Annotated in this window: 49 protein-coding genes, 1 pseudogene and 2 other annotated features; of the genes and pseudogenes, 4 read left to right on the top strand and 46 right to left on the bottom strand. The window is 40.0% G+C overall.

What is annotated here, in order from left to right; genetic code table 11:
- Positions 1–168: 168 nt before the first annotated feature.
- From yajC to nadB, 13 genes are all read right to left on the bottom strand, one after another.
- Positions 169–432, bottom strand: a complete 264-nt coding sequence (yajC, locus tag AS180_RS07550) for a preprotein translocase subunit YajC (protein WP_025908505.1) — start codon at positions 430–432, stop codon at positions 169–171.
- 71 nt (positions 433–503) lie between these two features.
- Positions 504–1,643 (bottom strand): tRNA guanosine(34) transglycosylase Tgt, encoded by a 1,140-nt coding sequence (tgt, locus tag AS180_RS07545; RefSeq protein WP_025908506.1) that lies wholly within the window; start codon positions 1,641–1,643, stop codon positions 504–506.
- A gap of 23 nt (positions 1,644–1,666) precedes the next feature.
- Positions 1,667–2,695 (bottom strand): tRNA preQ1(34) S-adenosylmethionine ribosyltransferase-isomerase QueA, encoded by a 1,029-nt coding sequence (queA, locus tag AS180_RS07540; RefSeq protein ID WP_025908507.1) that lies wholly within the window; start codon positions 2,693–2,695, stop codon positions 1,667–1,669.
- Between the two features lie 27 nt (positions 2,696–2,722).
- A complete protein-coding gene (locus tag AS180_RS07535; RefSeq protein WP_025908508.1) occupies positions 2,723–2,923 on the bottom strand; it encodes a DUF2905 domain-containing protein in 201 nt (66 codons plus the stop codon).
- Positions 2,920–3,921: a Holliday junction branch migration DNA helicase RuvB gene (gene ruvB / locus AS180_RS07530; protein WP_025908509.1), complete on the bottom strand. Its 1,002-nt coding sequence runs from the start codon at positions 3,919–3,921 to the stop codon at positions 2,920–2,922. The genes AS180_RS07535 and ruvB overlap by 4 nt, the downstream gene beginning before the upstream one ends.
- Before the next feature lie 19 nt (positions 3,922–3,940).
- Positions 3,941–4,549, bottom strand: a complete 609-nt coding sequence (gene ruvA / locus AS180_RS07525; protein ID WP_025908510.1) for a Holliday junction branch migration protein RuvA — start codon at positions 4,547–4,549, stop codon at positions 3,941–3,943.
- A 269-nt stretch (positions 4,550–4,818) separates the two neighbouring features.
- Entirely contained in the window at positions 4,819–5,325 is a 507-nt protein-coding gene (locus AS180_RS07520; protein WP_025908511.1) for a BofC C-terminal domain-containing protein, read from the bottom strand.
- 278 nt (positions 5,326–5,603) lie between these two features.
- Positions 5,604–6,332: a YhcN/YlaJ family sporulation lipoprotein gene (locus AS180_RS07515; RefSeq protein WP_062686623.1), complete on the bottom strand. Its 729-nt coding sequence runs from the start codon at positions 6,330–6,332 to the stop codon at positions 5,604–5,606.
- Between the two features lie 97 nt (positions 6,333–6,429).
- Positions 6,430–7,413, bottom strand: a complete 984-nt coding sequence (locus tag AS180_RS07510) for a phosphotransferase (RefSeq protein ID WP_138116597.1) — start codon at positions 7,411–7,413, stop codon at positions 6,430–6,432.
- A complete protein-coding gene (safA, locus tag AS180_RS07505) occupies positions 7,394–8,656 on the bottom strand; it encodes a SafA/ExsA family spore coat assembly protein (RefSeq protein WP_062686622.1) in 1,263 nt (420 codons plus the stop codon). Before safA ends, AS180_RS07510 begins: the two co-directional genes overlap by 20 nt.
- 208 nt (positions 8,657–8,864) lie before the next feature.
- Positions 8,865–9,965, bottom strand: coding sequence for a quinolinate synthase NadA (gene nadA / locus AS180_RS07500; RefSeq protein ID WP_062686621.1), 1,101 nt, complete (start codon positions 9,963–9,965; stop codon positions 8,865–8,867).
- Positions 9,952–10,803 (bottom strand): carboxylating nicotinate-nucleotide diphosphorylase, encoded by an 852-nt coding sequence (gene nadC, locus AS180_RS07495; protein WP_025908516.1) that lies wholly within the window; start codon positions 10,801–10,803, stop codon positions 9,952–9,954. Before nadC ends, nadA begins: the two co-directional genes overlap by 14 nt.
- Positions 10,804–10,841: 38 nt before the next feature.
- Entirely contained in the window at positions 10,842–12,377 is a 1,536-nt protein-coding gene (gene nadB / locus AS180_RS07490) for an L-aspartate oxidase (protein ID WP_062686620.1), read from the bottom strand.
- A 139-nt stretch (positions 12,378–12,516) separates the two neighbouring features.
- Between nadB and AS180_RS07485 the strand changes: the two genes are divergently transcribed.
- On the top strand, positions 12,517–13,653 hold the full coding sequence (locus tag AS180_RS07485; RefSeq protein ID WP_025908518.1) for an IscS subfamily cysteine desulfurase: 1,137 nt from the start codon (positions 12,517–12,519) through the stop codon (positions 13,651–13,653).
- 4 nt (positions 13,654–13,657) lie between these two features.
- Positions 13,658–14,203: a transcription repressor NadR gene (locus tag AS180_RS07480; protein ID WP_061785225.1), complete on the top strand. Its 546-nt coding sequence runs from the start codon at positions 13,658–13,660 to the stop codon at positions 14,201–14,203.
- 17 nt (positions 14,204–14,220) lie between these two features.
- On the opposite strand, the gene pheA is transcribed toward AS180_RS07480, so the two are convergent.
- From pheA to AS180_RS07355, 25 genes and pseudogenes are all read right to left on the bottom strand, one after another.
- Positions 14,221–15,090, bottom strand: a complete 870-nt coding sequence (pheA, locus tag AS180_RS07475) for a prephenate dehydratase (protein ID WP_061785224.1) — start codon at positions 15,088–15,090, stop codon at positions 14,221–14,223.
- Between the two features lie 32 nt (positions 15,091–15,122).
- Complete coding sequence (locus AS180_RS07470) at positions 15,123–15,572, bottom strand: ACT domain-containing protein (protein WP_025908521.1); 450 nt, start codon at positions 15,570–15,572, stop codon at positions 15,123–15,125.
- 29 nt (positions 15,573–15,601) lie between these two features.
- A complete protein-coding gene (gene obgE, locus AS180_RS07465; RefSeq protein ID WP_025908522.1) occupies positions 15,602–16,888 on the bottom strand; it encodes a GTPase ObgE in 1,287 nt (428 codons plus the stop codon).
- A gap of 56 nt (positions 16,889–16,944) precedes the next feature.
- Complete coding sequence (locus AS180_RS07460; protein ID WP_025908523.1) at positions 16,945–17,484, bottom strand: Spo0B C-terminal domain-containing protein; 540 nt, start codon at positions 17,482–17,484, stop codon at positions 16,945–16,947.
- Positions 17,485–17,663: 179 nt separating this feature from the next.
- Complete coding sequence (gene rpmA, locus AS180_RS07455; RefSeq protein ID WP_025908524.1) at positions 17,664–17,957, bottom strand: 50S ribosomal protein L27; 294 nt, start codon at positions 17,955–17,957, stop codon at positions 17,664–17,666.
- Positions 17,958–17,973: 16 nt separating this feature from the next.
- A complete protein-coding gene (locus AS180_RS07450; RefSeq protein ID WP_025908525.1) occupies positions 17,974–18,306 on the bottom strand; it encodes a ribosomal-processing cysteine protease Prp in 333 nt (110 codons plus the stop codon).
- A gap of 12 nt (positions 18,307–18,318) precedes the next feature.
- Positions 18,319–18,627: a 50S ribosomal protein L21 gene (gene rplU / locus AS180_RS07445; RefSeq protein WP_025908526.1), complete on the bottom strand. Its 309-nt coding sequence runs from the start codon at positions 18,625–18,627 to the stop codon at positions 18,319–18,321.
- Between the two features lie 14 nt (positions 18,628–18,641).
- Positions 18,642–18,714, bottom strand: a sequence feature (ribosomal protein L21 leader region).
- Between the two features lie 80 nt (positions 18,715–18,794).
- The gene (locus tag AS180_RS07440; protein WP_062686619.1) at positions 18,795–20,252 is read right to left on the bottom strand and encodes an Rne/Rng family ribonuclease; all 1,458 of its coding nucleotides are present in this window, start codon (positions 20,250–20,252) and stop codon (positions 18,795–18,797) included.
- A gap of 88 nt (positions 20,253–20,340) precedes the next feature.
- Positions 20,341–21,204, bottom strand: a complete 864-nt coding sequence (locus tag AS180_RS07435; RefSeq protein ID WP_062686618.1) for a M50 family metallopeptidase — start codon at positions 21,202–21,204, stop codon at positions 20,341–20,343.
- Positions 21,197–21,988: a M23 family metallopeptidase gene (locus AS180_RS07430; protein ID WP_025908529.1), complete on the bottom strand. Its 792-nt coding sequence runs from the start codon at positions 21,986–21,988 to the stop codon at positions 21,197–21,199. Before AS180_RS07430 ends, AS180_RS07435 begins: the two co-directional genes overlap by 8 nt.
- Before the next feature lie 140 nt (positions 21,989–22,128).
- Complete coding sequence (gene minD / locus AS180_RS07425; RefSeq protein WP_025908530.1) at positions 22,129–22,929, bottom strand: septum site-determining protein MinD; 801 nt, start codon at positions 22,927–22,929, stop codon at positions 22,129–22,131.
- Between the two features lie 2 nt (positions 22,930–22,931).
- Positions 22,932–23,615 (bottom strand): septum site-determining protein MinC, encoded by a 684-nt coding sequence (minC, locus tag AS180_RS07420; protein WP_025908531.1) that lies wholly within the window; start codon positions 23,613–23,615, stop codon positions 22,932–22,934.
- A gap of 118 nt (positions 23,616–23,733) precedes the next feature.
- The gene (gene mreD / locus AS180_RS07415) at positions 23,734–24,255 is read right to left on the bottom strand and encodes a rod shape-determining protein MreD (protein ID WP_025908532.1); all 522 of its coding nucleotides are present in this window, start codon (positions 24,253–24,255) and stop codon (positions 23,734–23,736) included.
- On the bottom strand, positions 24,255–25,136 hold the full coding sequence (gene mreC / locus AS180_RS07410; RefSeq protein ID WP_061785219.1) for a rod shape-determining protein MreC: 882 nt from the start codon (positions 25,134–25,136) through the stop codon (positions 24,255–24,257). Before mreC ends, mreD begins: the two co-directional genes overlap by 1 nt.
- A 19-nt stretch (positions 25,137–25,155) precedes the next feature.
- Positions 25,156–26,181 carry a rod shape-determining protein gene (locus AS180_RS07405; protein ID WP_025908534.1) on the bottom strand — a complete coding sequence of 342 codons (1,026 nt, stop codon included), beginning with the start codon at positions 26,179–26,181 and terminating at the stop codon, positions 25,156–25,158.
- 228 nt (positions 26,182–26,409) lie between these two features.
- Positions 26,410–27,096 carry a RadC family protein gene (radC, locus tag AS180_RS07400; RefSeq protein ID WP_025908535.1) on the bottom strand — a complete coding sequence of 229 codons (687 nt, stop codon included), beginning with the start codon at positions 27,094–27,096 and terminating at the stop codon, positions 26,410–26,412.
- A gap of 16 nt (positions 27,097–27,112) precedes the next feature.
- A complete protein-coding gene (locus AS180_RS07395) occupies positions 27,113–27,688 on the bottom strand; it encodes a Maf family protein (protein WP_025908536.1) in 576 nt (191 codons plus the stop codon).
- Between the two features lie 109 nt (positions 27,689–27,797).
- Positions 27,798–28,796: an SPOR domain-containing protein gene (locus tag AS180_RS07390; protein ID WP_025908537.1), complete on the bottom strand. Its 999-nt coding sequence runs from the start codon at positions 28,794–28,796 to the stop codon at positions 27,798–27,800.
- Between the two features lie 104 nt (positions 28,797–28,900).
- Positions 28,901–29,371 (bottom strand): type II secretion system protein, encoded by a 471-nt coding sequence (locus AS180_RS07385; protein WP_025908538.1) that lies wholly within the window; start codon positions 29,369–29,371, stop codon positions 28,901–28,903.
- Positions 29,371–30,078 carry a hypothetical protein gene (locus AS180_RS07380; protein WP_138116584.1) on the bottom strand — a complete coding sequence of 236 codons (708 nt, stop codon included), beginning with the start codon at positions 30,076–30,078 and terminating at the stop codon, positions 29,371–29,373. Before AS180_RS07380 ends, AS180_RS07385 begins: the two co-directional genes overlap by 1 nt.
- Positions 30,075–30,701, bottom strand: coding sequence for a hypothetical protein (locus tag AS180_RS07375; protein ID WP_156482216.1), 627 nt, complete (start codon positions 30,699–30,701; stop codon positions 30,075–30,077). Before AS180_RS07375 ends, AS180_RS07380 begins: the two co-directional genes overlap by 4 nt.
- A complete protein-coding gene (gene pilM / locus AS180_RS07370) occupies positions 30,698–31,690 on the bottom strand; it encodes a type IV pilus biogenesis protein PilM (protein ID WP_025908541.1) in 993 nt (330 codons plus the stop codon). Before pilM ends, AS180_RS07375 begins: the two co-directional genes overlap by 4 nt.
- A 13-nt stretch (positions 31,691–31,703) precedes the next feature.
- The gene (locus tag AS180_RS07365) at positions 31,704–32,456 is read right to left on the bottom strand and encodes a prepilin peptidase (protein WP_025908542.1); all 753 of its coding nucleotides are present in this window, start codon (positions 32,454–32,456) and stop codon (positions 31,704–31,706) included.
- The gene (locus tag AS180_RS07360) at positions 32,456–32,869 is read right to left on the bottom strand and encodes a prepilin-type N-terminal cleavage/methylation domain-containing protein (protein ID WP_025908543.1); all 414 of its coding nucleotides are present in this window, start codon (positions 32,867–32,869) and stop codon (positions 32,456–32,458) included. The genes AS180_RS07365 and AS180_RS07360 overlap by 1 nt, the downstream gene beginning before the upstream one ends.
- Positions 32,870–33,205: 336 nt before the next feature.
- Positions 33,206–34,252: pseudogene (locus tag AS180_RS07355) on the bottom strand (type II secretion system F family protein); the annotation flags it as partial.
- Positions 34,253–34,311: 59 nt separating this feature from the next.
- Between AS180_RS07355 and AS180_RS07350 the strand changes: the two are divergent.
- On the top strand, positions 34,312–34,950 hold the full coding sequence (locus AS180_RS07350; protein WP_156413459.1) for a hypothetical protein: 639 nt from the start codon (positions 34,312–34,314) through the stop codon (positions 34,948–34,950).
- A 30-nt stretch (positions 34,951–34,980) separates the two neighbouring features.
- Here AS180_RS07350 and AS180_RS07345 read toward each other — a convergent pair whose 3' ends face one another.
- From AS180_RS07345 to AS180_RS07325, 6 genes are all read right to left on the bottom strand, one after another.
- Positions 34,981–35,538, bottom strand: a complete 558-nt coding sequence (locus tag AS180_RS07345; RefSeq protein ID WP_025908545.1) for a DUF420 domain-containing protein — start codon at positions 35,536–35,538, stop codon at positions 34,981–34,983.
- Positions 35,539–35,654: 116 nt separating this feature from the next.
- Complete coding sequence (locus AS180_RS07340) at positions 35,655–36,596, bottom strand: Ig-like domain-containing protein (RefSeq protein ID WP_062686616.1); 942 nt, start codon at positions 36,594–36,596, stop codon at positions 35,655–35,657.
- A gap of 205 nt (positions 36,597–36,801) precedes the next feature.
- Positions 36,802–38,067, bottom strand: a complete 1,266-nt coding sequence (locus AS180_RS07335) for a vWA domain-containing protein (RefSeq protein WP_062686615.1) — start codon at positions 38,065–38,067, stop codon at positions 36,802–36,804.
- Positions 38,058–38,204 carry a hypothetical protein gene (locus tag AS180_RS23160; RefSeq protein WP_160169866.1) on the bottom strand — a complete coding sequence of 49 codons (147 nt, stop codon included), beginning with the start codon at positions 38,202–38,204 and terminating at the stop codon, positions 38,058–38,060. The genes AS180_RS07335 and AS180_RS23160 overlap by 10 nt, the downstream gene beginning before the upstream one ends.
- A 125-nt stretch (positions 38,205–38,329) precedes the next feature.
- Positions 38,330–39,631: a bifunctional folylpolyglutamate synthase/dihydrofolate synthase gene (locus AS180_RS07330; RefSeq protein WP_062686614.1), complete on the bottom strand. Its 1,302-nt coding sequence runs from the start codon at positions 39,629–39,631 to the stop codon at positions 38,330–38,332.
- A 133-nt stretch (positions 39,632–39,764) separates the two neighbouring features.
- Positions 39,765–42,410, bottom strand: coding sequence for a valine--tRNA ligase (locus AS180_RS07325; protein WP_025908548.1), 2,646 nt, complete (start codon positions 42,408–42,410; stop codon positions 39,765–39,767).
- A gap of 82 nt (positions 42,411–42,492) precedes the next feature.
- Positions 42,493–42,736 (bottom strand) — a binding site (T-box leader).
- Between the two features lie 180 nt (positions 42,737–42,916).
- Here AS180_RS07325 and AS180_RS07320 point away from each other — a divergent pair.
- Positions 42,917–43,120 (top strand): hypothetical protein, encoded by a 204-nt coding sequence (locus tag AS180_RS07320; RefSeq protein WP_025908549.1) that lies wholly within the window; start codon positions 42,917–42,919, stop codon positions 43,118–43,120.
- A gap of 244 nt (positions 43,121–43,364) precedes the next feature.
- On the opposite strand, the gene ysxE is transcribed toward AS180_RS07320, so the two are convergent.
- Both ysxE and AS180_RS07310 read right to left on the bottom strand, forming a co-directional pair.
- The gene (ysxE, locus tag AS180_RS07315) at positions 43,365–44,411 is read right to left on the bottom strand and encodes a spore coat protein YsxE (protein WP_062686613.1); all 1,047 of its coding nucleotides are present in this window, start codon (positions 44,409–44,411) and stop codon (positions 43,365–43,367) included.
- Positions 44,412–44,512: 101 nt separating this feature from the next.
- Positions 44,513–45,154 (bottom strand): LysM peptidoglycan-binding domain-containing protein (locus AS180_RS07310; RefSeq protein WP_139109172.1); only part of this gene is annotated, 642 nt, incomplete at its 5' end.

The raw sequence follows: 45,154 nt of genomic DNA, 5'->3' as shown, positions 1-45,154 counted from the left end.
TTTCCCTCTCTTTCCCGCAGGAGTCGAGTGTCCTACGCTCCATTCCACCCTGTTTCCAACATTGTTTTCACAATTAACAAAAAAACCTGAACGATTAAAAGTGAGAAACTCTTAATCGTTCAGGTATAGTAAGGACTGAACTACTTATGTCTCAGTCTCTTTCTATAATTATGCTTCGCTACGGATTTCACGAATTGCAGCGCGGTCAAATACCATTTTAGAACCGTCTGTTGTTTTCACAATAACTGTTCCTTCATCAATTGCTTCAACTAAAGCGTGCATTCCACCGATTGTGATGACTTTGTCACCTTTCTTCAGTTCAGACTGCATTTGCTGTACAGCTTTTTGACGCTTTTGCTGTGGACGAATTAATAAGAAATAAAAGATGGCGAACATTAAAAGTAATGGCCATATTGCTTGGAAAATTTCCACAAGATCTCCTCCTTTAATCAATTTATCAACAGGTACTTATTCATATGTTGATGAAAAACCCCTGTAATGACCTAGAAATTTTTTGCATTTGGTCCGTTAAATCCATATTTATCAAAGAATTCATCACGGAAGTCACCTAATCGATCTTCGCGAATAGCTTCACGGACTTGCTCCATTAAGTTTAGCAGAAAATATAAGTTATGGTAAGATGTTAATCGAATTCCAAACGTTTCATTAGAACGAATTAAGTGGCGAATATACGCTCTTGAATAATTTTTACACGTATAGCAATCACAGTTTGGATCGATTGGCCCAAAGTCTTCTGCATATTTTGCATTTTTAACAACTAAGCGCCCTTCGCTTGTCATTAATGTACCGTTACGTGCAATACGCGTTGGTAGCACGCAGTCAAACATATCAATTCCACGGATTGCTCCATCAATCAATGAATCTGGTGAACCTACGCCCATTAAGTAACGAGGTTTATCCGCAGGCAGATAAGGTGTTGTAAACTCAAGCACGCGATTCATAACGTCTTTTGGTTCTCCAACAGATAGTCCTCCTACAGCATAACCCGGGAAGTCCATAGAAACCAAGTCAGAAGCACTCTGACGACGTAAATCTTCAAATTCTCCTCCTTGTACAATCCCAAATAATCCTTGGTCTTGCGGACGACTGTGAGCTTCTAAACAGCGCTCAGCCCAACGGCTTGTACGCTCTACTGAACGCTTTAAATAATCATATTCAGCTGGATATGGTGGACACTCATCAAATGCCATCATGATATCCGAACCAAGTGCGTTTTGAATCTCCATTGCTCCTTCAGGTGATAGGAATAACTTGTCACCATTTAAGTGATTGCGGAAATGCACGCCTTCTTCTTCAATACGTCGAAGATCGCTTAGACTAAACACTTGGAAACCACCTGAATCCGTTAAAATTGGACGGTCCCAGTTCATGAATTTATGAAGTCCGCCAGCTTTTTTTACAATTTCGTGACCTGGACGTAGCCATAGATGATACGTGTTGCTTAAAATAATTCCTGCTCCCATTGCTTTTAAGTCTTCAGGAGACATTGTTTTTACTGTAGCAAGCGTACCAACTGGCATAAAGATCGGCGTTTCAAAAGATCCGTGTGGAGTATGCACAATGCCAAGGCGTGCTCCGGTTTGCTTACATGTTTTAATATGTTCATAACGAATAGCTGTCATTAGTGTATTCCTTTCATGTTAAATTACAAGATTAGCATGGCATCGCCAAAGCTAAAGAATCGATACTTTTCTTTTACCGCTGTTTCATATGCGCCGATGATATGCTCACGTCCAGCTAACGCGCTAACAAGCATAATAAGCGTTGACTTCGGCAAATGGAAGTTTGTAATCATACCATCAATTGCTTTAAATTCATATCCAGGGAAAATAAAGATGCTCGTCCAGCCCGATGAAGCTTTAAACACACCGTCGTGTTCAGTTGCGATTGTTTCAAGCGTTCGCGTAGACGTGGTACCAACAGAGATAATTCGTCCACCTTGTTCACGCACTGAATTCAACAACGAAGCTGTCTCTTCGCTCACTTGATAGTATTCAGCGTGCATATCATGCTCTTCCAGATCATCTACGCTTACGGGTCTGAAGGTTCCTAGGCCAACGTGCAGTGTTAAGAAAGCAATATGCACACCTTTCGCTTTAATTTCTTCCAACATCTCTTCCGTGAAGTGAAGTCCTGCCGTTGGTGCTGCAGCTGAACCTTGTTCACGTGCAAACACAGTTTGATAGCGTTCGCGGTCATCAAGGCGTTCTTTGATATAAGGTGGCAGCGGCATTTCACCAAGCTGTTCTAATACTTCATAAAAGATTCCGTCATACTTAAATTCCAGCAGCCTTCCCCCCTGATCACTCACACCTTTACAAACAGCCGTTAAGCGACCATCTCCAAATGAAATAACCGTTCCTTCTTTAACTCGCTTAGCGGGCTTCACAAGCGTTTCCCACATGTCACCTTCCGTTTGTTTTAAAAGAAGGACTTCAATATTAGCGCCCGTATCTTCTTTTGTTCCAAATAAACGAGCTGGTAAAACACGCGTATCGTTTAATACAAGACAATCACCTTCTTGTAAATAGTCAAGAAGGTCTTGAAACATATGATGACGTACCTCACCTGTTTCTTTGTTTACTACCATGAGTCTTGATGCATCACGCTTTTCAAGCGGCGTTTGCGCAATCAATTCCTCCGGTAAATGGAAATCAAATAAATCTACTTTCATTTCATTCACCTGTTCCTACTAAAATAATTATTTAAATCGACCAATAAAAAAGAAAATAAGCGATAATAAAATGCTAATAACAATCGACGTAACGATTGGAAAATAAAAGGTTGTATTTCCTTTTTTAATTAAAATATCACCAGGAAGTTTGCCGATAAATTGTAGCAAAAAACCGACCAATAGTAAAATACCACCCACAATCATTACGAATTTAGGGAGTTCGTTCACTTCTCTGGCACCTCCATTTGAAAATGATCATACACAAGCCGCGTCACAATCCGCCCTCTAGGCGTTCTTTGCAGAAAGCCAATCTGAAGTAAGTACGGCTCATATACATCTTCAATTGTATGTGATTCTTCACCAATGGTAGCCGAAATTGTATCTAAGCCAACTGGACCTCCACGGAATTTTTCAATAATCCCTCTTAATAATTTATGGTCAATATGATCCAAACCTAAACGGTCGACTTGCAGCATCTCTAAAGCTTCTGTAGCAAGCTGAACAGTAATCTCACCATCACCTTTTACCTGCGCAAAATCGCGAACGCGTCTTAAAAGCCGGTTGGCAATCCTCGGGGTCCCACGAGCTCGCCTGGCAATTTCATGCGTAGCTTGCGTATCGATGCCTACATTTAAAATAGAAGCAGTACGCTCTACAATAGACGCTAAGTCTTCTTCTTGGTAATATTCCAAGCGGCTTAAAACCCCGAAACGATCTCGCAGTGGTGATGAGAGCAAACCAGCTCTTGTTGTCGCCCCCACAAGCGTAAAGGGTGGTAAATCTAAACGCACGGAGCGAGCGCTTGGGCCTTTTCCAATCACAATATCTAGACAGAAATCCTCCATTGCAGGGTAAAGGACCTCTTCAACCGATCGATTAAGACGATGAATTTCATCAATAAACAACACATCGCCCGGTTCTAAGCTTGTTAGTACAGCCGCTAAATCTCCAGGACGCTCAATGGCAGGTCCGGAAGTAGTGCGAATTTGCACGCCCATCTCATTTGCAATAATGGTCGCCAACGTTGTTTTCCCTAAGCCAGGAGGTCCATATAGTAAAACATGATCCAACGTTTCGCTTCGCATTTTAGCAGCTTTAATAAAGATATCTAAGTGGCTTTTTACTTTATGCTGACCAATATACTGTTGTAGAAATTGAGGTCTAAGACTTTGCTCTAGCACTTCTTCTTCGCTAAGTGCATCGCCTGTCACAATACGATCGTCCATCATATTCCTCCTTCATTCGTTACTTAAGCAAACGCTTCAACGCTTCCTTAATATATTGATCTGTCGTCATCGACTGTTGCATTAAGGCTGGAACTACCTTATTAATCTCTCGCTCTGCATATCCAAGTACTTTTAATGCCTCGATAGCCTCATCTAAAGCTTCTGAGCTTTGTGATTTAACTTCTTGTTCGTCCATATCAGCAAATAGTGATGGCACTGCATCCGGTACGATATCATGAAGCTTGCCTTTCAAGTCCAAAATCATTTGACGAGCTGTTTTTTTTCCTACTCCTGGAAACTTCACCAAAAACTTTTCATTTTCTTCTTCAATGGCCTGCACCACCTGAGAAGGGTTACCTGATGCTAGAATCGCCAGCGCACCTTTTGGACCAATGCCTGAGACGCTAATTAATTTCATGAATAGTTCTTTTTGTTCGCGAGAATTAAAGCCGTACAGTGCTAAGATATCTTCACGGACATACTGATACGTATAAATAACTCTCTCTTCATTATCAACTGAAAACACATAAGGGTTTGGTGTAAATACCTGATAGCCCATTCCTTGGTTTTCAATGACAACGTATTCTGGATTAATATATGTAATCACACCTCTGATATAATCAATCAACTAACTCTCTCCCTCTCACATGAACGAAGGCAGTCTACCCTCCTTGTTATCATCAAGTAGAGAACACTGCCCAGTTCATTCATCTATCTTCCAACTAAGAAGCCGTAACAATTTTAATTTCACAATTGCTTTTGCATACTCTGTCGAACATTTAGCGCTGACTATTATTTTAACACAACCCTAAAAGTGAATAGAAGGAATTTGACATAGAAATAAAAAGAAATCTGCTTTCGAGTCCTTACTGTGGATTAGAACGCGACAAAAAGCGGCTACTTACTAGAAGTAGGCCGCGAATTAAGCTCGTACATTTTATAAAAATCCATCAAGGATACGTAATCATCTTTCGTTTGAACACGAATCCCATCTTTCAGCAGCTCTTCTTGATAGCTCTCTAATTTTTCTACATCAATCTGAAAGAAAGATTGAATAATATTTGTGGAATTTACCGGCTTCCCTTCAAACGTAGATAATACTCCGTTAACTGATAAGCCAACGTAGCCGTTTTCTTTAAGCATTGGCGAAATGTCGTCAACCGCCTTTCTAAGTACAACCTCTTCGTCTGATGCTTTAATCACTCTCCACATAGGATACGCGCTTAGTACTTCTTCTTTTGTCATGTACGGGGAATTCAAGACCTCTTGACTAATAACTCCATCTACATACGTACGCTCTAAAAAAATAGTCATTGGGCGTTCAGCTTCTACTACTCCAGCTAAGCTTACTAAAAAGCTGCTGATAGTACATACAATGATTATTTGATGAATGGTTCGTTTCATCCATCATCACCTCACACATGTAATTTGTCACTTCATAAAGATGACTGAAAGAAGAATTGCTATTTATATCTTTTCCTTTCTTTCTTTTTTTATCCATTTTCTTAAATATACAAAAAGAAGCTGGGACAAAGCTAAATGAGTCCTTCTCAAAAACGAATCATGACTCTTCTACAATAGTTAGGTTTTCAAAACAAAAAACATCCGAATGATTGCAAGTTAGCTCGCAATCATTCGGATATCTCGTTGACTGGAATACTGATGTCCCAGCTCTTTTTTACTTAGCGGTCTTTACGATTAACATTTTCATCAATGGATTCATACAAGCTGTTGATATTTGTACGAATAATTCCGTTATCTACACCGTTACGAATGTCATTATCAATATTACGAACGCTATTGAACATTCCATTATCTACCTCAACTTGAAGATTATATTTTTTCGCTAAAGGCTTTACTTCTTTTTGCACAGCTTTTTTAAGCTCTTCTTCGTTCACGTTGCTGTTAGCTGGATCAACAACTACCAACATGCGGTTATCATCAACTACTACTCTACAGCCTTTCACACCGTTTACACCAGCTGCTTTGTCTGCTACTTTCTCAGTCAAGTCTGCTGGGTAAGCATTTGTATTCGTTTGCGTAAGATTGTTTCTACCATTGAGATGACCGTGATAATTCCTATCACTACCACCGATGTTAGCATTGCTATAAAAACCATTTTTATTTGTAGATGGGTTTTGATAAGAATTAGTTGGGCTATCATAACGCCCATCCGTTACGTTTAACGGAGCAGTTCGTCTATTGTTGTTATTTTCGTCGTCGCCGTCTAACATATCCGTTACAGGGCCTTTTACTTGGTCAAGACGATGCTCATTTTCGTTTTCACTTGTATAGTAACCAACAGGCTCAGTGTTATCGTTATAACGCTGTTCCATTCCTTGGTCACTTGTACAAGCCGTTAAGCCAAACATAAAGCCAGCTGCTAATGATGAAATGATATACTTGTTCAATCGAACCCCCCCCTTTAAATGAGCCACCTTATAGCGGACTCACCATTAGGGTCTTAAAGTTGAGCAAAATTTATGCTGTCAGTTAGCGGTAAACTCTTTAGATATTGGGGAATATACGCAATATCTCCCTATTTGTTAATTCTGCTTTTATAGCTTGCTTTTCAGTCCATTGTTTTAGCTGAATAAGCTCTTTATATGAAGGTGATATGCTGGTTAAACGAATGTACCAAGGCAGCAAAAGCATAGCTGGAAAGCGCAGAGCCGCAGCAAAATACGGTAAATGAAAAAGATTGCTCATCCCCTCTTCCTTTAGCAGCTTTTCAATAGAAAAGTCTTCCTGTAATAAAAAGCGTTGAGCTAGTTGAATATAATCCGTAAAAAATGTGGATTGAGCTGCACAATCAAAATCAATTAAATAATAATCGTTATTAACTCCCCTTAAAAAATTATGAGAAGCCGTGTCACCATGGATTATTGTGTGTTGATGCTTCTGCCCTTCATGTTCGTATTTATGCATGGTTACTAAACTGTTTTGACATAACTCTTCAATAACTTTATACGTTCTTTTTCCAATGATGGACTCAATAAGCTTGTTATGATGAATAAAACTAGCAAGTCGCTTTTGCCACACGTGAGTAAGTTCATACATTGGAAATATGTCTTTCACATCATACCAAGCAAATGCTGCGGTTTCATGATAAGAATGTAGTAGCTCAATGACTCGCTTTCGGTGATGGGATTGTTCATATGAAACCGGTGACTTTGTTTGGAGATAAGGCATAATTCCCCAAACTTCTCCTCTGGTTTTGATCACAACCTCTCCATCTGAAAAAGGTTCAAAATTAATGGTAGCGTTAAACCCGTGCTGTTTGAGTGCTTGAATGAACTGAAAATTACGATTAATAGTGTTTTCATACCGATACTTCTTTATTATTTTCATCCCTTGATTCGTGTTTACATAAAGTACGTGTGGCTTTTTTATATAGTATTGCTTCACAAGAATTCCTTTTTCTACCAAACAAAAAAAGAGGCGATGTATAGAGTCATCGCCTCTGCCGTTATTAATCTTCATCTTCTTCATAATCGGGTATATTAAATAAATCCGGATCAACCGCTGGATATGGCGGTGCCCCTATCATACCAAATGGGGGTCCATACGGGGCTGGGTACGGTGCCAAGCGCTGATCTTGGTACCCATATGGCATCTGTTGGTATCCATACGGCATCTGCTGGTGTCCATATGGCATGGGCTGAGGAGATCCACATCCGCAGTCTTCTTGCGGTTGCTGGTATGGCATCTGCATACCCATTACGCTATTGTTTTCCATCTCTGGAGATTCCATCATTTCACCTTGTACCTGTGGCATCGACGGATACATTGGATACGCAGGTTGCTGGTATCCCCAAGGTGGTGGACAAGGCGAGCATTGAACCGGACCACATGGCATATACGGATTCATCATTGGGTAAAATGGTGCATTCACAGCATGCATTGGCGCATTTGGATGTTGCATTTGACCAGCTACCATTTGGTTATTTTCCATGGACTCCATTTCTTCCATTGCTCCTTGTACCTGTGGCATCTGCCATTGATGTGGATACACAGGATATGCTGGTGGCATTGGCGGTGGATAACACGGCATATAATGAAATCCACATCCAGGCATTACTGGAGAGATTGGTACAATTGGATAGCATGGCTGTTGCACCGGTGCTTCTACACTCTCCATCTCTGGACTTTCAGGTGACTCTACAACAGCTTCTACTTTTGGCTCTTCTTTTTTCGGCTGTTGCATCGCCATGTTTAACGTATAGTAATTGTTAATGTCAATTTCAGGAGCGATTGGCTGAATCTTTGGAAGCTTTGGCATCTTAGGCATCTTAGGCATTTCCGTTTTAGGCGCTTCTTTCTTTGGTGCCTCTTTTTTTGGCATTTCCTTCTTTGGTGCTTCTTTCTTCGGCGCTACTGGCGCTACTGGTGCTTCTTTCTTCGGCGGCTGAGCAATTGGCATCTCTTTTTTCACTGGCTGCATGCTCGGAATTGGTGATTGTTCACTATCTATTTCTGTTACCGGATAAGCTTTCGTTGATTGGTCGCTATATGGATGCTGGACTTTAGGCATTTCTTTAATCCCTAATGAGTTCCCTTCATTTGCAACAGGTACTCCGCCAGTTGGCACTTTAATTTTCATTCCAGGCATAATCATGTCTGGATTGCTTAATTGTGAGTTCATCTTTTTAAGTTCTTCAAAGTTTGCGCCATATTTTTGGGCAATTTTCCAAAGGGTATCCCCTTTTTGGACAATATGGATTTTCAACGTCATTCCCCTCCCGAGTCGAGTATATTTCATCTATATGTGCGGAATCAAAGCAAGTTCTGTTTGTTCATCACAACATATGCCTTGAACAAGTATTTTATTCTTGATGCTTAAAAGTTTGGATTTTTTTATAAAAAAAAGATCCATCACCACAAATGTATGTGAGAGGATCTCTTTTATGCTTGTTTTTCACTTTTCATTTAGTCCGACATCTTTAAACCATTGCAAGCATATTGTTGAGTGCTTTTTGAGCCAGTTCTGCTACTTCAGACTCCACTTTAATTTCATTGATGGGCGTGCCCTTATCAATCATTTCTAAAGACCAAAGCAAATGAGGAAGATCAATACGATTCATTGTTAAACAAGGACACATATACGGATTAAGTGAAATAACCTTCTTATCATCATGAGCATGAATCAAGCGGTTAACCAAGTTCATTTCTGTTCCAATTGCCCACTCTGAACCTGATGGTGCTTGTTCAATCGTCTCCATGATGTACTTTGTTGAGCCAGCGTAATCAGAGTGCTGCACTACGTCATGCGTACACTCTGGATGCACAATGATGTTCATGTTCGGGTGTTCTTTACGTACATGCTCAATGTTTTTTAACGTGAAATTTTCATGAACGGAGCAGTGTCCCTTCCACAGGATAATCTTCACATCTTCTATATCACCATCAAAAACGAGCTCATTTTCAATGGGATCCCAAATAGCCATTTCAGAAAGAGGCACTCCTAATTCATAAGCTGTATTTCTTCCTAAATGCTGATCTGGTAAAAATAAAATACGCTGTTTTTTAGAAAACGCCCACTGAACCACTTCTTTTGCGTTTGATGACGTCACGGTTGCTCCATGATGTTTGCCGACAAACGCCTTGATTTCCGCGGTGGAATTAACATACGTAAGCGGTATAATTGTGTCTCCAAACAAAGATTGCAAAATCGGCCATGCTTTTTCTGTTTGTTCAATGTTAGCCATATCGGCCATAGAACACCCTGCTCGCATATCAGGTAACACAACTCGTTGATTACTCGTTGTTAAAATATCCGCCGTTTCTGCCATAAAATGAACACCACAAAATACGATATAAGCAGCTTTTTTATTTGCTGCCGCCATTTGAGATAGCTGCAAGGAATCTCCTACCGCATCCGCGAACTTGTAAACTTCATCCTTTTGATAATGATGTCCTAATATGTAAAGCTGATCGCCAAGCTTTTGCTTAATGATTCTAATTCTTCTCTTCATCTCTTCATCCGACATCATTGAATACTCAAAGGGTAATGTCTTAGTCTTTAACGTTTCAAACAAGTTCATGGTTCATTTCCTCCACGTTTAAGCTAATATCAAGTGACTGCACAGAGTGTGTTAATGCTCCTAAGGAGATGTAGTCAACACCCGTGTCTTTATATAAAGCTATATTATTCAAATTCATTCCACCAGAAGCTTCTGTCGTAATGTGGTTTGGTACCTGAGAAATCCATTTCTTAATCGTTTGTGGGTCGCAGTTATCAAACATAATAATATCTACGTCTGCTTCAACCGCTTCTTTTAGCTGTTCCAGGGTCTCTATCTCCACTTCTACCTTTACCATGGGTCCAATATATTCTTTCACTTTTAAAACAGCGTTTTTAATAGAACCTGCATACGCAATATGATTATCTTTTAACATGACTCCGTCGTACAACCCAAACCGATGATTAACTCCTCCACCCATTCGAACAGCATACTTTTCTAACCCTCGAAGCCCAGGCGTTGTTTTACGCGTATCACAAATTTGTGTATGCGTCCCTTCCATTATTTTTCTCGCTTGAAAAGTCATCGTTGCGATTCCGCTCATGCGCTGGATAAGGTTTAATATAACGCGCTCTCCCGTTAAAATTGCTTGTATTGGTCCGTGAACCTTTGCAATGATATCTCCAGCTTCAACGTACTGTCCATCTTTTATATAAAGCTGAACTTTCGCTTGTTGATTTAGTAATTGAAAGCCTTCTGTAATAATACTATCACCCACAAAAACTCCACTTTGCTTAGTGACAATTTCAGCGCTTCCCGTTTCGTGACGTGAAAAAATGGCTTCACTCGTCAAATCCTGATCTCCAACGTCTTCAATAAAAAATTGATGAAGAAGTGCTTTAACCTTTAATGCGTTCATACAATTCCCCTCGTTTTCTTTGTATCATTCATTACCAATTACGCTAATACGCCTCGTAAAACATGAGTAACTTTTTGTTTCTCCCACTGATGACTAGTTTGAGGAAAGTCAGACCTGTAATGTGCGCCTCTGCTTTCACATCGATGTATCGCTGCAGAAGCTATGAGTTTTCCAAGTCTGAGCATCAAAATTCGCCGCCTTTGTTGTTCGGGATATGACCTTGTAAAGCTAAAATCCAACGAGTCTAGCTCCTCATCAAACCAGCTGATTGCTTGACGGAGACCAGCTCCGTTTCGAATGATTCCTACGTGCTGCATCATAACGGCTTGAATATCCGCTTGATGCATAATTAAAGACTCCTCAACTCTTGAAATCTGATAGTTTGTTTTATACTCTACGACTCGCCGACTTTCTTTTGATAGGATATGGCACCCTACTCGTCTACCGAATACGATACACTCTAACAACGAGTTACTAGCTAGACGGTTTGCACCATGTACGCCTGTACAGGCTGCTTCTCCTACAGCATAAAGAGATGGAATGGTCGTTTCTCCGTGTTCGTTAACTTTGATTCCACCCATTAAAAAATGTACACCTGGTATGACAGGTATTCGATTTTTGGAAAGGTGAATATTTGCTTTTTGACAAAGAGCTTTTATTGTCGGAAAGCGTTTGTTAAACTTTTCTACTTCGCTAATATCTAAAAAGACATCTTTTCCTTTTTGTATTTGCCCAAAAACTGCTCTTGCTACAATATCTCGCGACGATAGGTCTTCAAACGGCTGAATTCCTTTCATGAAGCGCTCTCCATCTTCAGTTACGAGCACGCCTCCTTCACCGCGTACCGCTTCTGATACCAGTCCAGCAGCATGATTCCCCTCTCGCAAGAGCGTAGGGTGAAACTGAATAAATTCTAAATCTTCAAGTTCTGCTCCCACATCATAAGCAAGCATCAAGCCGTCTCCAGTGGCGTAAGCATGATTGGACGTATACTGATACAAACCGCCGATTCCACCAGTAGCCACTACAACATGCTCTGCTAAATACGCTTGTATCTCCCCTTTTCGTCCTTCTCCAATCGCTCCAATACATCCTTGTTCATCACAAATTAGCTTATGAACAATTTGATGCTCTATAATTTCAACATGAGGTAATACGCGCTTCTTTAAAAAGGCAAATAATAAAGCACCCGTTTGGTCTCCTCCTGCATGCAAAATTCGATTTAATCGATGAGCTCCTTCTCTACCAAAATGCAGGCTGCCATTTTGGAATTGATCAAACTCCATGCCGTTAGCAATGAAGTCGAATACGCAGCTGATTCCTTCTTTAGTTAATATATGTACGGTCTCTTCGCTGCAGTGACTGCTACCAGCTGCTAACGTATCATAAGCATGTTCTTGCCAACTATCATGGTTTCCCACCGCCGCTGCAATTCCACCTTGCGCTAATACAGAATTGTTTTGTTCTATGCTTCCTTTTGTTACAATCGTAACTTTCTTATATGGATACAAAGCAGAAGCCGTAGCTAAAGCTGCCAATCCACTTCCAATAATCAACACGTCCGTCTTATGCATGCTTCACCTCTTACACTTCTGTTAATTTATAAAAACAAAAAACAAGACAATTAACTTTACATGTGTCTTTACACTTATATTTACATATTATTAAATAAAAGACAAGATATTTTTTATTTTGACCGAAAGAGGGAAAGCTATGATTTACCTTGACTATGCTTCAACCACGCCCATGAGTAAGGAATCAATCCAAGCATATCACACAGCGGCCACATCATATTACGGAAATACAAACAGCTTACATATGGTTGGTACGCAAGCAGATGATTTGCTTTCTTTATGTCGACATCAGCTCGCTTCTCTTATTAATGGAGAGCAACAAGCCATCTACTTTACAAGCGGAGGCACGGAATCCAACGTACTTGCTATCCGCTCGCTTCTCCATTACACAGAGCATAGAGGAAAACACATTATAACGACTTCGTTAGAGCATTCCTCCGTCTTACAGGCTCTCTCTTCGTTCCAAGAAGTAGAGTATACTATTACTTATCTACCAGTCACAAAAGATGGCGTTGTGTCGATAGAAGCTTTGCAAGACGCCATTCAAGACGACACAGTTCTTGTAGCCATTCAGCATGTCAATCACGAGCTAGGATCAATTCAGCCCGTTTATGATATTGGACAACTGTTAAAAAAACGAGACATTTGGTTCCACTGCGACTGTGTGCAGTCATTTGGAAAATTACCGATTAACGTGAAAGAAGCAAACATTGATAGCTTATCAGTATCAAGCCATAAACTATATGGTCCAAAAGGCGTCGGATTCGTTTACATTCAACCAAGTTCTTCTAAAGCTTCTGCTTCCCTAACTCATTTCCTTACAGAAAGCCATAGAGGAACTGTGAACGTCCCTGGAATTGCAGCGTTTACGACGGCTGCTGAACATGCTTATACTCAGTTAAAACAAGCCTACAATCACTTCGAACACTTAAAGTCATACTTGCTTATACGCATCAAGGAGTTACAGGGATTCGTTGAGATGGAAGCAGCTAGCTCAGCTCACTTTCCTGGTATAATCGGACTAACGTTCCGCAACGTACAAGGTCAGTATGTTATGTTACAATGTAATCGTCACAATATCGCAGTAGCAACGGGCAGCGCTTGTACAGTTCATAAACAAGCCCCTCTTCGTTCGCTACTAGCTATTGGAAAAAGTCCAGAGCAAGCCAAAAATTTCATTCGCATTTCCTTTAGTTTGCATACGACTACGAAAGATTTAGATGAACTAATGAATGTGCTTCATTTATTACATAAAGAGATTATGAAGGAGCGGTAAGACCATGTCAGAAAATCAACGCAAAGTTTTAGGTGAAGAGCGACGAGAACTCATTTTACAATGGTTAAAAGATGAACAGAAGCCGATGACAGGCAGTGAACTATCAAAAAGAACAAAGGTAAGCAGACAGGTGATTGTGCAGGATATCTCGCTCTTAAAAGCCCGTAATGAACCTATTTTAGCCACAAGCCAAGGCTATATTTATATGCAGTCTCCTGGCCAGGCATCCTCTCAGCAGCGAATTATTGCTTGTCATCACGCACCTGAAGATACAGAGAAAGAGCTTTTTCTCATCGTAGACCACGGAGTGTGCGTAAAAGATGTAATCATTGAACACCCCGTATACGGAGAGCTTACGGCTTCAATGATGGTTCAAACTCGTAAAGATGTAGAAGCTTTTTTACACAAGATTAATCAAACCAACGCAACCTATCTTTCACAATTAACAGAAGGCACCCACCTTCACACGCTTGAAGCAGACTCCGTTCAGAAGCTTGATGCAGCCTGTCATGCACTTGAGCAAGCTGGCTACCTATTAAAGAGTGAATAAAAAAAACCCGCTATGTTTTATAGCGGGATTTTTTGGTCGAGTAGCGTATGTGGATAGCTTCCTAAAACAGCTACCTTACATCCAAGTGCTTCAAGTTCAGCAATCGCGCTTGGGATGAGCACCTCGTCCATTTTCTGTTCAATATCGACAATAAAGAAGTAGTTTCCTAATCCTGTCTTCATTGGCCTTGATTCAATTTTAGATAGGTTTAGCTTACGCCATGCAAACGCAGACAGTACTTGATGTAGTGCTCCTGCTTGATCCGATGGTAATGTAATCATTAACGTCGTCTTGTAACCATTCTCTTGCTCAAATGGCACTGCGCGAGTTCTATCCTTATGAAGTACAACGAATCGAGTCGTGTTGTGATCATAATCATGAATATTTGGGCGTGCGATATGAAGCCCATACTCCTTAGCAGCTAGCCCGTTGGCAATCGCACCAACAACTTCTCCAGGGTTCTCGCTAACATATTTTGCAGCAAATGCTGTTGATGTCATTTCTTCTACAGGAACATGAGCTAAGCTGCCGTATAAAAACTTATGGCACTGCGCAATGGCATGAGGATGTGAATAAACAGCCTTGACCTCTTCCCATTTGTCTGCATGATCAGGATGAACCATCAAATGCTGACGAATCGGTAAAATGATCTCGCCTACTACTGGAAGACGATGCTCATGAATTAAATAATCAAGTGTTAAATTAACGGAACCTTCTAGTGCATTTTCAAGCGGAACGATTCCATACTCTACTTCTTCGTTATACACCGCATCAATACAAGATGGAATAGTCTTAAAGGGAATCTGCTCATATTCTGAAAATACTTCTTGAACTGCTACATGTGTAAATGTTGCTTTTGGTCCTAAATATCCTACTTTCCCCACGATTCTTCTCTCTCCTGTCTATGTCTGCTTTCTAGTTAAGCACCTGAACCAAGGACTTCAACCTTGTCCACAAATGCAAGTCTTTTTAACTCTCGTAACAAATCGTTCAACTCAACCTTCATACTTGCAATATCTAGTGAGAGCGTAACGTTTGCTCTACCTTGCAGCGGAATGGTTTGGTGAATCGTTAACACGTTACAACCCGAAGAGGCTACGACACTTAGTAAATGAGATAGCGTACCTGAGCGATCTTCCAGGTGAAAAAAGAGCGAAATAATTCGCTGTGTAACAACCGTTTGAAATGGAAACACAGTATCTCTATATTTATAAAAAGCACTGCGGCTTAAGTCAACCTCTTGAACTGCATCGGCTACGGAAGCTGATTTTCCACGTTCAATTAGCAGCTTTGCATCCAGCGTTTTCTTCATTGCTTCTGGCAATACATCTTCTCGTACTAAATAAAACTGCTTATCCGCCTTATCCAAGTCAAGCCCCTCCCCCGTGACATGAATGATTAGTCGATAAATTCGAACTCATATTCAAATAGCTTTACAATATCTCCATCTTTTGCGCCTCTTTCACGAAGCGCTTCGTCTATGCCCATACCACGAAGCTGACGAGCAAAGCGACGAACAGATTCGTCTCTTGAGAAATCTGTCATCTTGAACAGCTTTTCGACTTTTTCGCCATCTAATACAAATGAACCGTCGCTATCGCGTGTAATTTGGAATTCAACTTCCTTCTTCTCGTGCTTGTAAAGTACGCGGTGAGTCGATAAATCTTCCTCTTCATGCATTGGGAATTCAGGCGTTGTGTCTACAAGATCAGCTACCGTAAACAACAATTCGCGTATTCCGTCACGCGTTGCAGCAGAGATAGGGAATACTTTTACTTCATCTCCAATTTTTTCTTTAAAACGAGCTAAGTTTTCCGCCGCTTCTGGAATATCCATTTTATTTGCTACTACCACTTGTGGACGCTCTGTTAAGCGTAAATTATATTGGCGTAGCTCTTCATTGATTGTTAGATAGTCTTCGTAAGGATCGCGACCTTCTAATCCAGACATGTCTACTACGTGAACAATAACTCGCGTACGTTCAATGTGGCGTAAAAACTGATGTCCTAAACCAACGCCTTCGTGTGCACCTTCAATTAAACCTGGTAAATCCGCCATAACAAAACTACGGTTGTCTCCCGTTTCAACGACTCCTAGATTTGGTGCAAGCGTTGTAAAATGATACTCGGCAATCTTTGGCTTCGCAGCAGACGTAACCGATAGTAAAGTTGATTTTCCTACGCTTGGGAATCCAACTAATCCAACATCCGCCAGTACTTTTAGCTCAAGGATAACATCGCGCTCTTGTCCTGGCTCTCCGTTTTCAGAAAGCTCTGGAGCCGGGTTAGCTGGCGTTGCAAAACGCGTATTTCCTCGACCTCCGCGTCCACCTTTTGCAATAACCGCACGCTGACCGTGTTCTACTAAATCTGCAATTGTTTCTTTTGTCTCTGCATCAACCACAACTGTTCCTGGTGGAACTTTAACAACCATTGCTTCTGCATTGCGCCCGTGCTGGCCTTTTGACATGCCGTGCTCACCACGATCTGCTTTAAAGTGTCGCTTATAGCGAAAATCCATCAGCGTACGTAACCCTTCTTCTACTTCAAAGATAACGTCTGCTCCGTGACCACCGTCACCACCAGCTGGACCTCCTTTTGGCACATACTTTTCACGACGGAAGGCAACCATACCATTTCCTCCGTCGCCACCTTTCACATATACCTTGACCTGATCTACAAACATGTACTTTCACTCCGTTCTAGTTCATTCTTCTGTACGCTTGTACAAAAGAGATCTACTCATGTATTTAACTTAATTTGAATATTAAACTCAGTTGGAAGAATTTCTTGTTCAACGCATGTAAGCATTTGACCATATTCATAACTACCGAGCTGTTCTTGTAAATTTTGCATATCCGTTAGTATTCCACTAAAATCAAAAAAGAAACGAGGTTCCTGCTCTTCGGTGCATAATGAAATACTCAAATAATTATCAGCATGATAATCAATATGAGATTCTAGCAAACCCGTTAAATAACGGCACCATTTGTATACTTCATTATCATACTTTGATAAATCCTGAGCGTTTCCGAGCACTTCAAGTTCTAACCGAACCGCGTGGTTATACCAGTGGTAAGTCATAACAAAACCTGTGAACAAATGCATATTCATGCTTGTTAATTTTGATTCGTGCTGTGACTCGTTCACGATTGTATTGATGATGTCGTTTGCTCGATCTACCCGATTCAGTGCTAAATTGCCTTTGATTAGCTGTATCTTATTTAGCCAATCATGCCTAGCATATTTTAATACTTCGACAACATCCCACTCTTTTTTCATTTTCGCACTCCTAACTAACTTTTGACTCGAGCATAAGTAACTTCTAAGCGATAAAAAACATCTCGCATCATTGTTATTTAATATGTTCGATTATAACAAATTCCAGTGGAGAATAGGTGAATTATTCTACAAAAAGAAAACTCTAACCTCCATTGAGGTTAGAGTTTTCTTTTCACAGCTTATGCTTCTTGAGCTACTGGATATACAGATACTTTTTTACGGTCACGACCGAAACGTTCGAATTTAACGATACCGTCGATTTGAGCGTATAGAGTATCATCTCCACCACGACCTACGTTTGCACCTGGGTAAATTTTAGTACCGCGTTGACGGTATAAAATTGAACCACCAGTTACGAATTGGCCATCAGCACGTTTAGCACCAAGACGTTTCGAGATTGAATCACGACCGTTTTTAGTACTACCTACTCCTTTTTTAGAAGCGAAGAATTGAAGGTCTAATCTTACTAACATGACATCCACCTCCTGTTTAATTGTCGTTAATTTTTATATATTTACTGTAGTCTAATTCGATTGTTTTCAAAGACACGACCATTCCTTCTAGCAAAAGATGAATTTGCTCCAATGCTGATAAATCAACATTTCCTGGAATCTCACAGCGAAGATATCCACCATCTCCACCCTGCTTGATAACTGGCGTTACGCCGGTTATTGAATGAATAGCGTTTAAAGTGCCAAATGAAACTGCCGATGCTCCCGCACAAACAAGATCTTTTCCATGCTCGGAAAATTCAGCATGTCCACTCATCGTGAACCCGTCGATTTGCTTGTTTGCGTTACGAGAAATTGTCACCTTAATCATCAGATGCTAATCTTACGCGTTGATAGCGTCGATAACAACTTTTGTGTAAGGTTGACGGTGACCTTGCTTACGACGATAGTTTTTCTTTGCTTTGTATTTGAATACAGTGATTTTCTTAGCACGACCTTGTTTTTCAACTTTAGCCGTAACTGTTGCACCTTCAACAAATGGAGCACCAACTTTAACGTTGTCGCCACCTACAAATAATACTTTATCAAAAGTAACTGTTTCGCCTTGTTCACCAGCAAGTTTTTCGATGTAGATTGCTTGACCAGCTTCTACTTTAATTTGTTTACCACCAGTTTCGATAATTGCGTACATTCTCTGCACCTCCTCTAAAAACTAAGACTCGCCATCACAGGTGCCTATACTAGACTTAAAACCTGTTCTGAGCGGTTGTAGCACGGGTGCTACAAACCAACATATTAAATCTTACTACAGTATGAAGGTAAGTGTCAATTACATTTGCAACTTTATTCATAAAAAGATTACTTTCTTAATCTGTCCCGAATGACAGATTCTTTCCCAACGTATTTAACATGGTACATATGAGAAGCTGAAAGCGTTGGCGTACAGTAAAGCTTCAGTCCAATCATTTCTTCTATCGCATGAAAGAAACCATCGTTCTTTAAGTATTTTTCTACATCTTCGCGCGTTTCAACCCAAATGGCTTCTTCTGTTGAAAATCGATATTCCCATAGCTTACGCTCAATTTGAAACGCAATGGCTTCTGCATCCATTACTCGTCCTGTTCCATTGCAAACCTGACAAGCCGTCGTTAAGGTAGAACCGATGCTATCACGTACCTTTTTGCGCGTTAGCTGCAAAATACCGAGTTCAGTAAACCCAACTACGGTAGTACGAACTTCATCCTCTTTTACAATGTCTTGAACATACTTTAGCACTTCATCACGATCTTGTCGGCTGCTCATGTTAATGAAATCAATCAATACCATCCCGCCAATGTGGCGAAGCTTTAGCTGCTTAGCCATCTCAAAAGCAGCTTCTTTATTAACGCGTAAAATGTTTTCTCTCAATGAGCTTTTCCCGCTAAACTTTCCTGTATTTACGTCCACTACCGTCATTGCTTCTGTTTCATCAATGACAATATAGCCACCGCTCTTCAGCCAAACAATGCGTTTCAAAAGTTTTTCCAATTGGCTTTCAATCTCATAGTGCTCAAATACGCTTTCAGTGCCTTTATAATAGTAAAAAGGTAATGTTGGATACGCCTTAAGAAGCTGTTGGTATTCAGTAAAATCATCCACTACGAATTCTTGTATTGATTTTTTACTCGCATTTTGTACAAATGCATTCAAAAACTCTTGGCCTTTTTTTAAGAGCTTCGGTGCCTTTTGATTCTTGTTCGCTACGATTTCATGTTGATACTGAACTCGCAGCTCTTTGACTCTCTTTATTACCTGTTCCTCTGTCAGCGATTGAACAGCTGTCCGAAAGACAAGGCCTTCTTTCTCTTCAACCAGCTGTTGACCAAGCTGCTTCCACTTAACTCGCTCTTTCTCCTCCATCTTTTTCGAAGTTGCCACATAGTTTCCGTCTGGTAAATAAACAAGTTCTTCCGTTGCAAATTCAATCACACCGGTTAAGCGCGGTCCCTTTGTTCCAATTCCTTCTTTAATCACCTGAACAACAATAGCTTCTCCTTCTCGAATAAAAGCTGACATTGGCTTACTGTCTCTTTGAGTGTCCGAATCATTTCGATATGAAACGAGCTCTTGCTGATGAATAAATCCATTTTGTGATAGACCAATATCAACAAAAGCGGCCTGCATACCTGGTACAACCCTCACAACTCGACCTATATAAATATCACCAACAATTTGGTGCTTATTCTGCTCTTCTAAATAAATCTCTTCTAGCTCTCCATCATTTATAACGGCAATGCGCTTCGATTTTGTTGCAGCATTAATAATACATTTTCTCACGTTTAAATCTCCACTTCTTTAATGTTCAATAAAAAAAGTCCGGCTACGCGTTCAGCCGAACCTTACCTTCTTTATATGTTACTTGATTTTAATAGATAGATACAAGTTCATCAAGCGAGCTGTCCACTCTTTTCTCCACAAAATAAGCATGAAGCAGCTCGTTTTCATCAATTCTCAACGCTTCACCGTTTGCTTGAAACACAACCATATGCTTACAGCCTCTTTTAAACTTTTTTAATACATCATAAATCTGCTCATTTGCAGAAGCAGTTACTGGCTGTAAAGTAGAAATTGCATTTTCTTTCCCATGATATCGTTCTAGTAAAAAGCGCATGTAGACAAAATGACGGTTTCGCCATTCTTGATAATGACAAAGAATCAAAAAGGCTAGCACCATCCATAAATGAAGGTGCATTGCATAAAAAACGGCCGTATAGAGGCATAACGCTATTAAAAATCCACTTGATAGTTTTAGCATTCGTTCATGTGCTGTTAAAAACGGCGCATATCTACTGCACCATAAAAACAAAATCTTTCCTCCATCTAGAGGCCAAATAGGTAACAAATTAAAAAAGAAGATAAGCGCATTTTGATAGAGAAATTGTTCATACGTTTCCGCTTGAATCCAACCAAGCTCAGCAAATAAATAAGCACCGCCAATGAGCCAAATATGCTGAATAGGTCCGCTAATCGTAACGATTAGCTCTTCACGAAATGGACGGTTTCCATGTTCATCCACTTCCGCTACTCCACCAAACGGCAGCAGCATAATTCGCTTGATTCGCCATGAAAAATGGTGAGCAGCAAGCGCGTGACCCAACTCATGAATAAGGATAATCACAAACAAAATCATCAGCGGCTTAATCGCCGCTGTAAAAATCCCAATAATAAAAACCCCCCACAACAGAGGGTGAATATGAATTTTCATCAGCAGTGATAAGTAGCTATTCAAATTGAATCACCTGACTAGGGTCCACAAACTTTTCACCTTTTTTAATTGCAAAATAAAAGAGGCCTGTTTCTCCGTCATCTGAACTCGCTACTACGCCAAGTTGTTTTCCTTTATTAACAAAGTCATAAACGTTTACATCAACCGTCTTTAGTTGCCCATACCATGTTTCAGAGCCATCAGCATGTTGGATAATTACTGTGTTTCCAATTCCATCTCGTTTTCCAACATAGCGAACAATTCCTTCGCTCATCGCTTCGACAACAGAATCTGCTCCCGTTTGAATTGTTACACCCTGCTTATCTTCTTCAAAGGTCTCCATTACTTTTCCAGATGCAGGCATAACATAATCTCCGCTGACGCTTTGTTCATCGCTTTTAGGTTCAGCCTTTTGTGGTAAAAGCGTGAGCGGTTTGCCAAATTGATCTTCGTACCAAGATGAAACAGCAGCAAACTGAAATTCTTGATCCATCGCTGTAGAGATGTACACCCTTGCTTTTTCAAACGTTGGGGAAGGACTTTTAAATAAAATAGCGACGATAAGTACTAAGCAAGCTGACGCTAAGACTTTAAAAAAGAAGCGCTCTTTTCGAAAAAAGGGATAGCGCTCACCGCTACTTTTAGTAGGTGTATATTCAATAGGTGAATAATCAGGAAGTCCATACTTTTCTTCTTCACTCATCAATGACGTATGAAGCGGTTCATGCGGGATTTTCTTAGCAGTAGAAAGCTGCCTTTTTTTACGCTCAGCAATTCGCTTTCGAATTTCATCAGCACGTCGATTCATGATTCATCATTCTCCTTGTCCTTAAACTTATATAATTTAATGTATGACTTGTCCGGCATCGTTATGACAGGATAAAAATGATGAATAGTGAAACAAAAAAAGCTTCCATTGTGGAAGCTTTTCAAACAAACGCTTTGTTTTTATGCACGTACACCAAAGAATCGTTTGATGCGTGCGAACATCCCTTTATTTTCATCATCAAGCGATTGTAAAGGAACGGTTTCACCAAGAATTCGTCGCGCAATATTACGATAAGCAATGGAAGCCTTACTAGATGGGTCCATAACGATGGGCTCACCGCTATTAGATGCTTTAATGACATTTTCATCATCGGCTACAATTCCGATGAGGTCAACTGCAAGCAGCTGAGCAATTTCATCCACATCAAGCATATCTCCGTTTTTCATCATATGGCTTCGAATTCGGTTAATGACAAGCTTTGGCGATTCAATATCTTCTTGCTCGAGCAACCCAATAATGCGATCAGCATCACGAACAGCTGACACTTCCGGAGTTGTCACAACAAGCGCTTTATCTGCGCCAGCTACTGCATTTTTATATCCCTGCTCAATACCAGCTGGGCAATCAATAATGACATAGTCATACTCTTGCTTTAATTCAAGAATCAGCTCGCGCATTTGCTCTGGCTGAACAGCTGTCTTATCGCTCGTTTGAGCAGCAGGAAGCAGATACAAACATTCAAATCGTTTGTCTTTAATTAAGGCTTTTTGAGGTTGGCAGCGCCCTTCTACCACGTCTACAAGATCATATATAATTCGATTTTCCAGTCCCATCACAACATCTAAGTTGCGCAGACCGATATCAGTGTCTACTAAACAAACGCGCTTTCCAGCTAACGCTAGCGCAGTACCTAAGTTGGCAGATGTCGTTGTTTTTCCAACTCCACCTTTACCAGACGTAACAACAATAGCCTCTCCCACTGTCAAATTCTCCTTTCTAACCTTGTCAAGTTAGGTCGTAGACTCGCTAAACCTTGAACGCGGTCTATAACTATTTGATTCGCGTCATCTAAATACGCACACTCCATGACACTTTGCTCTTTTTCACTATCCTCTTCTTCAGGTCGTGTGATAACATCAGCAATTCGAAGCTGAGACGGTTGCATAATTGAAGCTGCAATAACCGCTGTTTTATTACCACGATACCCTGCATGAGCAATTCCTTTTAAAGCACCTAATATAAAAAGATTTCCCCCTGCTACAATGGTTCCCCCAGGATTGACGTCGCCGATTAACAATAAGTCTCCTTCGACGTGAAGTACTTGTCCTGAGCGAACAACTTTTGCAACAGAAACTAATTCTTCTTCTTCTTTTACCCGTAATGCATCCTGTTTTAAAATGACGTTACTATCGATTTTTTTGACTACTAAGTGTCGATTCTTCTCGATGAGCGCCTTTAACTCGTTTTCCTGGTCTTCAGTCATAAAACGATTTCCAACTTTTACATATACGGTGACATGCTGCTCGTCATCTCCATGTTTATTCGTCAAAAGCTTCGTCTGTAGTTCAGCTAATAGCTCCTCGAACGAACATGCGTCATTGAGATGGAGCGTTAGTCCATCTTTCGTTCCTTTAATAGTTATATTTTGTTGCTTTTGTTTATTCAAGACGCTCACCTCAACGAATATATAATTTCGACAGAGACTTACCAATTCCTTTTTTTCACTCGCAGAATCACAACATTTCTACGAATTTGGAACTAGAAAATTGACTTTTTTTGAAGTATTATCGTTCCTTTGCATAAAACAGTGAAAAATATTGAAAACACTTTTGTAGAGGTAGCGCAAAAATCACCGTAAAAATTGCATTTAAAATCAGAGTTGCATAAAATCGTTCGGCTAAGAAACGCCCCATTAGCATATCCGATACCCCGATAATTGTATTAATGCCATACACATAAAACTCAATAATGGCAACTGCGATCAAACAAATTAAAAGCACCACTAACAAATTGTTTTGCCAAATCTTTATAAGCTGTGACACGATATAGCAAACGGCTGGTAAGCCAAGTGCATAAATACCCAGTACGTCCGTAAAGGCAATATCATATAAAAATCCAAAAACAATCCCAAAAATCATCGCCTGCTTGCGATTAATATAGATGGTCATAAATACGAGCGCAATTAAAACAAAGCGCGGCGATAAAAGCCAGTCTCGAAAAGCTGGCTGCATCGCAACAAAGTTCACAAAAATGCTTTCTAACATAAAAATAACTAGAATTATGAAAGGTAAGAGGAAGCGTTTCATCACTCTTCCTCCTCTGCTTCTAAGCTGTCTTCAGACATCACTGTACTTCTTTTAGCGACCATAACATGATCAAGATCGTATAAGTCCGTTGATGGCTTAATGTATGCTTTTTGTGTTAAACCGTACTCATCAGGCTCAATCTTCGTAATTTCTCCAATAACAAGTCCGCTTGGAAATACACCATCTTCGCCTCCAAGGCCAGAGGTAACAACTTTTTGTTTTTCTTTAATTTCAGCATCAAATGGAATTCGTCTTAATAAAAGAGCTTGTTCTTCTTCGTCGTATCCTTCAATTAAACCGTACACAGGTTTTTCCGCTTGAATCTTAGCCGATACGCGGTTGGTGCGATCGGATGAGCTAATTAATTGAACCGTTGAAGTAAACTGAGAAGCATGTTTCACCTTCCCAATTAGTCCACCTGGCGTAATCACGGCCATGTTTTCTTCAACATTGTGAACTTTTCCTTTATCAATGGCAATAACGTCATGCCAACGGTCTGGGTTTCGAGCGATAACCGTTGCTTCAATTGGATCGTAAGCTTTGAGGTCGCTTTCTTTATCCATTTGTTCACGCAGCTTATCATTTTCTGTTTCTAGCTCACTTACTTTCGCTTCTAATTGCATACGCTCATCAAGACGTGCTTTTAGCACTTCATTTTCTTCATATGTACGCTTTAGGTCACCTACATTTTCAAAGAAACCCGCTACATACTGTGCGGGTTGGTGAAATGTAGCCTGAACAAGACCGACCGTGTCTTTCACAAACTGTTCAGGCCACGTTACATCTTTACGACCATTTAACGAAAAACCAATCAATGCCACTAATACAATAATACTAACTAACAAAATAACTAGACGCTTATTTAAAAAAAACTGTGGCACGATTTACACCTCTTACTGTTTAGCGATACGAATCGCTTGTACGATTTTTGAATAAATCAATATTATCTAATGCTTTTCCTGTTCCAATTGCTACGCAGTCTAACGGATCTTCTGCAATGACAACAGGCATATTTGTTTCTTCACTAATTACACGATCTAAATTACGCAGTAAAGCGCCACCGCCTGTTAATACAATTCCGCGGTCCATAATATCTGCCGCTAGTTCTGGTGGTGTTTTTTCAAGCGTACCTTTTACTGAATCAACAATTGCTGAAACCGTATCTTTCAGCGCATCAGCAATCTCTTCTGCTGAAATCTCAATTGTTTTTGGTAATCCAGTTAATAAGTCACGTCCACGAATTTCCATGTTGTCGATTCCTTCAGGGATACCTGCTGAACCAATTTCCACTTTTAACGCTTCTGACGTACGTTCACCAATCATAAGATTGTAATTTTTGCGAATATATTGGATGATTGCTTCATCCATTTCGTCTCCGGCAATACGGATTGACTGACATGTTACAATACCACCTAGTGAGATAATGGCTACTTCTGTGGTACCGCCACCGATATCAACAACCATGCTTCCTGTTGGTTCCCAAACAGGTAAATTCGCACCGATTGCTGCTGCGAATGGCTCTTCAATTGTATAAGCATCACGAGCGCCTGCTTGGCGAGTTGCGTCAATGACTGCGCGCTTCTCAACAGCCGTAATTCCCGATGGTACGCATACCATTACATAAGGCTTGCCAGCAAACAAACTTTTTGTCTTTTGCGCTTGTTTGATGTAATATTTCATCATTGTTGCTGTTGTTTCATAATCTGCAATTACTCCATCTTTCATAGGACGAAGTGCTACAACATTTCCAGGTGTACGACCAATCATATTTTTTGCATCATTACCAACCGCTACGATTTGCTTTGTATCTGTTTGTAATGCTACAACTGACGGTTCACGTACAACGATTCCTTTTCCTTTAACATAAACAAGTGTATTTGCAGTACCTAAATCTATTCCAAGGTCTCTAGTACCGATTCCAAACATGTGTCTCTTCCTTTCTCTTACCGAAATGCAAAGGCTAAACCCTCTCAGTCGATTTCACCATTTCATTACTAACATTTTTTATTTTCTATACTTCTTTTATAGATGTCAACGCCAAATATTGTATGATATATTTTCATACTTTGTCTATTAATAACCGATGATTGTAAAGAACTTGTCATTTAAAATCATGACTACTATTATAACTCAAGGAAATTAAAAAGCATAGCATTACATATATCCTTTTTCTTTTAAGCTAATATATTTTCGATCCCCGATAATTAAATGGTCTAAAAGTTCAATACCAATGATTAATCCACACTCTTGTAAGCGTTTAGTCACATCGATATCTTCTCGACTAGGTGTAGGGTCTCCGGAAGGATGATTGTGTACACAAATAATAGAGGCTGCCGAGCGACGGAAAGCTTCTTTAAAGACTTCACGGGGGTGTACAATCGATGAATTGAGGCTACCAATAAAAATGGTTTGTTTATGAAGAACCTGATTTTTCGTATTTAAGTAAAGACAGACAAAATGCTCTTGAAGTAATGTACGCATTTCTTCCATTACGTAATTTGCTCCATCTTCTGGGCTTCGAATAGCATACTTTACTCCTGGTTTCACCTGAGCCATTCGCTTTCCGAGTTCAATCGCAGCAATAAGGTGAACTGCTTTTGCTTGTCCAATCCCCTTCATTCTTACCATTTCATCCAGCGTTGCATTTTGCAATAGCTCCAATCCATCAAAATAGCGAAGGATTCGGTTGGCAAGTTGAAGAACGGATTCTTCTTTCGTTCCTGTTCGAAGCAGGATAGAGATAAGCTCGTGATTTGATAAACTGGAAGCACCTTTTAGCATGAGGCGCTCCCTTGGTCTTTCTTCATATGGAAAATCTTTCATTATCAATGACTCATTCATCAAATGGTTTCCCTCCTCAAATGGAGTAGACAAAACCACGCTTTCTCAGTTCTCTTATTGTGCGAGACAATGGCAGACCAACAACAGAGAAGTAATCACCTTGAATGCTTTTGACAAACATAGCTCCTAGGCCTTGTATACCGTACGAGCCCGCCTTGTCCATTGGCTCACCCGTTCGAACGTACTGCGTAATTTCATCTACTGTTAACGGCCAAAATTCAACATCTGTTTTTTCATAAAATGTCTGAACTTGCTCACCTTCCACAAGAGCCACTCCTGTGAGCACTTGATGTTTTTTTCCTGAAAGCATCTCTAAAGTTTTAACTGCTTCTGCTTCGCTAGCTGGCTTTCCTAAAATACTGTCTTTGTACACAACAACCGTATCGGATCCTAGCACAATATGATTCGGATACAGTGTTGCAACATCAGACGCTTTTTGCAACGCTAAGTCCATCACCACTTCAGACGGTGAATAGTTGTGATTAACTTTTTCATCAACGTTGCTTACATGTACGGAAAAAGGAATGTGAAGCTGCTGTAGCAGTTCTTTACGACGAGGAGAGCCAGAGGCTAATATTAATTCTTTGTTCATTAATCTCAACCTTTACACTTCGAATATTTGAAAAAAAGAACACATCTCAATTTTAACAAGATTAACTATTTTTTACAATAAACAAATCAGGTAGCAAGCGCCACCTGATTTACTTTTTAATAATTTGCTGATACTGAACAAGGGACGTTAGCATATACTTTGTTGCTTGATCACCATCGCTTTTTTTACTAGACTGATTAAATGACTCAAGAGAGGAAACCGATTGTTCTAGCGTTTTAATTAGCTTTCCTATCTCTTTATTATCCGTTTGCTCTTGGATTTTATCCAGTTCTTTCTTAACTTCACTCACGCTTGACGCTTTGTTTCCTTCCACTACTTTTCCCACTTGATCCATCACATTGGCCATAAATGGTTGAAGCGTGGACATCACTTTTTCGTCACTTTCTGCCAGCTGAGCAGCACCTTTCATCTCATATGATTTTACATAGGCGTCTTCACCACTTTTTTTATAGGCATCGCTCAGTTCTTTAGCCTTTGCTTCACTCGTACTAGCACCTACGACAATGGTATAGGCATTGCTTTGACCAAACACAACGCTTTCTCCGCTTAGACTTTCTTTTGCTTTTGCTGCCGCTTCTTTTGAAGAGAAAACACCTGCTTGTACAATATAGATTGAGAAAGCATCAACCGTGGCCGTTGCCCCAGGCTTTGCGTCTTCTTTCAGTTCTTTTTCAGTCGCTTTTGTTTGCTCCGAATGATCGGTCACTGCGGAGTTAACCGCAACTGTGGATGGGCTCTGACTGACTGGAGACGGCTGCTTATCATTTGTAATCGTATTTAAACCAAACATTCCAAACCCGACGCCAACGGTAACCGCTAGTCCTACAATCACAATAAATTTCCTCGCTGCTGAAAACGATGATTTCTTGATGGATATTTTCCCCACTTGCTCTTTCAGTTTTTTCGGCTGTTTTTTCTTTTCGTTGCGCACTTCTTCAATTGAAACGACTTTGCGCTCAGACACCTCGACTTTTTCCGGAAGAACCCACACTACCTCTTCTTCCTTTTCCTTAGGCGTATCCGTATCTTTTATGTTCTTTTCCCTACCATTAATTTTGACCGTAACTTTTGGATTTTGCTTGTCCACCTTTTCACCACCTTTTGCTACCTAACACATACACTTTTTACCATGCTATCATAGACGACAAAAAAAATAACAAGACATTTGTCGTCTTGTTATAAAAGGTTTCGCTATTTTATTACACGATTTTTAATTTTGTCGACCGCAAGCTCCGATGACAAAATCCCTACTCCGTCCTCTTGGCAAAGTACTTTTGTATCACTCTTTAGGCAAACATAGTAATTTAAGCGATTATCTTCAAAGCGAATCTCTACAAATGAACCGTCAGCATCTTCTGTTGTCGTCCATTCTTTATTCGTATAAGGGTCCATGAGCGGCTCAAGATAACCTTCTTCAATCAATTCTTGATACATCAGCTTCCCTTCCACTTTTCCATCTAAGATCACTTCGTTTGAACGCTTATGTAAAGTGGCTGACTCCTTCATAGCAATAGCATTAGCTACGAACGCTTGACCTTTTGATTGTTGAATGACCTTACTTGTAAGGAGAAATGCCACCGCTGCTACAATTCCTAAAATTACAAGAACCGCTAGAACTTCAATCAGCGTCAGTCCTCGTTCATCTTTATGTATCAACTTCATTAATGATTACCTAACGTTTGAAATGGATCAGCTTTGTTTCCCGCTTCTGGTATGTCGATTGCTGGGATTTTATCACGTAAATTCTCTAACGAAGGGTAATAAAATGTTGATAGCATTAGCTCATATCGCAGCACGGGGTCTTCTACATCAGAAATGGTCTTTGCATCCTGTGGTCCATCAAATGTAATCGCTTCGACTTGAGTGATGCGCTTTGAAGACTCCATCGTCTGTAAAAATGTCAAAAGGTCATCATATCGCTTCGATTCTACCGTGACGGTGACTTTGGTCTGCTGTAAGCCTGCCGGAGTGACAGCCCCTTCAGCAGGCTGCGCTTCATCCTCAGCGCTTTGTTCGCCTGCAGGTGAAGAAATCCCTTCTCCATCAGCAAAATTCATCTCATCAATGACGCTATCGGACACCACTTCAGCTTTTTGCAGTTCGAGCATAAACTGTTCGGTAAACGGCTGTACGGGTACTTGTTTTTGTAGCTCCACGCTGCTTTTTAAAAGGGCTTTCGGCTTATTTGCCCCGCTTTCATTCAACGATTTTAAAATTCTCTGTTCCGCTTCAAGCTCCTCTTCAAGCGTCTGAACATTTGTTTTTAACGGTGATAAAAACTGAAAATATAAAATCACAAGGAGGGATGCCATAACAACAAAAGTTGAGGCACCGATAATCCACTGTTTGTTGGATAGTCCCATCATCATTGGTCCTCCTTTTCTTTTTCTTTCTTAACAAGGTTGCCTACTGCTTTTCGATCAATCTGAACACTATACGTTGCAACATAGCGCGGAATAATGCTTTCTTCACTTTGAATCGTTTTATCTTCGTTCTCTTTTTCACTTTTTTCAGCTTCCACCGTTAACACCTGCGCATCTTTTACAATCGATACATCATTTTTTAATCGGCTTAAATAATAGGAGCTCTGGCGCTGTTCGTCGAATTGAATTTGAATTTCTACCGTCTCGTTTTCTGCACTGTACGCAAATCGTTTAAGAAAGCCTCGGTCAGGGAGCGCAGCCGTAAACTCTTTGATAATTGGAACAGTTTTCATCGGGTAGCTCTGCGCCCATTCAATCGCTGAAACAAGCTCTTCAACTTCCTTGCCGTCGTTGCTTTTTTGAAGCTGCGCTTTTTTGACAGCTTGGTCTACCTGTACTTCTTGAATCGCTATCGTTGCTGACTGCTCTTTTTCTACTAAACTAAAATACTCCCAAATGATAAAGCTCCCCACCAACAGCACTAGCGCAGCAATGGTAACTAGCCCCCAAACAAACAGCTTATTTCCACGTTCTTTTTGGGGCAAGAGATTAATTTCAACAAGCATCATCTCACCTCTTTCAGTGCCAAGCCAAGCGGCAAATGAAAGCTGGGCTTCACGTCGTCTATCAACTCTTGACGACTCATTCCATGGTTAATCACTTCAAATGGAATGCTAACAGCTTCTTGCATTTGCTCCATTAACTCATGAATATAGGGATGGTCACCGGTCACAAAAACTTTGGAGATGAGTTGTTCACCTTTATTAATAGAAAATTGATAAAAGCTAACGATTCGCTCTAGCTCTTGAATAGCTTCATAGAATGCTTGTATTTGCTCATGTTTGTCACCATAAAACTGCAGAGAAGTTTTGTCTCCTTCTTGCTCCACCGTCCAGCCGTTACAGTACTCTCCAACTGACATATGGCGCATAAAGACGGGACGATGGTTCGCAAATAAGCTGGCATTCATGCTAAACGAATCCACTTGCAAAACCATATAGTGCGCCTGAGAGCGAACGAGGTCAGCCTGGAAGAAAAGTCGGTATGTACTAAGCGAAGACAAGTCCGCAACAACCGGCTTTAACTTCGCTTTTTTCATCAGTTCCATATAGCTAACAACCGTATCTTCTCGCGCAGCAAAAAGCGTGATTTCCGTTTGCTTTTCTGTTTTTTGATGAATAACGTAGTCAAAAATAGCTTCTTCAAACGGCAAATGAATCGTAGCGCCAAGTTCCATAAACAAATACGTTCGAATCTCCTCTTCCTTCACGTGCTCTGGAAGCTGCTGCTGCCGGATAACCACCTGGTTATCCGGCACAATAAAGCGCACTTTCATCTTTTTAATTTTCCAATCTCTCACGCATTCATCTAAAATAAACAGCAATGACTCTTCATCCACAATTTTCCCCTGCTGAATTAAGCCATGAGGTAAATGACGCTCATGCTGTTTCGAAATAACAACCGGACTTGCTTGTTTCACTTCAATATATCGAATGACATGGTCTTTAATAATCAAATTGCCTATTTTACTTTTCATTGACGGAAGTCGTAAGGCCATGGTTGTTCACCTGCTAAATTAAAAATGTAAAGTACCAGTTTATCAGAAAATCACCATAAAAATATGCAACAAGCGTTCCTCCTGCAATCGATGGGCCAAATGGCATTGGTTTTCCGCGTTGGACTTTTCCTACTATCATACCAAATATTCCAACAATTGCACCGATTACCGCGGCTAAAAAGAAGGACAAGAGCACGAGCTTAAATCCGAGCACAAGCCCAAGCACTCCGTATAGCTTAATATCGCCTCCGCCCATGCCACCTTTGCTAACGAGAGCAATTAAAAGGAGCAGTCCAAAGCCAGCTGCAGCACCTAGAAACATATCCCACCAAGGGTCGAGCGGAACAAACAGTCTAAGAACGACTACAACCGGCAAGAAAAACAGCAGCACTTTATCCGGAATGAGCATATACGCCAAATCGGATACCACCACAATCATCAGAAGCGATACAAGAGTCCACGCAACAAGCGTTTCCCACTGAAAGCCATATAAATGAAATGACAGGACAAATAGTATACCTGTCAAAAGTTCCACCATCGGATATTTAATTGAAATCGACGTCCCGCAGCTGCGGCACTTCCCTTTTTGAATCAAATACGACAGCACCGGCACCAGCTCGCGAGCTGTTAAAACGTGCTGACAGCTCGGGCAGCTAGACCGTGGCCTCACAATTGACTCCCTGGCCGGAATGCGTAAGCCGACTACGTTGTAGAAGGAGCCTAGGATGAGACCTAGGGTTAGAATGTAGCAATAAAAATATATCATTAGTTTGTAATTTCTAAAGATTTCCCACTAGCTTTAATACCCTTAATTGTTGCATTCTCAAATTTAATTGTTTTACTTCCTGCATCGCCCTCAGCAGTTAATTCGTACTTGCCATCTTTATAGCTCACTTCATAAGTACCGAATCCTTCACCTTCAAAGTCTACATATTCAGCCAAGACTTCTTGATCCATCGTGTTTTCACTGCCATTTTCTACGTTATTAGAAGCCATGTATACTTTGGCAGCATTTAATACCTGAATCGCATCAGCCTTCACCGCATCCTCACGAGACTTCTGAATAATCCCACCAATACTTGGAATAGCAATCGCTGCGATGATACCCAGGATAACGATTACGGCTAGTAGCTCGATAAGCGTTAATCCTTTTTCATTTTTCAAGAACTTTTTCATCATGTGCTTCTCTCCTTTTCCTTTGTACATTTTGCATAAATCCACCGTTTGACTTGAAAATGGAACCGATGAGCATTGAGCTTTTGTGCTTGTACTACATTCTGTTCTCTATTCTGTTGAATATGTAAAAAATCAGCAGAATTAGGACCATAAACCCTCATACTTTATAACTAGTAAAAAAGTAAAGAAAATACCACGCTGCAAACGTTATGGTAAATGAAGATTTCATTTGTTCCTATCATGCTGATTTCTTATCCCGATTGAAATCACACAATGGATTTATAGGTCATTTTATTCATTTCTTCATTATACAATAATTTACAAAATATGAAAATAGTTTTAGTACGAATCAACATGATTAAATAAATCAAACATCGGCACCATAATCGCTAGTACAATTGTCCCTACAAGTACAGCTAGTAAGACGATCATTAACGGTTCGATGAGAGACTTTAACCGATCCGTTGTCGTTTCAACTTCCGCTTCGTAGAAATCTGCCACTTTGCTTAACATCGTATCGAGCGCACCCGTTTCTTCACCAACTAAAATCATGCGCGTCACAAGCGGTGGAAATACCCAGTGTTTTTCCATCGGTTCGGTAAGGGAAGCTCCTTTTTCAAGAGACGTTCGCGCTTTTTTTAATACTTGAGATACAACTTCGTTCCCAATAACGCCTTCAACGGTGTGAATGGCTTGTAAAATTGGCACGGAGCTTGAAAACAGCGAGCTTAGCGTTCGCGTAAACCGAGCGATAGCCGCTTTTTGCAGCATTGGTCCAAATACGGGAAGCTTTAACATGGCATAGTCTAAATAATACTTTGTTTGTGGGCGCTTATATAAAAGTGAAAGTCCTACTGCAATGATGCTAGATAAACCAACAATTACCCACCAAAATTTTTGCATAAATTCACTTGAAGCCAATACAAACTTCGTAATGGCTGGAAGCTCAGCTCCGAAATCTTTGAACATATCTACAAACATTGGCACAACGGATACAAGCAAGAAAATGACGACGGCAATGGCCACGACGCCCACCGCTGCTGGATAAGCTAGTGCTGAGATAATCTTTTGTCGCGTGCGGTGCTGCTTTTCAAAATAATCGGCTAGGCGTTCAAGCGTTTCATCGAGATTACCGGCTACTTCACCTGCTTTAACCATGTTAATAAACATGCTTGGAAACGCATGAGGAAATTTCGCACAAGCTGAGGATAGCGCATTTCCTTCCCGAATTTCTTCTTCAATTTGTACAAGCGCTCGCTGTAGTAGTTTACTTTCGGTTTGAGCAGATAAGATACGCGTCGACTCTACAACCGTCACTCCCGCCTTTAAAAGCGTTGAAAACTGGCGTAGATAAATGACAAAATCATAGAGCTTCACCTTATTGCCTAGGTGGAAGCTTACTCATCGATACAAACGATGACATTTCGTTAGATCATCCATTGTTTGTGGGTAACAATTTAACCTTGAAACCTTTAAACAGCACTTTTGAATTAACAAAGAATATTGTGGTAAAAAACAATTTGACGATTACAGGTAATACGGATGTTTCAACCGCCGAAAAGGAAATTGGGATGTTTGATTCCATCGTCTATACAGGTGGAGAGGTTAAAATTACCAATGTTAGTATTGAAGGCTTTAATTATAGTAATGAAGGAAAAAAAGGAATGCTGATTTTACTTGCTAAAGGTCCTATTAATTTAAACCGAATTAATGAGTTTACAACGTTTAATGACGAAGAAGAACAAAGAGTCAATTTCAAAAACTTAAAAGATCAACAGCAAGATGTATTCTCGCTGTTACAAGGCTTTTTCTATACGGAATCTTCAGCTGAGCTTTACGGCGTAGGCTCACTGTTTGCCATCGACGGTGGAATTTTCTCTCAGGGACCGCTGACGGTTAATGCTGTGAGAGGTAACGTAGAAACTGAAAAAGACATCGACCGATCTAGTACCTCACAAGTAGGAAAGTATTCTCGCTTTAACGTTCTTTATGACCGCAGCGTCTTATTAACAAAGCTTGAATCTCTACCGCTTGTTGATACGCTTCAAGTAATACCAGAAGCAACCATTCAACCGCGAAATTAAAAAAATCTTCTCCGTCAGGAGAAGATTTTTTTAATAATAAGGTGCCATAAATAGGTATACAAGCACACCTGTAAAGCTTACATATAGCCAAATCGGCATTGTCCAACGAACGATTTTTTTATGCTTAGTTACTTGCATCGTCCAACCCCAAACCGTTGAGAACAGCGCAAGTGGAACAACTACGGCCGCTAAGAAGCTATGAGTAATTAAAATAAAGAAATAGATTGGGCGAATAACTCCTTCTCCACCAAACGTTGCTGTTTCTGTTGACATATAGTGAAACGTCAAATAGAAAACAAGGAACAATAGTGTCGAAGAAAATGCCGCTAAAATAAACCCTTTATGAGCTTTAATGTTTTTCTTTAAAATTGATACTAGTGCCGCTACAAGAAAGATAAAAGTAAAGCTGTTTAATATTGCATTTAATCGCGGAAAGATTGTTAAATCAAAGTGAACCTCTCCTTGATAACCGATTGGTGAAAAGAACAGTGCTAAGATAATTGCGTTTGCAATTAATGAAACCGTTAAGATAATGCCCGTATAGTTTTTATTACTAGTCGGCACTATTTTCTCATTTTCCTTACTCATTTTCACAATCTCCTTACGTTTGGATTCATGTCAATTATATATCAGTTTTCCCATTGATTAAAGTGACAATACTTTGAACAGCAAAAAGCCGCGATGCTTAGCATCACGGCTTTCACTCACCACTTCGCCCCAGATCCATCTGTTCCTTGTCTTTTTTTCACGATAACGATCATACTAGAGCTAACCCTTGTTCCGTCTTGTTTCACTTTTGCTCCAGCTGCCACCACAGATCCATATCCTACTTTTTTGGCCACAATAAACATGCTGTTATCTTTAGATACAATGCTAAATGACGGGTTATCCTTTGGCTCAGTAACAATACTTTCAATCACCTGACGATTTAGTAGCGTATCTAAAAGCCCACCATTACGATAAACAAGTAAATCTTTTATATTGCGCTCTTCTCCTGGTTCCATCGTAATCGAAGGATATTTAAATTTAAAATCATCAAGCACTTGTACTGGAATTTCCTTTTTCACAGCTCCGTCTACTGATTCTACTACAACAGTCGTATTTCCTGGTGCCACACCAATAATTCCATATTTAGATGAACCCGTTACGAGTATATCTTTTTTAACAATCCCCGTATCAGAAATCATCCATTTAACATCTTTATTCGTGGCATCCGCTGGTGAAACAGATGCATTTAACGTTATTTTTTCACCAACAAACAGCGTCACGCTAGCTGGATCAACATTAATATTGTCAACTAACTTCCGAATAGTTACTGTCTGAGTAACCTCTTGATTAGCTTTTGCAAAACCACCCGTTGCACGAACTTTAATCGTTACTTCTCCTACTTTATCAACGGTAACTTCATCTTTTTGTTGAAAGGTTGTCCAACTACCGTTGTTGACCTTATATTCATACGTTACACCTTCTCCTGGAATTAAATCCACTAACGAGAACTTTACTTTTTCCGATGACACACTACCGTTTTTAATCACTTCGTTTGAATCTTGACCTCTTATTTCAAACGAAGGAACAAGCTTCAGCCGCTTTTTTGTGTCATTGCTATACGTTACGTCAATTGCTGTTTTATCACCTGTAAATACCATTGACTTAATTGGCTGAGCTAACTCTTGTTCTCCACCTTTTAGCTTAATTGTTTGAATAAGCGTATTGGTATTTTTTGTTATCTTTTCAATGTTACCATATGCATCCCCACTATATTTCTCAAGGGTATCTTCTAATACAACCTTCGCGATAATTGGTAATTTTGGAGCTGTTAAAATGACGCTTCTTGCTCCTGCATTACTGTCATTATACGAGACAGTTTGGATTCTGGAACGTTTGATTCATTGCCCAATTTGCTTGAAGTTTAATCGTTTGCGTTAGCTTGTTAATGCTAAACGAACCATTGTTATAGGGAATATCCGTAAACGTTACTTCAATGAGATTTCCTTTCACGCTGACGTTTGAAGGCGGATTAACAACCGTTATCCCTTCAGGAAGAATCTGCGTTAGTTTAATAGTTTGCAGCGTGCCTCGATCAGCTTTTTCTAAAGTTGCATCAGGTGTAAGCGTATAGATTAAATCAAATTGGTTAGATTCGCTATTTCGATCTTCTTTTTTAATAAGCCGACCTACTTTGTTTGTATCTAAAAAACCAACCGTTCCTTTAAACGTTGGAGCAATTTTATCCTTGATTTCAACCTTTACTGCATCGCGCTTTTTCAAAATGGAACTACCGCTTAAATTTTTATAGGATAACGAGACGTCTGAAAAATTATACGTTCCTTTAGTATCAAACGTAAGGGGTAGGGAATACGATGTCGCAGAAGGCGTTTGACCTAATACATACGGAACGTCTTTTAAATTAATCACCGCATAGTCACCGTCCATATACGCATTCGCATTATCGGCTAACTTCACTTTTCCAGGAAACGACGTTCCGCTTCCCTGAATTTTCACTTTCACCTGCACGTCTTTCATTGCATATTGCCCAATTTCAGTCGTAATGCTTCGAAATAAATCGCTTAGGTTGCTTGTATCACCTTGATAGGCTTTAGAGCCAGTAGTTTCTGAGAGCTTAGTTAAATAGTTCATGTCTAACTCTTGATTTGTTCCAAAACCTATAGAGTAAAGTTTGACCTTTTGATTGGCTAGACTGAGAGCTTGATTAGTGCTCAAGCTTTTAATAATCGATTGTGGAGTTCCAGATGTATTAACATATATTCTATAGCCATCATCATCTAGTATATACGCATCTTGTGAACCATTGGTATATACATTGTAATATACCGTTTTATGACTATTAACCCTTACATAGTCATACTTACAATATCCCCAAGAGTTACATTTGCGAACGTTACCGGAAAAGTTAAAATACTTTTCTTCCTGAGCTTGGGTAGGAAATCCATCTGTGAGAAAGATAATATATTTATCATTCTTTGAATCTTTTAAGATATCACCTGCTCGTTCAAGTGACTGTGCATAGTTTGTTCCTCCATCAGCCGTCATACTTTGAACCTTTTTATTAATGGCTTGAAGATCGGAGGTTAAAGAAATAACATCCTTTACGTCCAAAACTCTTCTTTTGACGGGCTTATGTTCACATTTAAAGCAGGAGTACTGCTTGCAGCTTGTCCTTGTAGAGGAACGAACGTACTGAACAACAAGATTGCAATAAAGAATCCTATCCACTCACCTATAACTTTGGTCATAGTATCTTTTATTCCTCTCTTTAGTATGTTTTACCATCATTATAATAAAAATAGTTCTTTATTCACAGTGTCGTTCACGAAATATTTTAAATAAAAAAGCAAGCCGTTCGGTGACGACTTGCTTTTTAGGCGCGTAATAAGAATGATCGAACTTCTGAAATAAAGTAAAGTGAACCTGTAATGACGATTAAGTCATTTGGTTTTGCATGGTGTAAAAGAGCTTGTTCAATTGCTTCTTGCCACTGTTCATTCACTTTTTTACTAGGGTGCTTACTGAGTTCATATAGCTCTTGTCCTGTTCTCGCTCTTGGAAAATCAAACGATGTAAAGGTAATACTTTCAGCAATACCTTCTAAACTTTTCACCATTTCTTTACCACTCTTGTCATTTAGGCAGCTAAAAATGATGTGAATCTGCTTGTCTTCATAGTGAAGACGCAGCGTACTTAGTAGGCTTTTTATACCTTCTTGGTTATGGGCACCATCAATGATAACTAGTGGAGAATCACTCACTTTTTCAAAGCGTCCACTCCAGCGTGCTTTTTTTAACCCTTCTGCTAAATCAGCTTGAGAAAGCTGTAGTTCTCCTTTTTGTCCTAACAGCTCTAAAGCTCGAACCGCTAAGGATGCGTTTTTCACTTGATGATAGCCAAACATGCCAAGTTCAAGGTTCTCATAAGTATGGATAGGTGTTTGTAATGTAAAGGCTTCGCCATTTTCTAAAGCACTGTAACTTTCAATTGTAAACTCACTCCCCAAACGATCTAGCGACGCCTCATGGTCACGAGCTATTCCTTCAATTACTTCTATCGCTTCTTTTTGTTCTACACCCGTTACTAAAGGCACGCCTCGCTTAATGATGCCTGCTTTTTCAAACGCAATCTTATCTACCGTATTCCCTAAAATAGCCATGTGATCAAAGCCAATATTCGTAATAATGGTTAACAGTGGTTCAACGACATTTGTTGAATCGTATCGACCACCAAGTCCAGCTTCAACAAGAACATAATCAACGCGGTTATGGTAGCCAAAATATAAAAAGAACATGAGCGTAATAACTTCAAACTCAGTCGCAGCGCCAAATTTTGTCTCTTCTACTCTTTCTACAACTGCTTTAACTTCTTGTACAAGGCGAAGCATTTCCTCATCTGAAATTGGCGTTCCGTTTATGCTAATTCGCTCATTAAATGTTTCAATATAAGGAGAAGTAAATGTGCCTACATCATACCCTGCTTCTTGGAGCATATAGCGCAGATACGTAACGGTTGAGCCTTTTCCGTTTGTGCCCGCAATATGAATAGCTTTTATATTTTGATGGGGATAATCAAGCTGTTCAAGCATCCAGTTCATTCGCTCTAAGCCAGGCTTCATGCCAAAACGTAAGCGATTATGTATCCATTGTAAGGCCTCATCATATGTTTGTATCATCACGGTCACCCTTCTTTTTGTATTATGATTATTATAGCGAATGCAACAGTAAAAATCGAATGAACTTAAAAGTCTGGTTGTGGTTCCGTTATGTATACAAAAAGCGCTGCTTCACAAGCAGCGCTTTTTTCTATTATTCCCCGCGCAATTCGACAATACGCGCTTGAACAGCTTCACGTTTTTCAACATAATCCTGTTCTTTTTGGCGCTCTTCTTCTACTACTTTTGCCGGTGCTTTTGCGATAAAACCTTGATTTCCAAGTTTCTTTTGAACACGCTCCACTTCTTTATTCAGCTTATCGTATTCTTTTTCAAGGCGCGCAATTTCCTCTTCAATGTTAATTAACCCTTCAAGAGGTAGAATTAATTCAGCTCCTGTTACAACAGCTGTCATTGCTTTTTCGTCTAAAGAGATTTCCGTAGAAATTGCAAGCTCACTTGGATTACAGAATTTCTCGATGTATGCACGATTTTTCTCAAGCTGCGCTTGAATCGCTTCATCTTTTGCTTTAATGAACAAGCGTACTTGCTTGCTCATTGGCGTATTTACTTCCGCACGAATATTACGCACTGAACGAATGATGTCTACAAGTAAGCGCATTTCGTTTGCCGCTTCTTTATTTGTTAGCTCTGGGCGTACTTCTGGCCATTTCGCTACCGTAATCGATTCGCCTTCATGCGGCAAGCTTTGCCAAATTTCCTCGGTAATAAACGGCATAAATGGATGTAAAAGTCGCATTGTGTTGTCTAACACATACGCTAAGATTGAACGAGTTGTTTTCTTAGCCGCTTCGTCTTCTCCATATAGAGGTAGCTTTGCCATTTCAATATACCAGTCGCAGAAGTCATCCCAGATAAAGTTATAAAGCACGCGTCCTACTTCGCCGAACTCATACTTATCAGCTAGCTTCGTTACGCTTTCAATTGTTTCATTTAAGCGTGTTAAAATCCACTCATCCGCTACTGATTTCTCACCCGACATATCAAGTTCTTCAAACGTAATGCCATCCATATTCATTAATGCAAAGCGAGATGCATTCCAAATTTTATTAGCAAAGTTCCAAGTTGCTTCAACCTTTTCAAAGCTAAAGCGTAAATCTTGTCCCGGTGAACTTCCCGTTGATAAGAAGTAGCGAAGTGAATCGGCACCGTACTTCTCAATCACTTCCATCGGATCTACACCGTTTCCAAGAGATTTACTCATCTTACGGCCTTGCTCGTCACGTACAAGTCCGTGAATTAATACGTCGTCAAATGGACGCTTGCCTGTAAATTCAAGACCTTGGAAAATCATGCGAGATACCCAGAAGAAGATGATGTCATAGCCCGTTACAAGCGCATTTGTTGGATAGTAGCGCTGGAAGTCAATCGATTCCACGTCCGGCCAACCCATCGTTGAAAATGGCCATAAAGCTGAACTAAACCACGTATCAAGTACGTCTGAATCTTGCTCCCAGTTTTCAATATCTGCTGGAGGCTCATGATCAACGTGCACTTCTCCAGTTTCTTTATGATACCAAGCTGGAATACGGTGTCCCCACCAAAGCTGACGTGAAATACACCAGTCGCGAATATTCTCCATCCAGTGTAGGTACGTTTTTTCAAAGCGATCTGGAACAAACTGAACCTTTTCTTCGCCTTTTTGAAGTTCAACTGCCTGATCAGCCAGCGGCTGCATTTTCACGAACCACTGTGTTGATAAGTAAGGCTCGACCACAGCGCCACTACGTTCACTGTGACCTACAGAGTGCATGTGATCTTCAATTTCAAATAAAATGCCATCTTCTTGTAAATCTTTTACGATTTGTTTACGACATTCAAAGCGATCCATACCTTCATATTTTCCTGCTTTATCGTTCATTGTACCGTCTTGATTCATCACAAGGATGCGTTCTAAATTGTGGCGGTTCCCAATTTCAAAGTCGTTTGGATCATGAGCAGGTGTAATCTTCACAGCGCCTGAGCCAAACTCCATGTCTACATAATCGTCACCAACGATAGGAATTTCACGACCTACAATCGGAAGCTTAACTGTTTTACCAATTAAATGCTTATAGCGTTCGTCTTCAGGATGAACAGCAACTGCCGTATCACCTAGCATTGTTTCCGGACGTGTTGTTGCAATTTCAATATGCCCAGAACCGTCGGCAAGCGGATAGCGCATATGGTAAAATGCACCTTGCACATCCTTATAGATAACCTCAATATCAGATAGGGCTGTTTTTGTTGCTGGATCCCAGTTGATAATATATTCACCGCGGTAGATTAAGCCTTTTTTATATAGCTTAACAAATACTTCACGAACGGCTTTTGATAAGCCTTCATCTAACGTAAAGCGCTCGCGAGAATAATCTAAGCCAAGGCCTAGCTTGGACCACTGCTGACGAATAAAGCTGGCATATTCTTCTTTCCACTTCCACGTTTCTTCTACAAACTTCTCACGCCCTAAGTCATAACGGCTTTTTCCTTCTTGACGAAGCTTTTCTTCTACTTTTGCTTGCGTAGCGATACCGGCGTGATCCATTCCAGGCAACCATAGAACGTCATAGCCCTGCATGCGCTTCATACGCGTTAAAATGTCTTGTAACGTTGTATCCCAAGCATGCCCTAGATGAAGTTTACCCGTTACGTTTGGCGGTGGGATCACGATTGTGTAGGGCTCTTTCTCAGCATCGTTTGTTGCTTCAAAAAACTTCCCATCCAACCAATATTGATAGCGATTTTCTTCAACAGATTTTGGGTCATACTTCGTTGAAAGCTTTACTTCCTGTTCTGACATACTCTGTACCTCCATGTATAATTTCTTATATAGCTTTCGATATGCGAAAGCTCGAATGAACATAAAAAAACTCCTTCTTCCATAAAAGGACGAAAGGAGTTGATTTCGCGGTACCACCTTTTTTTATAGACTTCTCCCGTAAAGACGTCTATACACTTCATTTCATAACGGTTCATTAACCGGTTTCTTCTACTTAGACCAAAGTCTGTTCAAAAAAACTACTCATAGGCGACCTTCCAAATAAGCTTTCCTAAGAAATCTTTCAGCTGCTGATTTCTCTCTCTAAAGGTGCTTTATTTTGTACTCTTCCTACTCACTGTATGTTCATATGATTTTCTCTTAATTATACTATATGAAAAAATATGAATTCGTCAATAATCTTCTCCATTTTTTTCTCATTCTATTCACAAACACGCCAGATCTTACGAAAAAAACTGAACACCTAGCGCCCATGATTCATACATTATTATGTAACGGCCTGCAAGCAGGAAAGGAGCATATGAAGTATGAAAAAACGAATTAACTTACAGTTTAACTCTTATCAAGTACAGCGCTGGTTTAAAACGATTGGCGCAGCGTGTGCCCAATTCATCATTCCCCTGACGATTATTCAAGGAATTCGAACGCTTTTTTTCCCCACCACGTTCGATGTTTTCCTTCTTGCTATTTTTTCACTCATCACCATTGTTCTCTATCTAGAATGGATGTAAAAAAGAGTTTGGGACATAACAAAATGATTGCTTCTAAAAGACGAACACTAGCTGTTCCCATCTCTTTAGTTTGTCTCAACACGTTCGTTCCATTGCGCTACGGTCACTCGCTTTCCGCAGGAGTCGAGTGTCCTACGCTCCATTCCACCCTGTTTCCAACATTGTTTTCACAATCAACCAAAAAACCTGAACGATTAAAAGTTATGAACTCTAAATCGTTCAGGTATAGTAAGGACTGAACTACTTATGTCTCAGTCTCATTAGCAGCCGCTTCTGCTGCTATTTTTTTCTGTTGATCTACTTCAAAGATTTTAATATTGACCTGTTCAATATTTTTTGTTAGCCAGTATGCTCGAATCAACGATTGCATATGTTCAAGCTCAGTTTTATACCGCTGGTGACGATACTGCATGATGCACTGATATAAAGGTTCTGGAAAAGCAAGATATGAATGCAAAAGTAAACGTTCCTCTTCTCTCAGTGCAAAATGCTTCTCGTATGTTGCGAACCATTCATAGCTATCTAAGCTCGTTAATGGATATGTGCGTAGCGTTCGCAAATAAAATGAGACAAGATCATGAATCGGTGAAGCCTCACGCGCTTGCTCTAAATTAATAAAAAAGCCATTCCCGCGTTCATCGTATAAAAAATGCTTTGCCGACAGCTTTCCATGAATCGTCACAAGTCGTATTTTTTCTTTTTCTTCCATTTCGGTGTTCCATTCATCTAACCGACTAAACCCAAATTCCATAGCCCGCATCATTTCATAATACACGGTACAAAAATGAAGTTCAAAAGGGGACATATACACCTTTTTTTCACATTCCATTACATACTCTTCAAGCTCTTTTTGACGGTCTTCCCACGTTGTTTTTAATCCCGTATAGTGCGTTTCAATATCTTTCTTTTTAACTTCAACTTCTTTTGAAGAAGTACCATGAAGCTTTGCTAACTCTTGAAATAATTTATGATATCTTACATCCCGTTCGTCAGAAGGTGTATTAGGAAGCCAAGGCATCAAATAATAACCTTTGTTTTGGTGGGTTACCACAGGTGAACCTTGCCTGGATTGATAAATAGGGACAAACCCCATCCATCCTTTATGCTGAAGATTTTGAAGAATTCTAATAAAATCATGACTTCTAATTTCAGCTTCCTCTACTTCTTTTAAGGCATAGACTCCGCTTTTGGTATAGACTTTCTTTACCTTCCCGTAGTCTTCGATAAAATCAATTTCAAGCTGATACTGCTTTAGGAGTTCATGATAATTAACAGGGTCCTGATAGTTCATACTCACACCTCCTTGTTACTTTCTATGCATTGAACATTCATTTATACACAAAGAAAACAGTTAAGACGTAGCAGAAGTCAAAACTGTTTTCTATTGCTATTTTAGTTAACAGGAATGTTTAGGATGCTTCCTTCTTCTAACTCTTGCTCGTCTTCTAAATCATTTACTCTTAAAAGACTCTGTACGTTTGTATCATAGCGTTCAGCAATCGTATCAAGCGAGTCTCCACTTTGGACAATGCATAAGCGCCATGTCGCTTGTTTCTCTTCCTCACGAGAAAATAGCTTTGTTAAATACAGCGCATTTTCCGCACGGTTTGAAGCCGATTCCTCTTCCTTTCGAAACTCTACTACAATTTCATTTTCTTCCTGCTCTTTTTCTTCATAATGTGCTATCTCCATTTCTTCTTCTCCCCAACTGGACACATCTTCACGTGCTTGAAACAGCTCAATTACATTATCTTCGCGTTCTTCTTCCGCTTCTTCTTTTTTCACTTCTACTTCAAACGGTTCATACACATCTTCTTCGTACTTCACTAACGTTTCTTTTGGTTCTTCTTTACGGAAAACGGACGAAAAATAGTTCTGCACCTCGGCTTCTTTTTCAACTTCCTTTACGTCCATTTCTTCCTCAACAGAAGCGTTACGATAAGAAGCTTCAAGCTCTTCTTCATGTTTTGCTTCTTCTTCAACAGAAGTATTACGGTAAGGAACTTCAAGTTCTTTTTCTTCTTCTACTTCTTC

The sequence above is a fragment of the Priestia veravalensis genome, from assembly GCF_001457055.1.
Taxonomy (GTDB): domain Bacteria; phylum Bacillota; class Bacilli; order Bacillales; family Bacillaceae_H; genus Priestia; species Priestia flexa.
This window is presented reverse-complemented; position numbering and strand designations above follow the sequence as displayed.

What these genes read in the sequence shown, in the direction of transcription:
- tgt (WP_025908506.1), bottom strand. Translation starts at nt 1,643, where the DNA reads ATGACAGCTATTCGTTATGAACATATTAAAACATGTAAGCAAACCGGA.
- queA (WP_025908507.1), bottom strand. Translation starts at nt 2,695, where the DNA reads ATGAAAGTAGATTTATTTGATTTCCATTTACCGGAGGAATTGATTGCG.
- ruvB (WP_025908509.1), bottom strand. Translation starts at nt 3,921, where the DNA reads ATGGACGATCGTATTGTGACAGGCGATGCACTTAGCGAAGAAGAAGTG.
- AS180_RS07520 (WP_025908511.1), bottom strand. Translation starts at nt 5,325, where the DNA reads ATGAAACGAACCATTCATCAAATAATCATTGTATGTACTATCAGCAGC.
- AS180_RS07510 (WP_138116597.1), bottom strand. Translation starts at nt 7,413, where the DNA reads ATGAAGAAGATGAAGATTAATAACGGCAGAGGCGATGACTCTATACAT.
- safA (WP_062686622.1), bottom strand. Translation starts at nt 8,656, where the DNA reads ATGACGTTGAAAATCCATATTGTCCAAAAAGGGGATACCCTTTGGAAA.
- nadA (WP_062686621.1), bottom strand. Translation starts at nt 9,965, where the DNA reads ATGAACTTGTTTGAAACGTTAAAGACTAAGACATTACCCTTTGAGTAT.
- nadC (WP_025908516.1), bottom strand. Translation starts at nt 10,803, where the DNA reads ATGAACGCATTAAAGGTTAAAGCACTTCTTCATCAATTTTTTATTGAA.
- nadB (WP_062686620.1), bottom strand. Translation starts at nt 12,377, where the DNA reads ATGCATAAGACGGACGTGTTGATTATTGGAAGTGGATTGGCAGCTTTA.
- AS180_RS07485 (WP_025908518.1), top strand. Translation starts at nt 12,517, where the DNA reads ATGATTTACCTTGACTATGCTTCAACCACGCCCATGAGTAAGGAATCA.
- AS180_RS07480 (WP_061785225.1), top strand. Translation starts at nt 13,658, where the DNA reads ATGTCAGAAAATCAACGCAAAGTTTTAGGTGAAGAGCGACGAGAACTC.
- obgE (WP_025908522.1), bottom strand. Translation starts at nt 16,888, where the DNA reads ATGTTTGTAGATCAGGTCAAGGTATATGTGAAAGGTGGCGACGGAGGA.
- AS180_RS07460 (WP_025908523.1), bottom strand. Translation starts at nt 17,484, where the DNA reads ATGAAAAAAGAGTGGGATGTTGTCGAAGTATTAAAATATGCTAGGCAT.
- rpmA (WP_025908524.1), bottom strand. Translation starts at nt 17,957, where the DNA reads ATGTTAGTAAGATTAGACCTTCAATTCTTCGCTTCTAAAAAAGGAGTA.
- AS180_RS07450 (WP_025908525.1), bottom strand. Translation starts at nt 18,306, where the DNA reads ATGATTAAGGTGACAATTTCTCGTAACGCAAACAAGCAAATCGACGGG.
- rplU (WP_025908526.1), bottom strand. Translation starts at nt 18,627, where the DNA reads ATGTACGCAATTATCGAAACTGGTGGTAAACAAATTAAAGTAGAAGCT.
- AS180_RS07430 (WP_025908529.1), bottom strand. Translation starts at nt 21,988, where the DNA reads ATGAATCGACGTGCTGATGAAATTCGAAAGCGAATTGCTGAGCGTAAA.
- mreD (WP_025908532.1), bottom strand. Translation starts at nt 24,255, where the DNA reads ATGAAACGCTTCCTCTTACCTTTCATAATTCTAGTTATTTTTATGTTA.
- AS180_RS07405 (WP_025908534.1), bottom strand. Translation starts at nt 26,181, where the DNA reads ATGTTTGGAATCGGTACTAGAGACCTTGGAATAGATTTAGGTACTGCA.
- radC (WP_025908535.1), bottom strand. Translation starts at nt 27,096, where the DNA reads ATGAATGAGTCATTGATAATGAAAGATTTTCCATATGAAGAAAGACCA.
- AS180_RS07395 (WP_025908536.1), bottom strand. Translation starts at nt 27,688, where the DNA reads ATGAACAAAGAATTAATATTAGCCTCTGGCTCTCCTCGTCGTAAAGAA.
- AS180_RS07385 (WP_025908538.1), bottom strand. Translation starts at nt 29,371, where the DNA reads ATGAAGTTGATACATAAAGATGAACGAGGACTGACGCTGATTGAAGTT.
- AS180_RS07380 (WP_138116584.1), bottom strand. Translation starts at nt 30,078, where the DNA reads ATGATGATGGGACTATCCAACAAACAGTGGATTATCGGTGCCTCAACT.
- AS180_RS07375 (WP_156482216.1), bottom strand. Translation starts at nt 30,701, where the DNA reads ATGATGCTTGTTGAAATTAATCTCTTGCCCCAAAAAGAACGTGGAAAT.
- pilM (WP_025908541.1), bottom strand. Translation starts at nt 31,690, where the DNA reads ATGGCCTTACGACTTCCGTCAATGAAAAGTAAAATAGGCAATTTGATT.
- AS180_RS07365 (WP_025908542.1), bottom strand. Translation starts at nt 32,456, where the DNA reads ATGATATATTTTTATTGCTACATTCTAACCCTAGGTCTCATCCTAGGC.
- AS180_RS07360 (WP_025908543.1), bottom strand. Translation starts at nt 32,869, where the DNA reads ATGATGAAAAAGTTCTTGAAAAATGAAAAAGGATTAACGCTTATCGAG.
- AS180_RS07345 (WP_025908545.1), bottom strand. Translation starts at nt 35,538, where the DNA reads ATGAGTAAGGAAAATGAGAAAATAGTGCCGACTAGTAATAAAAACTAT.
- AS180_RS07340 (WP_062686616.1), bottom strand. Translation starts at nt 36,596, where the DNA reads ATGGTATTTACAGGTGATAAAACAGCAATTGACGTAACGTATAGCAAT.
- AS180_RS23160 (WP_160169866.1), bottom strand. Translation starts at nt 38,204, where the DNA reads ATGACCAAAGTTATAGGTGAGTGGATAGGATTCTTTATTGCAATCTTG.
- AS180_RS07330 (WP_062686614.1), bottom strand. Translation starts at nt 39,631, where the DNA reads ATGATACAAACATATGATGAGGCCTTACAATGGATACATAATCGCTTA.
- AS180_RS07325 (WP_025908548.1), bottom strand. Translation starts at nt 42,410, where the DNA reads ATGTCAGAACAGGAAGTAAAGCTTTCAACGAAGTATGACCCAAAATCT.
- AS180_RS07320 (WP_025908549.1), top strand. Translation starts at nt 42,917, where the DNA reads ATGAAAAAACGAATTAACTTACAGTTTAACTCTTATCAAGTACAGCGC.
- ysxE (WP_062686613.1), bottom strand. Translation starts at nt 44,411, where the DNA reads ATGAACTATCAGGACCCTGTTAATTATCATGAACTCCTAAAGCAGTAT.